This is a genomic window from Kluyvera sp. 142486, from assembly GCF_046569695.1.
Taxonomy (GTDB): domain Bacteria; phylum Pseudomonadota; class Gammaproteobacteria; order Enterobacterales; family Enterobacteriaceae; genus Kluyvera.
On the sequence record NZ_JBKHUI010000011.1, the window covers coordinates 113116 to 170786 of the forward strand.

Genomic DNA, 57671 nt, shown 5'->3' on the forward strand with positions numbered 1-57671 from the left:
GTGCGGCAGCGGTAAGAAATATAAGCAGTGCTGCGCAAAATAATGTTGTAGCCCGGATGAGGCGTTTACGCCGACTCCGGGAAATTCCCCGGCGTCGCGAAGCTCTGCCGGGCTACGCGGCGGTAGGCCGGATAAGGCAAAGCCGCCATCCGGCAACGTGCGCATATCTTGCCTGATGGCGCTGTGCTTATCAGGCCTACAAAATCCACATCGTAGCCCGGCGTTGGCATGCTTATCCGACCGACGGTAATAAACCCGTCGCAATCCCCGCCTGAATCAAAATCACCGCAATCCCGCAGGCAAAGACCAGCCACAGCACTGGTTTGCCGCCCGCGACGCGATAGCCGCCTTCCGGGTGGTGTTTACGGCTTTGCATCGTCAGCAGTGACGGAATAATCAATGCCAGTACCGCCAGCGCTACGCCAGCATAGCCGAGCGCCATCACGAACCCGCGCGGGTAAAACAGCGCGAAGGCCAGCGGCGGCAGGAAGGTGATGGCCCCGGTTTGCAGACGACCACGCACGCTGTTCTTACGCTGGAATAGATCGGCCAGGTAGTCAAACAGCCCTAACGCCACGCCGAGGAATGAGGTTGCCAGCGCCAGATCGGCAAACAGGTGTACCGCCAGTTCGACGTGCGGCGAGGCCACCACTTCACGGATCGCCAGCAGCAGGCCGTTCAGCCCGGAGTGCTGTTCCATCAGCGCGCTGAACACCGGAGAGTCGATGCTGCCGAGCGTGGCGAGCTGCCAGAACAGATACGCAACCAGCGGGATCGCACTACCGATAACAAACACGCCGCGCAGTTTACGAATATCGCCGTTCATATAGCTGACAATACTCGGCACGCTGCCGTGGAAGCCGAAGGAGGTAAAAATCACCGGGATTGCCGAGAGCGCCAGACCTTGCTCCAGCGGCAGCGTCAGCAGGTTTATCTTGTGGATATGCGGCAGCAGCAAGATCAACATGACGATCAGAAAGATGATTTTGGCGCTGAACAGGAAGCGGTTAAACAGATCGACCAGCGAAGTGCCAATGCAAATCACCAGCCCGCCGACGGCGGTAAACAGCAGCACGCCGAGTGACGGCGGCATCTCCATACTGAACCACTGGCTCAGGCTGGAGGCCAGCAGTTCGCCTGCGCCGCTGATGTAGGCCGCGGTCAGCGCATACATCAGGAACATCATGCTAAAGCCGGTTGCCCACTGGCCGTAGCGGCCGAGGTAGCGGAGTGCCAGCGTCCCCAGGCCGGTATCGGCAGGTACGTGCTGATAGACTTCAAGCAGCAGCAGGGCGGTATAGCACATCAGCGCCCATAGGCCCGCAAGCAGCAAGACGGTGACGCCAAAGCCCACGCCCGCCGATGCCAAAGGCATCGCCAACATTCCTGCGCCGATCGTGGTGCCGGCTACGATTAAAATACTCCCCAGGGTACGGTTCTTCACGCTTTCCTCTACTGCAGAACAGATTAACGACCAAAGATGTCGCGCAGAGTATGTGAAACCTGCAGGCTCGTCAAATCTGAATTACAGTGGCTGTACACTATTATTTACGATTTATAGCGAAGTAATAAAAGCTGCGCTAGCGCAAAACATGCAAAGTAAATGCAGTTTATGGTGGCGTTTTTTACAGGAGGAATAATGGAATCCATTCACGGTCATGAAGTTCTGAATATGATGATTGATTCAGGCGAGCAGTACAGTATTGAAAGTCTGGAAAAAGCTATTCATGCGCGCTTTGGCGAGCAGGCGCGTTTTCATACCTGTTCAGCGGAAAATATGAGTGCTGCCGAACTGGTCGCGTTTCTGCATAAGAAAGGGAAGTTTATTCCGCAGGAATCAGGCTTTACGACGACGGAAAGTAAAATCTGCCGCCATTAATCGGCAGCGGCGTGAAATACGCCGCTGCACGAACATTAATTTTGCGTATCGAGCGTGGCCAGCTCTTTATCAATAAAGTACAGGCCTTCACCGCTTTTACCCGCCAGCGTCAGCTTATCGATAACGGATTTAAACAGCTTCTCTTCTTCGTGCTGCTCAGCCACATACCACTGCAGGAAATTAAAGGTCGGATAGTCCTGATTGGTCATTGCTGAATGAGCCAGTTCATTGATTTTACTGGTAATAAGCTGTTCATGCTCGTAGGTCACGCGGAACAGTTCGTCCAGTGACGCATATTCGGCAAACGGTGTCTGAATGGTGGCAATACGCGGCAGGCTGCCGGTATCGGTCAGGTAATCAAAAAGGCGCTGCATATGGGTCATCTCTTCCTGTGCGTGGCGGCGTAAGAAGGCCGCAGCCCCTTCAAAACTATTGAAGCTACACCAGGCGCTCATCTGCTGATACAGCAGAGAAGAATAGAGTTCGAGATTCATCTGTTCATTTAATTTCTCGATCATTGCCGCTTTAAGCATGTTTTCGCTCCTGGAAAAATACGTTACGAGTTAATTACAGCGGCACTATAAATTGTTATTAATTTATTTGCAAAAGGTAAATATAAAAACATTTATTTAATAATGCGAATGGGAATAAAACGCATTGGCATAAATATAACGGTTTATTTTTATTGTTATATTAACGCCGGAATATACCGGCGCGCATTTAATAATAGGCGGCGGAGGTGGGCACGTTGGCAATACCGCGGCACTGATACTGCAAGGTGATGTGCTCGTTCAGACACAGCGAACCGCTGGTGGTCGTGCAGGTGGTGATGGGCTGGCCGTAGGAAAAGGCGGTGGCATACCCTATCTGCTGGCAGGCCTTATTGGCCTCGGACTGGGCGAGGTAGTTATCGGTTTTTGCATTCTGCAACATCGCCTGGCCGTAGGTCAGACGGATGATGCCGCTGTTAGCATCAACCTGGCTTACGCTCGCCGCACGGGGTACGGTACAGGCCGTCAGAGCCAGGAGGGCGGGAATAAGAATGAGGCTTTTCATCAATTCGCTCTGCGCAATAATCGTGATCTCATTGTAGCCGTCACCCCTGACCGCAATCCTTTGAATAGCCGCTATAACCTGGGGTTAATCCTTTTGTGACTCGTAAATCGCCTTAAACTGCAGGTGCAGCTCGCAGAACAGAGTCACCAGCGTCGGGTCAAAATGGCCGCCGGCGCTGCTGACGATAATTTCGTAGGCGCTTTCATGCGAAAAACTTGGCTTATAGACACGCTTTTGCCGCAGGGCATCGTAGACGTCGGCCAGGGCCAGAATACGAGCCTCCAGCGGGATCTCCTCTCCAGCTAAGCCTTCGGGATAGCCGGTACCGTCCCATTTTTCATGGTGATAGTGAATCAGGTTTTCCGCCACTGACCCCAGAACCAAACCCTGGACAATACGCCAGCCTTTAACCGCGTGCTGTTGGATCTGTTTAAACTCATCGTCGGTCAGCTTGCCTTTTTTTCGCAGAATATGTTCAGGCACGGCAATTTTGCCAATATCGTGCAGGGAAGCGAAGGTCTCCATATCGCGGATCTGCTTCGGCGGTAGCTTGAGCGCGCTCGCCAGCAGGCTGCAATAGGCTGCTACCCGGCGAATATGGCACCCGGTCTCATCATCATGGACGTGGTTAATTTTCTCCATCGCCTCCACAATGCTGCGGTTAATTGCCCGGTTCTTATTCATATGTCGCCACATCATCAGCATCAGGCTAAGAATAAAGAACAGCAGGGCCAGCAGCCCGGCGCTGATAATCTGCAATGCGTTTTTACTCAGCGAGGTGGATGCCGCGACGTTGGTCGGCGGCGTGAGTTGGTGGCGATAGCTGGAGATCAGGTGCACCTGAGTGAGCAGCGCGTACAGCGGGTGAGCAAGATTGACCCAGGTACCAATCTGGTAGCTGGAATGGGTCAGCCCGGCAACCTTCAGCGCGCCACGAAACAGATCGCTACCGCGCAGCGCCTGCTCCAGCGAACTGAGGTCGCCAAGGATATAGTCAATGTGGTTGCTATCAATGGCGTCCAGCAGTTCATCTATCGACGCTCGGGCAATCAGGGTGACATCGGTGCCGAACCGTTGACGCAGATAGTAGGCGGCAAATGAGCCGCGAATCACCCCCACGCGCTGATAGCGAACCTGCTCTTCATCGAGAATAAACGGGGCGCCAGCCTTGTTGTAATAGGCGTTGTACCAGTTCACCAGCGGGCCCACTAACCCCTCCATCTGCGCGCCGTCACGGACATCAATAATATCGGCAAGATGGATAGGCCAGTCTTCATTTTTCATTCTTATCATGTAGTTATCAACAAACTGTACGTCGACGTTGATATTCAGCAGGTCACGTAAATCGTTCACCATACTGATCGCGCTGCCGTGATAACCCTGGTTGTCTTTCCAGATAATGGGCGCGAAGTTTTCATTCTTTGGCAGCCACAGGGTGAGCCGGTTTTCCTGCAGCCAGGCGCGCTCTTCAGGCGTGATGGTGAGGAAATGACGGAAGTACTCAAGCTGGCTTTGTTCCTCCAGCGCCTGCAGTTTTCCGCTTTGCAGCCATTCGTTGATCAACTGATTGATGTTGTCGCGTAGCGAAATCAGCTCAGGGCTGATACCAAATGAGGCGGTAATGCGCAGCGAGTCAAACGGGCGGGAGAGGGTGTAGTAAAACTGCGGGCTACCGATTTCCCTGTCTTCATTAATATAGAAATCCGCACCGCCGCTGCGCAGGATCTGCAGCGCCTCTTTACTGCTGTCGACTTCAATAATCTGCTGGAACTGCAATGCAGGAAAGGTTTCTCTCACCAGCGCCTGCGTAGGGTCGCTACGGCGAAAAATGACCCGTGCATTATTGATGTCAGTGATGGATTTAGCCTGGCGAGTGATGCTGGCGGCGACGATGGAATTTTCAAGCAGTCGGGTCGATAGAATGGTGCTTTTCAGATGGTCTTTGGTTTGCAACACGCTGGCGTAGAGGCCATAGTCACGGTGGTTAAAGCGTTGCTCAAAAGTCGTACCATCGATTGGACGCAGCGTCAGGTTGTAGCCGTAGCGTGCATTAATGGCGTGCAGTAATTCCGGGTAGAAGCCCTGAAATTGCCCGCGCGCATCGCGCCAGAACTCGAAACTATCGGCATCGAGTATCCATACGGGGATAGGGGCCGCCGCCCGGATCTTTTGCGGCGGAGCCGCATGGGCGCGGGGTAGGCAAATTAGCAGCAGGGACAGTAGAACAAGGAGACCCAGCGCGCGTCGAAGTCCTCGGCAGTCTTGTGTCACAAATCAGTTCCTTTGTAGTGACTATTTCATCCGTTGAAACACTTACAAACAAAAGGGGCTCTTTGCCCTGCTATCCAGTCTAGTCGACCATTCACCCTGGTGATAGTAAAAAAATAATGGATTATGTAAGGTTTTATCAGCGGGCGCGGATAAAAATGTGACCTCATCGGTAAAAAACAAAACATCTTTTCATAAAATTTGAAAGTGTGTTTGTCTGGTAGTAAGGTGAACTGACTAATCGTACGACTGCGGGTAAGCCGCTTAGCTTTCAGGAGAGGAAAGAATGAAAATTGCACTGATGATGGAAAATAGCCAGGCCAGCAAAAACGCGACTATTCATCATGAGTTAAAAGCCGTTGCCGATGAAAAAGGCTTCCCGGTCTATAACGTGGGTATGAGCGATGAGAACGATCATCACCTGACCTATATCCACCTGGGTATTATGGCCAGCATCCTGCTGAACTCCAAAGCGGTTGATTTCGTGGTCACCGGCTGTGGTACCGGCCAGGGCGCGATGATGTCTCTGAACATTCACCCAGGCGTGGTCTGCGGCTACTGCCTGGATCCAGCAGATGCTTTCCTGTTTGCTCAGATCAACAACGGTAACGCGCTGTCTCTGGCTTTCGCTAAAGGCTACGGCTGGGGCGCAGAGCTGAACGTTCGCTACATGTTCGAAAAAGCGTTCACCGGCCGTAACGGCGAAGGCTACCCACCAGAGCGTAAAGAGCCTCAGGTGCGTAACGCCGGTATCCTGAACCAGGTTAAAGCTGCGGTAGTGAAAGAAAACTATCTGGACACCCTGCGCGCTATCGACCCAACGCTTGTGAAAACCGCCGTTTCCGGTCAGCGTTTCCAGGAATGCTTCTTTGAAAACTGCCAGAACAAAGAGATTGAAGCCTTTGTTCGCGAGATGCTGGCATAAGCCTCACGCTCGACGGTTAAATAAAAACCCACGCTATGGCGTGGGTTTTTTGTTTGCACAGCTTACTGTTCCACTTTCTTCGACACCGCGCTGCCCGCATCCCGCGTTAAGTGCAGCGTATCAATCATCCCCACCAGACAGATAAGCGCAATAAAGATGAACGCCAGCCGGAAGCTGATACCCGGCACGTCGCTAAGGCTGAGCAGGGCGCTAATCTTCTCTCCTAACCGTATGCCGATGGCCCCAAGCGTTATGCCAAGGCCGATAGCCAGTTGGCTAGCCGTACTGAACAGCGTATTGGCGTAGCTCATCTGGGCGGAGGGCACATCGGCAAAGGCCAGGGTGCTGACGCCGGTGAACTGAATCGAACGGAAGACGCCGCCGAGATACAGCACCAGCATAATGACCCACACCGGCGTTTGCGGGGTTAAAAAGGCGCAGGCGACCAGCGCAATCACGTTCAGCGCGCCGTTGAGCAGCAGCAGGCGACGGAAGCCCAGCTTACGGATAAGCGGCGTGGTGGCAGGCTTAATCGTCAGGTTACCGACGAACACCGCCAGCACCAGCAGGCCGGAATGGAATGGGTCCATACCGAAACCGACCTGGAACAGCAGCGGCAGCAGGAACGGCACGGCGCTGATGGAGGCGCGGAACAGCGAGCCGCCGTACATGGTCACCCGGAACGTGGGCACCTGCAGTGCATCCATGCGGATCATCGGTGACGGGCTGCGGCGGAAATGGCGCAGGGCGTAATAGAAGGTCGCGCCACCAATAACCAGCAGTGCGACGATTAATCCGCCCTGCATTTTTTCTGCTCCCAGCAGCTCCATGGCATACACCAGGCTCACCATCGAGACTGAGGTCGCCACAAAGCCCGGCAGGTCGAAAGGCCGACGCTCATCGTCGCGAATGTTCGGGATGATACGCAGCGCCAGCAGAATCGCGATGATGCCTAGCGGCACGTTAATAAAGAAGATCCAGCGCCAGTCGGCGACCTTGGTGATAAACCCGCCCAGCGGTGGCCCGATGATCGGTGCGATGAGCGCGGGCCAGGTCAGAGTGGCGATGGCGGTAATCAGCAGGTGCTTAGGCGTGGTGCGCAGGACGGCAAGTCGCCCGACCGGCACCATCAGCGCGCCGCCGACGCCTTGTAAAATTCGCATCGCCACGAAACTATGGGCGCTGGTCGCCAGACCGCAGAAGACGGAGGAGACGGTGAAGATCGCCAGCGCCAGACTGAAGATCGTTCTGGCTCCGAAGCGATCGGCAATCCAGCCGCTGGCAGGGATAAGCACGGCGAGGGTGATCAGGTAGGCGCTGATGCCGATGTTCAGGTCAACGGCTTCGACGCCAAAGGTTTTCGCCATATCAGGAAGGGCGGTGGCAATCACCGTGCCATCCAGGAACTCCATAAAGAATGCACCGGCCACAAGCAGCGCAGCAGGGGATACCCCGCGGCTCGCCTGGGCCTGGAGAGGCTCACTCATTGTTGTTTTACCCTATCAAAATAATTTATAAAATTTATAGCTTTTGTAGATTTGGTAAGTGGTAGATTTCTATAACAAATTTTTTATAAATTTAACGCAATCGATAAAAATAGCGTGATTCAACTCTCAAAACGGTTGATTTTTGTGATGGTGGTCATATTATGTGCGTAAAGACAATAACACCTGCATAACAAACCGGAGCATCAACATGAAACAGCGCATGCGTAAAATCCTCAAAAGCATGTTTGAGAACTACTGCAAAACTTTCAAAGACGTACCGCCAGGCGCTATGTTCTGATAAAAAAAACCTGCCACGGCAGGTTTTTTTATCTTCTGCGAAAGTAGGTTACTATTACGCTCCGCAAAATAGGAGCAAAAAATGTCTCAGAACCTGACCCCGAACGATGAACTGGTATCCGATGTCGTGGCCTGCCAGCTCGTTATCAAACAGATCCTCGACGTTATTGACGTTATCGCCCCGGTTGAAGTCCGTGAAAAAATGGCGAGCCAGCTGAAAACCATCGATTTTACCACCCATCCGGCAGGGGCCGACCCGGTGACGATGCGTGCGATTCAGAAAGCGATTGCGCTGATTGAGCTGAAGTTTACGCCACAGGACGCAACGCACTAATACGCGGTGAGGTATCAGGGCAGAGCGCCCTGAATAGGTCTGAAATAAGGGCGGCGACCCGCCCTTATGAATTCAATTAATGATGTTGTTGAGAAACGACATTCAGCAGATGCTGATCGGTTTGCTGAATGCACAGGCCGGCTTTACGCGCGCTGCGAACTTCATCCAGAATTGTCTTCAGCAAGATACCATCCTGTTCCTGTTCTTCTTCCAGTGCGTTCAGGAAACTCAGGGTGCTATCGTCATGAAGCACTTTCGCTTGTTCAGTTAATTCTGACAACGTAGACGCACGCTGGTGGTGGTCTTCGAGGGTTTTAAGGAAAAGATCTTCGAGGGTGGCACATTTATCGTCGCAAGTTTCAAAAGCCTTAACCACCGGATAAGCGCCAGATTTCTTCATATAATCGAACACCCGCATCATCTGCGTTACGCTGGATTGTGCCCGTGAACGTAGAAACGTCGCGGTTCCATTCAGCCGATGTTCTGAGCACCACTCGCTCAAACGCAAATAATGATTAGATGCAGAAAATTCAAGATTCATCTGTGCATTAAGCTTTTGAACCATTCCTGGAACTGCCATACAAATATCCTTATTACTGGTAGGAACGACACGCGTGACATCGCATAGTTGGTAATAGCCGCTAACCATGCGCTATTTCCGCGTTTGAGTGTGACTACATATTACCTGTAGTCCTTGCGTCCGACCGGGGGATATAATATCGCCTGGTCGAATAAAAGAATACTCTTAGTATGGATATAAGAAAAGTCTCACGAACTGCTTTTTACGTTTCGTTACAACCTATATAGTGAATAACTAATAAGGAAAGAAAGTATTCTTGTAACGCTATGATTAATAGCGAATATAACGAAGATGTATATTCTCTGTAAGGCTTTGTTAACATAAGAAATTGTTATTGCAGTGTGTGCACTTAAAAGTGTGATCGTGATCTTGTTTTTATTGCGGAGTCAGGTCGTAACGCATGATATACGTATTATTTACTATGAATGGCATTTTACGAATAATAAATGCTAACTAAATCGCGTATTTTCAGATGGCTGTATTAAATATCAGAATGATGTTCAATTTGTTTTAGATCATTTTTGGTATTAGCAGGCTAGAGGATTATGTTCTCGGTAATAAAAAGTAGGTAAAGTCCTTCCCCTTTCGTCGCTTCAGGGAAGACTCGTTGATTTGAAATGACAGGAGTTAAAATGAAACAGGTTGCTGTACTGCTGGCCCCGGGTTTTGAAGAAGGGGAAGCGATTGTCACTATCGATATTCTGCGCCGTCTGCACATCGGTGTTGAACTGGTGTCGTGCGCCGAATCTCGCGCGGTCGTGAGCTATCACGATATTCCAATGGTCGCCGACGCGACGCTGGCAGAACGCCTCGATACGCTGTATGACGCGGTGGTTCTGCCGGGCGGCCCACAGGGAAGCGTGAATCTGGCGGCGAATAAAGATGTCGTTAAATTTATCGCCGCTCATGATGCGGCTGGCAAACTGATCTGCCCAATCTGCTCTGCGGCAGCACGTGTATTAGCGGGTAACGATCTGCTGAAAGGGCGTCGTTACGTCTGCTCCGGTGATTTATGGCAGGACGTGAAAAACGGCGAATACGTTGATGCGCCGGTGGTGGAAGATGGCAACCTGATCAGCGGCAAAGGCTTCGGTCACGTCTTTGATTTCGCCTTTACCGTTTCTGCTCGCCTGCTGGGTGACGAAGCGCCGGTACGCGACCACGCCGATCATATCTATTACCGTTGGTAATACTGCGCGAATGCCTCCCAAAGGGATTTTCCCGCTGCTGATATAGAGATATCTGCTATTCCCCCGCGTGAATTGTCTGACAATTCACGCGTCTTATATGTACTTATTTGCTGAATATATGCATCACTTTACTGTAATTCTGCCGTGTGATGCCGCTCTCTTCTGCAAAGCCAATTCCTGGCTATTAATGTTTCAACAACGTTAACGCTGTTAATAGAACAGCTAATACATTGTTTTATGTCTAATTTAAATCACCTATTTGATTTTCCCTACATAAAAGAACATTAAGGCTGGAGTTAACCATGCACAAATTTACCAAAGCGCTGGCGGCCATTGGTCTGGCAGCGGTTATGTCACAATCGGCTATGGCCGAAAATCTCAAGCTCGGTTTTTTAGTGAAGCAACCGGAAGAACCCTGGTTCCAGACGGAATGGAAATTTGCTGATAAAGCCGGTAAAGACCTCGGCTTTGACGTGATTAAAATTGCCGTGCCGGACGGAGAGAAAACGCTGAATGCAATCGACAGCCTGGCGGCCAGCGGGGCGAAAGGTTTCGTTATCTGTACGCCGGACCCAAAACTGGGGCCAGCTATCGTGGCGAAGGCGCGCGGTTATGACATGAAGGTGATCACCGTCGATGACCAGTTCGTCAATGCCAAAGGCAAGCCGATGGAAGACGTACCGCTGGTGATGATGGCCGCCAGCGAAATTGGTGCTCGTCAGGGGCAGGAACTCTATAAAGAGATGCAAAAGCGCGGCTGGGATGTCAAAACTACCGGCGTGATGGCGATCACCGCCAACGAACTGGATACGGCGCGTCGTCGTACCACCGGCTCAATGGATGCCCTGAAAGCCGCGGGCTTCCCGGAAAAACAGATCTATCAGGTCCCCACCAAATCTAACGATATCCCTGGCGCTTTCGATGCCGGTAACTCCCTGCTGGTACAGCACCCAGAAGTGAAACAGTGGCTGATTATCGGCATGAACGACAACACCGTACTGGGCGGCGTCCGTGCGACGGAAGGCCAGGGCTTTAAAGCGGCGAACGTTATTGGTATCGGCATTAACGGCGTCGATGCGGTGAACGAACTGTCGAAAGCGCAGGCGACCGGCTTCTTTGGCTCACTGCTGCCAAGCCCGGATATCCACGGCTATAAGACCAGTGAACTGCTTTACAACTGGGTACAGAAAGGTGCGGAACCACCGAAATTTACTGCGGTGACCGACGTGGTGCTGATTACTCGCGACAACTTCAAAGAAGAGCTGGCGAAAAAAGGCCTCTGAGTCCTGATAGCGCTCCCTTCGTAACAGCGGAGGGAGACGAGTTGTGCCATTGTGGAGGTTGCGATGCAACAGTCGACCCCTTATCTCTCTTTCCGCGGTATCAGTAAAACCTTCCCCGGCGTTAAAGCGCTGTCCGATATTAGCTTTGATTGCTATAGCGGGCAGGTGCATGCGCTGATGGGGGAAAACGGTGCCGGAAAATCGACGCTGCTGAAAATTCTCAGCGGCAACTACGCGCCGACCTCAGGTTCTTTGCTGCTGCGTGGAGAAGAGATTTCTTTTGCTGATACCACCGCGGCGCTGAACGCGGGTATCGCCATTATTTACCAGGAACTGCATCTCGTCCCGGAAATGACCGTGGCGGAAAATATCTACCTTGGGCAATTGCCGAGCCGAGGCGGCTTCGTTAATCGCTCACTCTTGAACTATGAAGCGCGCCTGCAGCTGGAGCATCTGGGGCTGGATATCGACCCTGATACCCCGCTGAAATATCTCTCCATCGGCCAGTGGCAGATGGTGGAGATTGCCAAGGCGCTGGCGCGTAACGCCAAAGTTATCGCCTTTGATGAACCCACCAGTTCGCTCTCGGCGCGTGAGATCGACAACCTGTTTCGGGTGATCCGCGAGCTGCGTAAAGAGGGGCGGGTGATCGTCTATGTCTCCCACCGCATGGAGGAGATCTTTGCGCTAAGCGATGCGATAACCGTGTTTAAAGATGGCCGTTATGTCTGCACGTTTGATGATATGCAGACGGTAAGCCACGACCGGCTGGTGCAGGCGATGGTCGGGCGCGAAATCGGCGATATCTATGGCTGGCAGCCGCGTGAATACGGCGAAGAGCGCCTGCGTCTTGAGCAGGTGAAAGCGCCGGGCGTGCGTACGCCAATATCGCTGGCGGTCCGCAGCGGCGAAATCGTCGGTCTGTTCGGGCTGGTGGGGGCAGGGCGAAGTGAACTGATGAAAGGGATCTTCGGCGGCACCCGCTTGAGCAGCGGGCAGATTTACATCGATGGTCAACCGGTGACGATTGATAAGCCCGCGCAGGCGATTCGCGCCGGGATGATGCTGTGCCCGGAAGACCGCAAAGCCGAGGGGATCATTCCCGTTCATTCGGTGCGCGATAACATCAACATCAGCGCCCGGCGTAAACACATCCACGCCGGCTGCGTTATCAACAACGGCTGGGAAGCGACCAACGCCGATCACCATATTCAATCGCTCAATATCAAAACGCCAGGTGCTCAGCAGCTGATTATGAATCTCTCCGGAGGCAATCAGCAGAAGGCGATCCTGGGCCGTTGGTTATCCGAGGATATGAAGGTCATCCTGCTTGATGAGCCGACCCGCGGCATCGACGTAGGGGCTAAGCATGAAATTTATAACGTAATTTACGCGCTGGCAGCCTCCGGCGTGGCGGTGCTCTTTGCCTCCAGCGATCTGCCGGAAGTATTGGGCGTGGCCGACCGTATCCTGGTGATGCGGGAAGGGGAAATATCCGGGGAGCTGCTGCACGACAGCGCTAATGAACAACAGGCGTTAAGCCTGGCGATGCCTAAAGTCGGTCAGGCGGTTGCCTGAGGAAGGAGGTTACGATGTCATCTGTTACTACACCGGGCGCGCGCCGCACGTCGCTGAGCTTTGGCCGTATCTGGGATCAGTACGGCATGCTGGTGGTCTTTGCCGTGCTGTTTATCTGCTGCGCTATTTTTGTGCCTAACTTTGCCTCCTTCATCAATATGAAAGGGCTGGGGCTGGCGATTTCGATGTCGGGTATGGTGGCCTGCGGGATGCTGTTCTGCCTGGCCTCCGGCGACTTTGACCTGTCGGTTGCCTCGGTCATTGCCTGCGCGGGGGTCACTACGGCGGTGGTTATCAACGTCACCGAGAGCCTGTGGATTGGCGTCTTTGCCGGTCTGCTGCTGGGGGCGCTTAGCGGCCTGGTAAACGGTTTTGTAATTGCCAGGCTCAAAATCAACGCGCTGATTACCACCCTTGCCACCATGCAGATAGTGCGCGGCCTGGCCTACATTATCTCAGACGGTAAAGCGGTCGGGATTGAAGACGAGCGCTTCTTTGCTCTCGGTTATGCGAACTGGTTAGGTCTGCCGGCACCCATCTGGTTAACCGTCGGCTGCCTGATAATCTTTGGCCTGCTGCTCAATAAAACCACCTTTGGTCGCAACACGCTGGCGATTGGCGGCAACGAAGAGGCGGCGCGTCTGGCGGGGGTTCCGGTGGTGCGCACTAAGATTATTATCTTTGTGCTCTCCGGTCTGGTGTCTGCGGCGGCGGGAATTATTCTGGCGTCGCGTATGACCAGCGGCCAGCCGATGACCTCAATTGGCTATGAGCTGATCGTTATCTCGGCGTGCGTGCTGGGCGGCGTATCGCTGAAAGGGGGCATTGGTAAGATCTCGTACGTGGTCGCCGGGATCCTGATTCTGGGGACGGTAGAGAACGCCATGAACCTGTTGAACATTTCGCCGTTCTCACAGTATGTGGTGCGAGGGTTGATTCTGCTGGCAGCGGTGATTTTTGACCGCTACAAACAGAAGGCGAAGCGTACCGTTTGATAGTCTGGTGTTTGTCCCGGCGTCGCGTTGCTCGGCCGGACAACAGGTAGGTATTTTGGTAGCCCGGCCGAGCAACGCGACGCCGGGTTTCGCACAGGGTTACAGCGTCACTAACAGCACGTCCACGCCGCTATTTCCAGCAATGGCTTTCGCCGAGCATGTCGCACGTGAAAAGAAGCTTTGGTTATGGTTACCGCAGACAACCAGGTCAACCTGATGGTTCTTGCAGAACGCTTTGACATGGTCGCACAGCTCGCCGGAGGCGATATGCGTTTTCCAGATGGGGTAGTCTGCTGCATCAGTGAGGCTTTGCAGAAACGATCGCGTCTCCTCCTGCATTAGCTCGCGTAAATTCTCCATCATCGGCGCTGCCAGTTGGTTATACATTTCCGGGTCGGTAGACAGCGTCATCAGGCTAATCCGCGCGTTAGCGGGCCTGGCGATGGCTACGGCTTTCCTTAGCAGTTCATGACTCTCTGGGGTAGGCGCAACGGCCACCAAAAGATGTGAGTACGACATCAGACCTCCTTGCTCGAAGAATACGCACGCTTAACCTTCCATCTCTTACTCTTTTTACCGTACCGCTGCAAGAGGCGGACGGAATACCGCTGTCTATAACTTAACCTAATACATAAGCAAGTTTTATGCGAATTGTTGGTGGAATTATGCGCAGATTGCATAAGCCACGCTGGATTTATTATGTAACCGATAGCGATCTTAAATATTTAATTTTTGCTGAAATGATGTTAATGAGAAGTAAATAACAAGCAAATGAATTTGCTGTAAATGAATCACTGTTTCAATTTATTGAATTTAAAATGAATTTTATTTATTAAATGAAAGTATGATCTGTGATAATTTTTTCGCATTTGGCTCACGTAAAGTCCTTCCACCAGGCTGGATGTTAAATTGTTTTGGTGAATGAATATCCGTTAGGCTGGAATAAAATAGCGAATTTTTTGCTTAAATAATGCGCAAAGTACAATCGTGACTGATGGATTACTCCTAAAAATGGGGTTTGATTTTGTGAAGTGGATCACATAAATTTCAAATTAACAGTGAAGTAACATTGTATGTGTCACATCTGGCGAGTAAAGTTGCGTCGAATTAGGAAAAATCTTAGTAAATTGTAAGAAATGTTTAGATTTGTCGGGCCGAGGTTAACGCCCAGATCGACAATCCTGCAGAAAGATTTGCCTGATCGGCTATGCATTTCGACCGATTTATTTTTATCGGGCCTTGCCCGACGACATCACGGGGTATGCGGTTTGACCGCATAAAAGTACTAATTGGTTATTCGGGATGGGGAAAATGCATACATCCGAGTTGCTAAAGCACATCTATGACATCAATTTGTCTTACTTGCTTCTTGCACAGCGTTTGATTGGTCAGGATAAGGCTTCTGCTATGTTCCGTCTTGGTATCAACGAGGCCATGGCAAAAGTTCTGGGTGAACTGACTCTGCCGCAGATGGTGAAAATTGCGGAGACCAACCAGTTAGTTTGCCAGTTCCGTTTTGATGATGCTCAAACCATCACCCGCCTTACGCAAGAATCACGCGTTGACGACCTGCAGCAGATCCATACCGGCATTCTGCTTTCCACCAGACTGCTCAATGAGGCCAGTCAATCAGGCGAACCTGCACGTAAGAAAAGGGCCTGAAGATGAGCGAAAAAAGCATTGTTCAGGAAGCCCGCGATATCCAACTTGCTATGGAGTTGATAACGCTGGGCGCGCGTTTGCAGATGCTGGAAAGTGAAACCCAGCTCAGCCGTGGTCGTCTGATTAAACTGTACAAAGAACTGCGCGGCAGCCCGCCTCCAAAAGGAATGCTGCCGTTTTCCACGGACTGGTTTATGACATGGGAACAGAATATTCACTCTTCCATGTTCTGCAATGCCTGGCAGTTTTTACTCAAAAGCGGACAGTGCTCCGGCGTGGATGCCGTGATCAAAGCCTACCGTTTGTACCTCGAACAATGCCCACAGCAGGATAATGGCCCGCTTCTGGCGCTAACCCGCGCGTGGACGTTAGTCCGTTTTGTTGAAAGCGGAATGCTTGAACTCTCCAGCTGTCACTCCTGCGGCGGCAATTTTATTACCCATGCGCACCAGCCAGCGGGCAGCTTTGTTTGCAGCCTTTGCCAGCCACCATCTCGCGCAGTAAAAAGACGTAAACTTTCTGACAATCTTGCCGATAGTAATCCACAACTGCTGGATGAACAGATAGAGCAAGCTGTTTAACCTCACACGGTGTAGAAAACATACTCCAGCAGCGGTCCTAAGGGCCGCTGCTTTTTTTTACCCGTCGGTGAGTGAAATTGCTCGTCTGTCTCCACTCATGGTCAACAGTGGAAGGATGATAACGTGCTTATCTTAATAGGTTACCTGGTTGTTTTGGGGACAGTTTTCGGCGGCTATATGATGACCGGCGGACACCTTGGGGCACTGTATCAACCGGCTGAGCTGATAATTATCGGCGGGGCGGGGGTCGGCGCGTTTATTGTCGGCAACAACGGCAAGGCCATCAAAGGCACGCTTAAGGCGCTGCCGCTGCTGTTTCGTCGCTCGAAATACACCAAAACGATGTATATGGATCTTCTGGCGCTGCTTTACCGGCTGATGGCGAAGTCGCGTCAGCAGGGAATGTTTTCCCTTGAGCGCGATATTGAAAACCCAAATGAGAGCGAAATTTTTGCCAGCTACCCGCGCATTCTGGCCGATAAGGTGATGCTGGAATTTATCGTCGATTATCTGCGTCTGATCATCAGCGGCAATATGAACACCTTCGAAATTGAAGCGCTGATGGACGAAGAGATTGAAACCCATGAAAGCGAATGCGAAGTCCCGGCGAACAGCCTGGCGCTGGTTGGCGACTCGCTGCCAGCGTTCGGTATCGTCGCGGCGGTGATGGGGGTGGTTCACGCATTAGGCTCGGCGGACCGGCCGGCGGCGGAGTTGGGTGCGCTGATTGCCCACGCGATGGTGGGGACTTTCCTCGGTATTCTGCTGGCCTACGGCTTTGTTTCTCCGCTGGCCAGCGTGCTGCGCCAAAAGAGCGCGGAAACGACTAAAATGATGCAGTGCGTCAAAATCACGCTGCTGTCGAACCTCAACGGCTATGCGCCGCCGATTGCCGTCGAGTTTGGGCGCAAAACTCTCTACACCAGCGAACGTCCATCGTTCATCGAACTGGAAGAACACGTCCGTGCGGTGCGTAACCCGGCAGGCCAGCAGCAGACCACCACCGAGGACGCATGAAAAACCAATCGCATCCTATTGTCGTCGTAAAGCGGCGCAAGCATAAGTCGCATGGCAGCGCCCACGGTTCGTGGAAAATTGCCTATGCGGATTTTATGACCGCCATGATGGCCTTCTTTCTGGTGATGTGGCTTATCTCCATTTCCAGCCCGAAAGAGCTTATCCAGATTGCTGAATATTTCCGTACCCCGCTGGCGACGGCGATTACCGGCGGGCCGCGTATGGCGAACAGCGATAGCCCGATCCCCGGCGGCGGTGATGATGTCACCCAGCAGCAGGGCGAGGTGCAGAAACAGCCCAATATTGACGATCTGAAAAAACGGATGGAGACCAACCGTCTCAAGCGTATTCGCGGCGAACTGGATCAGTTGATTGAGGCCGATCCGAAACTGCGCGCGCTGCGCCCGCATCTGAAAATCGATCTGGTGCAGGAAGGGCTGCGTATTCAGATTATCGACAGCCAGAACCGCCCGATGTTTAAAACCGGCAGTGCCGAAGTGGAGCCTTACATGCGCGATATTCTGCGCGCTATCGCCCCGGTGCTGAATGAAATTCCTAACAAAGTCAGCCTCTCAGGACACACGGATGATTACCCGTATGCCTCCGGTGAACGGGGCTACAGCAACTGGGAGCTGTCGGCGGACCGCGCCAACGCCTCGCGTCGCGAGCTGGTCGCCGGCGGGCTGGACGACGGTAAAGTATTGCGCGTTATCGGGATGTCTAACTCGATGCGCTTGTCAGAGCACGGTGGCAACGATGCGATCAACCGTCGCATTAGCCTGCTGGTGCTGAATAACCAGGCTGAGCAGGCCATTCTCCATGAGAATGCCGAGAGCCAGAATGAACCTTTAAGCGTATTACAGTCGCCGAATACCGCTTCAGACGCGGCAGGTACTACGCCGCCCCAACCCGACTCGAGGTGATAGCGTGAGCATGGATATCAGCGATTTTTATCAGACATTTTTTGATGAGGCCGACGAACTACTGGCCGATATGGAACAGCATCTGCTGAACCTGGTGGTGGACGACCCTGATGCTGAACAGCTGAATGCTATTTTCCGCGCCGCGCACTCGATCAAGGGCGGGGCGGGAACCTTCGGCTTCACCGTGCTGCAGGAAACGACGCACCTGATGGAGAACCTGCTGGACGACGCTCGTCGCGGGGAAATGCAGCTCAGCACCGATATTATCAACCTGTTTTTGGAAACCAAAGATATTATGCAGGAACAGCTCGACGCCTATAAAAGCTCCACCGAACCGGACGCTGCCAGCTTCGAATATATCTGCAATGCGCTGCGTCAGCTGGCGCTGGAAGCGAAAGGTGAAAGCGTCCCTCCCGTGGCGGGTAGCGCACGCTTAAGCGTGGTGGACAACGCTGTGCAGCAGGCTGAATTAGCGACGCCGGCCGATGTCAGCGCAACGGCAGGTAAAAAGCAGATTACGCTCTCACGCTTGAAGGCGGGCGAGCCGGATATGCTGGAAGAGGAGCTGAGTAATCTGGCGACGTTAAGCCAGGTCAGCAAAACTGCCGACAGCCTGAGCGCAGTCATTGACGATAGCGTGGATGAGGACGATCTCGTCGCCGTGCTGTGCTTTGTCATTGAAGCCGATCAGATTGAATTCTCGGCTGTGCCAACTGCGGTGGAAGAGGTGGTTGAAGAACCGCAAGCCCCTGTTGAAGTTGCGGTTGCCGCACCCGTTGCCGTCGCAAGCCCTGCCGCCCCGCGCGCTGAGCGCGAAAAACCGGCGGCCCGCAGCAGCGAGTCCACCAGTATTCGCGTGGCGGTAGAGAAGGTCGATCAGTTGATTAACCTGGTGGGTGAATTGGTTATCACCCAGTCGATGCTGGCGCAGCGTTCAAATGCGCTCGACCCGGTATCGCACGGTGACTTGATTACCAGCATGGGCCAGCTGCAGCGCAACGCGCGTGACCTTCAGGAATCGGTGATGTCGATTCGTATGATGCCGATGGAATACGTTTTCAGCCGCTTCCCGCGTCTGGTTCGCGACCTCGCGGGCAAGCTTGGTAAGCAGGTCGAACTGACGCTGATGGGCAGCTCGACCGAACTGGATAAGAGCCTGATTGAACGTATTATCGACCCGTTAACGCACCTCGTGCGCAACAGCCTTGACCACGGTATCGAACTGCCGGAAACGCGTCTGGCGGCGGGTAAATCGGCAGTGGGTAACCTGATTTTGTCCGCTGAACATCAGGGCGGCAATATCTGTATCGAAGTGACCGACGACGGTGCGGGGCTGAACCGCGAGCGCATTCTGGCGAAGGCGATGTCGCAGGGAATGGCGGTTAATGAAAGCATGACCGACGAAGAGGTTGGCATGCTGATCTTTGCGCCGGGCTTCTCCACCGCCGAGCAGGTGACCGACGTCTCCGGGCGCGGCGTGGGCATGGACGTGGTGAAACGTAACATCCAGGAAATGGGAGGACACGTTGAGATCCAGTCGAAGCAGGGTACCGGCACGACTATCCGCATTCTGCTGCCGCTGACGCTGGCAATCCTTGACGGCATGTCGGTGAAGGTCAGCGAAGAGGTCTTTATTCTGCCGCTGAACGCGGTGATGGAGTCGCTGCAGCCGCGTGAAGAAGATCTGCATCCGCTGGCGGGCGGTGAACGCGTGCTGGAAGTGCGCGGCGAATATCTCCCGTTGGTTGAGCTGTGGAAAGCTTTCGATGTGCAGGGAGCCAAAACCGAAGCTACGCAGGGAATTGTCGTTATCCTGCAAAGCGCCGGGCGCCGCTACGCGCTGCTGGTGGATCAACTGATTGGTCAGCATCAGGTGGTGGTGAAAAACCTCGAAAGCAACTATCGCAAAGTGCCGGGGATCTCGGCGGCCACCATTCTTGGCGACGGCAGCGTCGCGCTGATTGTCGATGTCTCTGCACTGCAGGGGCTGAACCGTGAAAAACGTCTGGCGAGCACCGCCGCCTGATACGCAGAAAAAAGGGAACAACATGACCGGTATGACGAATGTAACAAAGCTGGCGGGTGAACCGACTGGGCAAGAATTCCTGGTATTTACGCTGGGCAATGAAGAGTACGGCATCGATATTCTGAAGGTGCAGGAGATCCGCGGCTACGATCAGGTGACGCGCATTGCCAACACCCCGGCCTTTATTAAAGGTGTGACCAACCTGCGCGGCGTGATTGTGCCGATTGTTGACCTGCGGGTGAAGTTCAGCCAGGAAGACGTTGAGTACAACGACAACACGGTGGTGATTGTCCTGAACCTCGGTCAGCGCGTGGTGGGGATTGTGGTTGACGGCGTTTCCGATGTGCTGTCGCTGGCGGCAGAACAGATTCGTCCGGCGCCGGAGTTTGCCGTTACCCTCTCAACGGAATATCTGACCGGGCTGGGCGCGCTGGGCGACCGGATGCTGATTCTGGTCAACATTGAGAAGCTGCTCAACAGCGAAGAGATGGCGCTGCTGGACAGCGCCGCAAGCCACGCTGCCTGATAATACCCGTACCGGGTTCATCGCAATTACACGATGAACCCGGTTTTAAATGTGAAGCACCGCACTATTTTTATCGAGCGCCACGAATATTTAAAAAGTGTGTGCTCGATACATTCCTGAGTCTCACTTCCCGATAATCCACTCTTTATTTTCTTTGCGTTTACCGAACGAGAAACTACACAATTATTCACATTGTGAATTATTTTATCGAAATGGTAATTTTTATATATGCATTCCTTATTCATTGGTCTGGCATATATATCTTAACTTTCCGAAGAAACGATCAGGAATAACCTGAATAGGCGATAAATTAGCCTGCTATGATATTTTTATGTTTAAATAATGGTTCTTTTTTGTTGAGGTTGTTATTTTTAAATGTTTTCAATATATAAATAAAAGGTTTATTATTTATATATTGAAATAAATGAATCAATGTTTGTAGTACATTCTTAATCAATTGAATTATAAAGACATGAAATTGTAAAAATAGAGACATAATGTGATGGGTCGAAAGTAAATAATTCTTAGTGATTGTCATCTTATTTTTTATTATTTCGCGTAGAAAATAGAATCTCTCTGCAATTAATATTCATCTCGTGGAGAGAATGTTTTCTTTCCCGTTTTTAAATCCGAAAGTGGCAAAAACATAATCTTAAATATTGATTAAGGGATTTCTATGCGCGTAAAAACTGTAATGATTAAACCCTCTATTATTGCTCTGGCGATTACTGCGGCGGTAGGTGCTCCAGCTTATGCGCTGGCTGCTAGCGGCGACTTCGCCTCGCCGGCCTATACGGCAACGCAGACCAAAGGTGAGATGGTTTATCAGGGCGATGACACGGCAATTTCTATTATGGGTTCCGTTCGTCTGTATGCCAAAGACGATTCCGCGCATAGCGTAGAACATAATATCCAGAATAACGACTCACGTCTTGGCGTGGCGCTGCGGCAGAAAATTAATGACAAGGGCTATTACGCCGTTGGGTATTACGAAACCGGGATGCACGGTCTGGATTCCGCCACTGACGATCAGGGCAACGATGTTTATACCCGTCAGGCCTATGCGGGCCTCGGTAATGAACAATACGGCGTGGTGACCTTTGGTAAACAATATGCGCCAACCGACTGGGGTCTGGGGATTGACACCACTTACGCCTACGGCGGTAAGGCAAAACACGACACTGCCGGGATGTCGACTGATATTATTAACTCGGCGGCGATTTACTATTACAACACCAAAGAATTTACCGTTGGCGTGATGGGTCAGGGTAATGATGACGTAGATAAAATTGGCTTCGGCAGCGGCTACGGCGACGGCCCGGATATGCATGATGCCTATCATGATGGTTCTGCTACCGTACACGGTGGTGCAGCGCTGGCTGCAGCATATCGATTCGACAATGGTTTCTCGGTTTCCGGCGCGGCGGCGTATAACAACTATACGGTGAACCAGGGTACTTCAACAGAATATATCCCTTATGATGATGGTACACATAGTGGAAGCATCCCACTTACCAACGTCACCGGCCCATCCTATGACGGTAATACTTACTCTATGGGGATGAACGCCAAATACACCGCCAACTTCGATGGCTTCACCTGGTATAACGCCGCCCAGGCGACCTACTACATCAACAAAGTGGATGACGTTAACGCAGCGACCAGCGGTACCAGCAACGCTACCAATGACCAGGAAACGATTCTCGGCCTGGAATACGCCTCTCAGTTCAAAATAACCCCTGAGTGGAGCGTGTACGCCAACTTTGACTGGACCGAAGGCGGCGACGCGATGGACGGCCAGCACTTCCAGTCCACCACGCTGGGTACCGATTACTGGTTAGGCAAAAATGCCGTGACTTATATCGAATACGGCTATGAGAAAGCCAGCGGCAATACCGACGAGTCGTATAACGTCTCCGATCACCTGGCCGCTGTGGGCCTGCGTATCTTTATCTAAACCGCGTTTTACCCCGTCTCTGGCCAGTGAGGCGGGCTGTTTTTTTCATTGCGCTTGAGTATTGCTTTTCGGTCGTCAGGGGAGGGGAGTTGACTTCGGGGCGACGTGAAAGGTTTTTTGATGGATTTAGCCAGACCCTGGGGTCTGGCTTTTGTTTGGGTGCGATTCCCGGCGGCGCTTCGCTTGGCCGGGCTACTCTCGTATGTAGCCCGGCCAAGCGAAGCGCCGCCGGGAAAGGCTCAACCCTCACATATTCTGCTGCACAACCTCGGCTTCAACTTCCTCGAGCTGACCTTCATTCTGCGACAGCATCGCCGTCGCCACGCCGTTACCTAGCACATTGATAGCGGAACGCCCCATATCGAGGAAGTGGTCAATCCCCATCAGCAGCAGGATGCCCGCCACCGGAATATTAAAGCTTGGGATCGTTGCCGCCAGCACCACCAGCGCAGAGCGCGGCACGCCGGCGATACCTTTAGAAGCCAGCATCAGCGTCAGCATCAGCACGGCAATCTCGGAGAAGCTCAGGTGGATGTTGTACGCCTGGGCGATAAACATGGAAGCGAATGAGCAGTACACCATCGAACCGACCAGGTTAAACGAATAACCAATCGGCAGAACGAACGACACGATGTTGCGGGAGCAACCGAATTTGGTCAGCTGTTCCAGGGTTTTCGGGTAGGCCGCTTCGGAGCTGCTGGTGGTGAATGCCACCAGAACAGGATCTTTCAGCATGCTCAGCAGACGGAAAACGTCTTTCTTCAGCACCATATAGCCGAGTGCTACCAGCACGCAGCAGGTCAGCAGAATCGCCACATAGTAGCCGCCGATGAACGATGCATAGTTAAGCAGAATGCCCAGACCTTCGGTGGCGATAACCGAAGAGATGGCGGCGAAGATGGCCAGCGGTGCAACGTACATCACGTAGCCGGTCACCTTCAGCATGATATGGGAAACCACGTCCAGCGCGGCAACCAGCGGGGCGTTGAACTTCTGACCCAGCGACGCGCCGCCGATGCCGAAGAACATCGAGAAGACCACAATCTGCAGAATTTCGTTATCCGCCATCGCGCCGACGATGCTGGTTGGAATGGTATGGGAGAGGAAGCCTTTCAGGCTCATACCGCCCACCGCCAGACCGGTTTCCACCGCGTCTTTTGGCACCGACAAATTCAGGCCGCTGCCCGGATGCTGCAGGGTAACGATAAACAGACCCACCAGAATAGACAGCACCGAAGAGCTGATAAACCAGACCATCGCTTTACCGCCCACGCGGCCGATAGTGGAGGTTTCGCCAAGCTTCATGATCCCGACCGTCAGGGTACTAAAGACCAGCGGTGCGATAACCATTTTGATTAGTCGCAGGAATATATCGGTAAGCAGAGTGATGTTGCTGGACCAGACTTGAATCGTTGTTGCGGATGCATAGGAATGGATCATTGCGCCGGTCAGAATGCCTGCCAGCATGAAAATCACGATAAAAACCGTGAGTTTATTTGCGTTTGCCACGAAAAATTACCCCGTCAGATTACAAAAATGTCGTGCGATGAAAAATGCTTTTTTAGTTATGTAATGTCATTAATCATTCACCACATAAATTGTATGAAAATGAGGGGATTTACAACTTTTTTTTATATCTTGTAAAAAGCGTTGTTATTCAGTGACTCGCGCCAGCCCCGTTTTGCCCCCGCGATTTTTACCCGCCCGCCGCATAAAGTTTCTTTTTGGGATGCCGATAACAGCCGTAACAAGTCATAGAGAAGGTGCTGTATGTTAAACCGTATCCGCGTTGTCACGCTGCTGATTTTGGTGCTGGTCGTCTTCGCACTTTTGCAGTTAGTCTCCGGGGGCTTTCTGTTCTCCTCGTTGCATCAAAACCAACAAAGCTTTGCGCTATCTAATACGCTTCGAACCCAACAAACCGAGCTCACGAAATCGTGGGATCTTTTACTGCAAACCCGTATCAACCTCAGCCGCTCCTCGGCGAGGATGATGATGGATGCGGCCAATCAGCAGAGCAGCGCCAAAACTGAACTGCTGAAAAATGCCCGCACCACGCTGGAACAAGCTGCCGGCCACTTCGCGCGGTTTAGCGAGACCCCTGCGCTGCCTGCAATGAGCGATGCCAGCCAACAGGTGGCGAAAACCTATCAGCATTATTATGCCGCGCTGCAGGAGCTGGTCGGCTTCCTTGAAGCGGGCAATATGGATGCCTATTTTGCGCAACCGACGCAGGGTATGCAGAACGCGCTCGGCGAGGCGATGACCCAATATGCCAGCCAAAGCGAAGCGCTCTATCAGAACGCCTTTACCACCAGTAGCAGCGACTATCAGATAGCCCGCTGGCAGCTGCTGGTGCTGGCGGTGGTGCTAGTCGTTGTGATGGTCGGCGCCTGGTTTGGCATTCGCGCTATTTTGCTGAAGCCGCTGGCATCGGTAATGGGCCATATCCGCCATATTGCGGCGGGCGACCTGACCCCAACGCTTTCGCTGCGTGGGCGTAACGAAATCACTGAACTGGCCGACACCGTGAATCATATGCAGGCCTCGCTGATTGATACCGTGACGCACGTTCGTTCGGGTGCTGAAGCGATTTACCATGGCACCAGCGAAATCGCGGCGGGCAATAACGACCTTTCGGCGCGCACCGAACAACAGTCGGCTTCGCTCGAAGAGACGGCGGCCAGCATGGAACAGCTGACGGCAACCGTGAAGCAGAATGCGGAAAACGCCCGTCAGGCATCGCATCTGGCGCAAAGCGCCTCTGAAACCGCCCAGCGCGGCGGCAACGTGGTGAACGGCGTGGTGAACACCATGCATGAAATCGCCGCCAGTTCGCAGAAAATCTCCGATATTACCGGCGTTATCGACGGTATTGCCTTCCAGACCAATATTCTGGCGCTGAACGCTGCCGTGGAAGCGGCGCGCGCCGGTGAGCAGGGGCGTGGCTTTGCGGTGGTGGCCGGCGAGGTGCGCAATCTGGCCAGCCGCAGCGCGCAGGCGGCAAAAGAGATCAAGGCATTAATTGAAGATTCCGTCTCACGGGTCGATACCGGTTCTGTGCTGGTAGAAAGCGCGGGTGAAACCATGACCGATATCGTCAATGCGGTTACCCGAGTAACCGACATTATGGGTGAAATTGCCTCGGCTTCCGATGAGCAGAGCCGTGGGATCGATCAGGTGGCGATTGCCGTCGCAGAAATGGACAGCGTCACCCAACAAAACGCCGCGCTGGTGGAAGAGTCGGCAACGGCCGCCGCCGCGCTGGAAGACCAGGCCGAACGTCTGAATCAAGCCGTTGCGGCTTTCCGCCTTAACGTCGCATCTGCACAGCATGTAACAAAAACTGCCCCGGCCCCGACAGTGGCGAAACGCCTCGCGTCGAGTGGCGACCGGGCTGCCGACAGCAACTGGGAAACTTTTTAATTTTATCCGCGGTCTTTGCCGCCTTTAGGAGTGTGGTGATGCTTTATCGTATTCGAATCTCTACCACGTTGTTTCTGATTTTGATTCTCTGCGGCATTTTGCAGATTGGCAGTAACGGACTCTCTTTTTGGGCTTTTCGCGATGGGCAAAGCAATATTAATCAGATAGACCAGAGCAGCCAGCAGTTGAACACCTTGACCGAGTCTCGCGCCGCGATGCTGCAGGCCAGCACCATGCTCAACAAGGCCGGGACGCTGACCGCGCTGAGCTATCCGCCGGATGAAGTGCGCAGCATTGTCGATGATGTGAAGCAGAATTTGTCGCAGGCCGACGCGCTGTTCCAGGGCTTTATGGCGCTGCCGTTGATGGGCGAACATGACAAAGAACTGCAGGCGCAGACGGCGAAAACCTTTACCGCCTGGCATGAAATGTTAGCCCATCAGACGGCCTGGCTTGAGAACAACCAGTTGGCGGAGTTTGTGGCGGCACCGGTACAAAAATCGCAGGACCAGTTTGATAACGACTACGAAAGCTGGCGCAAAAATATCGAGAACTACGTGTCTGCCGCCGAACGCGAAAGCCAGAGCGACTATCAACGTTCGTCGATTACTTTTATTGGCATGGTGATTATTTCGGTACTGATCACCGTCGGCGCCCTGTGGTGGGTGCGCCATATGGTGGTCAAGCCAATGGGCATCATCAGCAGCCATTTTGACAATATTGCTCACGGCAATCTGGCGCGTCCGATTGCTGTCTATGGCAAGAACGAAATCAGCGCCATCTTTGCCGGTCTGAAAACCATGCAGCAATCGCTGCGCGACACCGTCGGCCAGGTGCGCGAAGGCAGCTATGCGATGCATACCGGAATTTCGGAAATTGCTGCCGGCAACAACGATCTCTCTTCACGTACTGAACAGCAGGCCGCTTCGCTGGCGCAAACCGCCGCCAGCATGGAGCAATTGACCGCTACCGTGAGCCAGAACGCCGATAACGCCCGTCAGGCTTCTAACCTGGCACATGGCGCGGCGGATACGGCAAAACGCGGCGGCGAGCAGGCCTCACACGTGGCCCGCACTATGCACAACATCGCCACCAGTTCACGCAAAATCAGCGACATTATCAGCGTAATTGATGGCATTGCTTTCCAGACCAATATCCTGGCGCTGAACGCTGCGGTGGAAGCCGCGCGTGCGGGCGAGCAAGGGCGCGGGTTCGCGGTGGTGGCGGGAGAAGTCCGTAATCTGGCGAGCCGTAGCGCGCAGGCGGCGAAAGAGATCAAAGGGCTGATTGAAGAGTCGGTGGCCCGCGTGCAGGAAGGGTCGGCGCTGGTGGAAACCTCCGCCAATACCATGACCGAGATTGTGCAGTCGGTGACCCGCGTGAACGACATTATGGGTGAAATTGCCTCCGCCTCGGACGAGCAGCGTCGCGGCATTGAGCAGGTGGCGCAGGCGGTGACGCAGATGGACCAGGTTACCCAGCAGAACGCCTCGCTGGTCGAAGAGGGCGCGGCGGCAACGCAGCAGCTTGCCGACCAGGCCGACCGCTTAACCAACGTGGTATCGGTATTTGCCCTGGAAGAAGTGAAAGCGGCGGCCCCGGGCGAAAGCGTAGAGTTGGCCGCAGTACCTGCAGTTTCCTGAATGATGTGATGTAAGAAGGCGCTATGACTGTATCTCTGCCAAATGGGCAATCGCAATTATTGAGTCAACTGACACAGCGCCTGACGCTTACCGACGGTCAATTCCGTCGGATCTGTCAACTGATCTACCAGCGCGCCGGTATCGTGCTGGCCGATCATAAGCGTGACATGGTTTACAACCGCCTGGTGCGGCGTTTGCGTACGCTGAACCTTGACGACTTTGGTCATTACCTCAGCTTGCTGGAGGCCAACGGCGACAGTCCCGAGTGGCAGGCGTTTATTAACTCGTTGACCACTAACCTGACGGCGTTTTTCCGTGAGGCGCACCACTTTCCGACGCTGGCGGAGCACGCCGCGCGTCGCCAGGGCGAATACCGAGTGTGGAGCGCGGCGGCTTCAACCGGGGAAGAACCTTACTCCATCGCGATTACCCTCGCCGACACGCTGGGTACCGCGCCGGGGCGCTGGAAGGTCTATGCCAGCGACATCGATACCGAAGTGCTGGAAAAGGCGCAGAGCGGCATTTACCGCATGGATGAGCTGAAAACGCTCTCCCAGCAACAGCTTCAGCGCTATTTCATGCGCGGAACCGGGCCGCATTCTGGCCTGGTGCGTGTGCGTGCCGAACTGGCGAACTACGTGGATTTCTCCACGCTGAATTTGCTGAATGCCCACTACCAGGTGCCGGGGCCGTTTGATGCGATCTTCTGCCGCAACGTGATGATCTATTTCGATAAGACCACGCAGCAGGAGATCCTCAAACGCTTTGTGCCGCTGCTGAAGCCGGACGGCCTGCTGTTTGCCGGGCATTCGGAAAACTTCAGCCACCTGGCCCGTGAGTTCAGCCTGCGCGGACAAACGGTCTATGCGTTAAGTAAGGGAAGAACATGAAAAAAATAAGGGTCCTCTCCGTGGATGATTCGGCGCTGATGCGGCAGATCATGACGGAAATCATCAACGAGCATGACGACATGGAGATGGTCGCTACCGCGCCGGACCCACTGGTCGCTCGCGACCTGATAAAAAAATTTAATCCTGACGTACTGACGCTGGACGTCGAAATGCCGCGTATGGACGGCCTCGACTTTCTCGAGAAGCTGATGCGCCTGCGCCCAATGCCGGTGGTGATGGTCTCATCGCTGACCGGAAAAGGCTCAGAAGTGACGCTGCGAGCGCTGGAGCTGGGGGCGGTGGACTTTGTCACCAAACCGCAGCTTGGCATTCGCGAAGGGATGCTGGCCTACAGCGAAACCATCGCTGAGAAGGTGCGTGCCGCATCGCGCGCGCGCATCAGCGCTCACAAGCCGCTGCCCGCACCGGTAACGCTAAAAGCAGGCCCGCTGCTCAGCTCCGAGAAACTGATTGCCATTGGCGCCTCGACCGGCGGTACCGAGGCGATTCGCCACGTGCTCCAGCCGCTGCCGCTCTCCAGCCCCGCGCTGCTGATAACCCAGCATATGCCACCGGGCTTTACCCGCTCGTTCGCTGAGCGGCTCAACAAGCTCTGCCAGATAACGGTGAAAGAGGCGGAAGACGGCGAACGCGTGCTGCCGGGCCACGCCTATATTGCGCCGGGTGACAAACATATGGAGCTCGCGCGCAGCGGGGCCAACTATCAAATCAAAATTCACGACGGGCCGCCGGTTAATCGCCATCGCCCGTCGGTTGATGTGCTGTTTCATTCGGTTGCGAAGCACGCGGGGCGCAATGCCGTGGGGGTGATCCTCACCGGCATGGGCAACGACGGTGCGGCCGGGATGCACGCGATGTATCAGGCGGGTGCCTGGACCATCGCGCAGAATGAAGCCAGTTGTGTGGTGTTCGGCATGCCGCGTGAGGCCATCAATACCGGTGGCGTCAGCGAAGTGGTCGATCTTAGCCAGGTAAGCCAGCAGATGCTGGCAAAAATCAGTGCCGGACAGGCAATACGTATTTGATCAGGAGAATTATTTTATGGCGGATAAAGAGCTTAAGTTTTTGGTTGTGGATGACTTTTCCACCATGCGTCGCATCGTGCGCAACCTGTTAAAAGAGCTGGGATTTAACAACGTTGAAGAAGCAGAAGACGGCGTAGATGCGATGAACAAACTGCAGGCCGGTGGTTTTGGCTTTGTGATCTCCGACTGGAACATGCCAAACATGGACGGCCTCGAGCTGCTGAAAACCATTCGCGCTAATGGTGCCATGGCGGCGATGCCGGTGCTGATGGTGACGGCGGAAGCGAAGAAAGAGAACATTATTGCTGCCGCACAGGCTGGGGCCAGCGGATACGTGGTGAAGCCGTTTACCGCCGCGACCCTGGAAGAGAAGCTGAACAAAATCTTTGAGAAACTGGGCATGTGAGGTGACGAACATGATGCAATCTTCCATCAAGCCCGGCGATGAACACTCCGCCGCGGATATTATTAGCCGCATTGGCAATCTGACCCGTATGCTGCGCGACAGTCTGCGCGAGCTGGGTCTGGACCAGGCCATTGCGGAAGCGGCAGAGGCGATACCCGATGCCCGCGATCGCCTCGACTACGTGGTGCAGATGACCGCGCAGGCAGCCGAACGCGCGCTCAACAGCGTGGAGGCTTCGCAGCCGCATCAGGATGAAATGGAGAAGGGTGCAAAAGCGCTGACCCAGCGCTGGGACGCCTGGTTTGAGAACCCGATTGAGCTTGCCGACGCCCGCGAACTGGTGACCGATACCCGTAAGTACCTTGGCGACGTGCCGGGGCACACCAGCTTTACCAACGCCCAGCTGCTGGAAATCATGATGGCGCAGGATTTCCAGGACCTGACCGGTCAGGTTATCAAGCGTATGATGGACGTCATTCAGGAAATTGAACGTCAGCTGCTGATGGTGCTGCTGGAGAACATCCCCGAGCAGGGCGCTCGCCAGAAACGCGAAAACGATAGTCTGCTCAACGGCCCGCAGGTTGATACCTCCAAAGCGGGCGTGGTGGCCAGCCAGGATCAGGTTGACGATCTGCTGGACAGCCTCGGTTTCTAACGTAACGCTACCCCGGAGTCGGTGCTGCGCACCTCGTCCGGGCTACGCCATACCCTTTGTCGCCCGGCCGAGCAACGCGACGCCGGGATATTCCCGCATTAAACTCACCCGTATTTCCTAAAATGAAGCCAACATCACGTTGGCTTACGCCTGAGTGCCATTCCGTTATATAGACTTGTCATAATTATTACGCTTAAATAGTTATCAACGAGACCTGAAACAATATTTATTTTTCAATCCTTGCTATTAATTAAGGTCGGTAGGCTATTGCCCAAATAAATTCTGGAGTGCGCATGCGAATATTACGCGACAGTGATTTCTTTCACTCTGAACAACATGCATTTTGCCTCTTCACCATGAATAACCAGTTAATGGAAGGCGTACATGGGCATGAGTTTGATGAGCTGGTTATTGTCCGGGATGGCAGCGGGTTTCATATTGTTAATGATATTGTCCATTTTATTTGTAAGGGTGATTTCTTTCTCGTTACAAAGAATGACACCCACAGCTACGTTTCCACTAATCATCTTTCGGTGATTAATATATTAATTCGCAGAAATCACAATTTTCATTTTTTACAGCATATCGACGCTTTGCTGCAGTGTGTGAAAACACAATTGCAGTCGCGCAAGGACTGCACGCTAACGTCGAGTGAACTGGCAAATATCGAAGGCTGGAGCGAACAGATCATTGCGCGCAACGAGAACGACTACGACACGCTCTATTTTTCGCAGTGTGAAGCGGCATTTCTCAACGTGATCAACACGCTGTGCCAGTGCGGTTACCAGACGCAAGCGCTTAGCGTCGAGGAGAAAGGGCGCGCAAGCCTCATCCGCACGCTGAAATCCAACAGCCTGCGGCAGCTAGACTGGAGCGCACTTAGCGATGATAACGGCGTCGCGCGGCGTACGATGTTTCGCTTTATCAAACGTATTACCGGCTACACCCCGGTGAAATTTCAGATGCTGTTTCGGGTTCTCAAAGCCCAGGAACTGCTACGCACCACCGACAAAACGATCGGCGAAATAGCCGCGCGCTGCGGCTTTATGAATGCGATTAGATTAAGCGAATCGTACAAACGTTATTTTAATTATTCACCCACCCATGAACGGGAGCTGCATTCACGGGTGTTAACGCAGATCTGATTTTCGGCTAATAACAATAAAACGACAGCAATTTTATCTCAACAATCGCCGTGGGAGGGGAGCCAGCACGCTTCTCCTTTCACCTCTCAGCATTAAGGGATAGGTTATGGAAAAAAATAGAACACCCGGCCCCTGGTATATTGGGGTGGTGTCAGGAATGGCATCGTATATTGATTCTGCCGCCATTGTCTCAAATGGTACCGCGCTGGTTATTTATCAAAAAACCATCGGCATTACTGCGCTGGAAATTGGTATTTTATCCGGCCTGTTAACCCTTTGTATCGCCGCCGGTGCATTCTGCGGTGGCCGCCTTGGCGACCGCATTGGGCGACGCAACGTCTTTATTATCACCATGGCGATGATCGTTATCGGCACGCTGGCGTTAGCCTTTGGCCTGAGCTTCCATTTCCTGCTGCTTGGCACGCTGCTGGTGGGGCTGGCGACGGGAGCGGATTTACCGGTGTCGCTGGCCACCATCTCAGAAGCGGCGTCCGACGAGAACCGCGGCAAAATTATCGGCCTGTCGAACCTGCTGTGGCTGGTGGGGATCGGCGCGACGATGGGCATCTCGGCGGTGGTCGGCGACTGGGGAAAGATTGGCGCGCAAATTATGTATCTGCACGTTGGCCTGGTGGCGGCGGTGCTGCTCATCCTGCGCTGGTCGATTCCTGAATCGCCCCTGTGGCTCGCCGCGCGCGATGAACTGCGCCGGGGCGTGGCGACCGTCCGCGCACAGAAAAACGGCTGGCGCGACCTGCTGGACAGTAAATACCTGTGGCCGTTTCTCTCGCTGTGCGCCTTTTACACCTTCACCAATCTGGCAGCCAATACCGGCGGGCAGTTTGGTACCTATGTCGCCGTTAACGTGGTGGGCATTTCGGTTAGCACCAACTCGCTCTGGGGATTATTGATCCTGCCGGTGAGCGTCGCTTCGGGGCTGCTGTTTATGCGCATTGTCGATACCTCAAAGCGCATTCCCTTTTTCATCTTTGGCGCGGTGATGATGTCCGGTGGTTACTTTGTGCCGGTGCTGCTGAATTTCTCGCCGCTATCCTGGTTCTGCTGCCTGCTGTTTACCAACATCGGTACCGGCTTTGCCTTTGAAGGGATCATGAAAGTGTGGGCCCAGGAGTCGTTCCCGACCATGCTTCGCGCCACCGCCCAGGGCGTTATCGTCGGTGTGGCCCGCTTGACCTGCGGCCTGCTGGCCTTCGTCACGCCAGTGCTGCTGAGCGCCGGGCCGATGGTGCTCTACTGCTTGCTGACGGCGATTGTGGTGATCGGGATGGTCATCGGCTGGCTGTGCTTCCACGGCAAACAGCGCAATGAATTTAATGCAGAAACGGAAATGGTCGCAACGGTGGACGAGCGCTCTGCTTCCCACGACACGCTGCGGGTAAAAGCCTGAACACGACGTTATTAAGGAAATCACTATGTTGGCAGTAGAGAAAGTCACGCTTAACTATGAACGTTCGCTGGCGGGCTGTGAAATGCTCCCGCTATTTGGCTGGACCATCAACAGTAGCTTACGCAATGTCGTGCAGCGGAGCTGGCGGCTGCAGTTAGCAACGTCGGCCAGTTTTGATGACCCGTGCTATGACAGCGGCGACATCCACGATGACCGCTCGAATAATGTTGCGCTGCCTGCGTTTACCTGCGCGCACTCCACGCGCTACTACGCACGGGTTCGGATCACCGACAATCACGGCCAGAGCAGCGACTGGAGCCCGGAAGCCTCGTTTATCACCGGCCTGCCTGCCGAAGAGTGGCAGGGCGAATTTATCTCAGCGGAAACGCCGCAGGATAAAGCCGAATCGAAAGGTACGTTGCTGCGCCAGGAATTCACCCTGCCGCAGGGGGCCGATATCGTTTCGGCGGTGGTCCATGCCAGCGCGCTGGGGCTTTATCAGCTGTGGCTTAACGGCGATAAAGTGGGCTGCGATGAGCTGGCACCGGGATGGACCAGCTACCACCACCACCTGCTGTACCAAACCTGGGACGTGACCGAACGGCTACGCGAAGGAACGAACGCTATCGGCGCGATGGTGGGTGCGGGCTGGTACAAAGGGGATATGAGCTTTAACCGCCATCGCAACTACTACGGCGAGCAGACTGGGTTTATTTGCCATCTGGTAGTGATGCTGCGCGATGGCAGCCAGCAGATTATCGCCAGCGACGGGCGCTGGCAGGCGAGCGATTCGGCGATTCTGTTCTCGGAAATCTATGATGGTGAAATCTACGATGCTCGCCTTGAACAGCGCGGTTGGAGCGAGCCCGGCTTTGCGGCGCAGGGGTGGCGAGCGGCGAACGTGCTGGCGGCCGACCGTGCGGTGCTGCAGCCGCAAATCGCCTGCCCGGTGCGGGAGATTGAACGCTTAGCGCCGTGGTCGCTGTTCACCACCCCGAAAGGGGAGACGGTGCTCGACTTTGGGCAAAACCTCAGCGGCTGGGTCGAGTTTTGCGTGCGCGGCGCGGCGGGTGATAACGTCTCGCTGCGCCATTTTGAAGTGCTGGACGCAGAGGGGAACGTCTATCTGGACAACCTGCGCACCGCCAAACAGCGCATCGACTACACGCTGCGCGGCGGCGACGAAGAGCGCTATCACCCGCACTTTACCTTCCAGGGTTTCCGCTACGTGATGATTGAACGCTGGCCGGGAACGCCGAAGCTGAGCGATTTTGAAGCCGTGGTGCTGCATTCGGCGATGGAGCCCACCGGCCATATTGAAACCTCAAACGCCGACCTGAACCAGCTTCATCACAATATTCTCTGGGGCCTTAAGGGCAACTTTGTCGATATTCCCACCGACTGCCCGCAGCGCGATGAACGTCTTGGCTGGACCGGCGACGCGCAGATTTTCTGCCGCACCGCCAGCTATCTGATGCAGACCGACACCTTCTTTGCCAAGTGGCTGGTGGATCTGGCGCACGACCAGACGCCGGAGGGCGGCGTGCCGCACGTGATCCCCGACATTCTCACCGGTAAATGCGATAACGACCGTTTCCTGTCGCACGGACGCACCCACTCGTCCGCCGCGTGGGCCGATGCCGCGGTGATCAACCCGTGGACGCTGTATCTGATGTATGGCGATACCCAGACGCTGGCACGACAGTACCAGAGCATGAAGGCCTGGGTGGAGTTTATGCGGGCTAACGCGGTCGACAATATGTGGTCGTGGAAGCTGCAGTTTGGTGACTGGGTGGCGCTGGATGCCCGCGAGGGGAGCTATTTTGGCGCGACGCCGAACGAACTGACCTGCATGGCCTACTATGCGTTGTCGACGCAGCTGCTGGCGAAGTCAGCGAAGGTGCTCGGTCATGAGGAGGACTATGAACGCTACACGGCGCTGCACGCGTCGATCGTTGACAGCTTCCACCGTGAGTTCTTTACCCCGAACGGCAGGCTGGCGGCGAGAACGCAAACCGCGCATATTCTGGCGCTCTACTTCCAGCTGCTGCCGGAGGCCTATCGCGAACGTACGGTACAAACCCTGCTGACGCTGCTGGAGGAGCAGGACGGGCATCTGGTGACCGGCTTTGTCGGTACGCCATACTTCTGCCATGCGCTCAGCGAGAACGGGCAGGCCGAGGCGGCGTGGCAACTGCTGTTGAAGGACGATTTCCCTTCCTGGCTGTATCAGGTGAAGGCCGGGGCGACGACCATCTGGGAGCACTGGGACGGCGTGAAGCCGGACGGCACCATGTGGAGCCCGGACATGAACTCGTTTAACCACTATGCCTACGGTGCCATCGGCGAATGGCTGTACCGGGCGGCGGCGGGGATCAACACCGAAGAAGACGCGCCGGGCTTTAAGCGCTCGGTGCTGCATCCGATTCCTGGCGGTAATCTGGCCTGGCTGAACGCGCGCTACGCCTCGGTATATGGCGATATTAGCGTGCACTGGACGCAGGAGGCGGCGCAGGGAAGCCAGACGATAACCCTTGAGGTTGAGATCCCGGCGAATACGCGTTCGACGCTGGTGCTGGACCGAGCGCATACGCTGCTGGAGACGGACGGCCTCGACTTTACGCCATCTCCGGCGGGCTATTGCGCCGAAGTCGGCTCAGGGCGATACCGGGTTATCTTCCTGCGCTAATCATGTAGGCCGGATAAGGCGTTTACGCCGCCATCCGGCACTCTGCACGGGTTCTGCCGGATGGCGCTGCGCTTATCCGGCCTATAAAACCCATAAACGCTCGAATTCCTTCACTTTCGTTCCGTTATTCGCCCTATTGGCAACGCGCGGCATCGAGATAATACTCGCGACCGTAATTGCGAGAGTGCAGCCGTGGCAGAAGAAAGCGACGACGACGACAAAACAGAAGACCCCACACCCCAACGACTTGAAAAAGCCCGTGAAGAGGGGCAAATCCCGCGTTCCCGCGAGCTGACATCCGTGCTGATGCTGCTGGTGGGCGTTTGTGTGCTCTGGCTGGGCGGGGAGTCCCTTGCGCGGCGACTGGCAAACCTGCTCTCCGGCGGCCTGCGTTTTGACCACAGCATCGTTAACGATCCCAATTTGATTCTCGGGCAGATAATCATGCTGCTCAAAGAGGCCATGTTGGCGCTGCTGCCGCTGATTGTTGGCGTGGTGACGGTGGCGCTAGTGGCTCCAATGATGCTCGGCGGCCTGGTATTCAGCACCAAATCCCTCGCCCTCAAGCTCGACAAACTCAACCCGCTGCCGGGGATTAAGCGCATGTTCTCCGCCCAGACGGCGGCGGAACTGGCGAAAGCCATTATGAAAGCGGTGCTGATGGGCACCGTTGCAGGCTTCTTTATGTGGATGCACTGGCCGCAGATGATGCGACTGGTGAGCGAATCGCCGCTGTCGGCGATGGGCAACGCGCTGAATATGGTCGGGCTCTGCGCGCTGCTGGTGGCGCTGGGGATTATCCCGATGGTGGGGTTTGATGTCTTCTGGCAGATCCACAGCCATCTGAAAAAGCTGCGTATGTCGCGTCAGGATATCCGTGACGAATTTAAACAAAGCGAAGGCGACCCGCACGTGAAAGGGCGTATTCGCCAGATGCAGCGCGCGGCGGCGAGACGACGCATGATGGCGGACGTGCCAAAAGCGGACGTTATCGTCAACAACCCGACCCACTACTCGGTGGCGCTACAGTACGACGAAAACAAAATGAGTGCGCCGAAAGTGGTGGCGAAAGGCGCGGGGCTGGTGGCGCTGCGTATTCGCGAAATCGGCGAAGAGAATCGTATCCCGATGCTGGAAGCCCCGCCGCTGGCGCGTGCGCTCTACCGCCATGCGGATATTGGCCAGCAGATCCCCGGCCAGCTTTACGCGGCGGTGGCGGAAGTACTGGCCTGGGTCTGGCAGCTTAAACGCTGGCGGCTCGCGGGCGGCCAACCGCCGAAAAAACCGGATAACTTACCGGTGCCAGAGGCACTGGATTTTTTGAACGAGAAGGACTCTGATGGCTAATCTTGTCGCAATGCTGCGCCTCCCCAGCAACCTGAAATCCACCCAGTGGCAGGTGCTTGCCGGGCCGGTGCTGATCCTGCTGATCCTGTCGATGATGGTGCTGCCGCTGCCGGCCTTCGTCCTCGATCTGCTTTTTACCTTTAACATTGCGCTGTCGATTATGGTGCTGCTGGTGGCGATGTTCACCCAGCGTACCCTGGAGTTTGCCGCGTTCCCGACCATTCTGCTGTTTACCACCTTGCTGCGCCTGGCGCTGAACGTCGCCTCCACCCGTATTATTCTGATGGACGGACATACCGGTGCGGCGGCAGCGGGGAAGGTGGTCGAAGCCTTCGGCCACTTCCTGGTGGGCGGTAACTTCGCCATCGGTATCGTGGTGTTTATCATCCTCGTTATCATCAACTTTATGGTTATCACCAAAGGTGCCGGGCGTATCGCGGAAGTGGGCGCGCGCTTCGTACTGGACGGGATGCCGGGCAAACAGATGGCGATTGATGCCGACCTCAACGCCGGGATCATCGGTGAAGAAGAAGCGAAAAAACGCCGCTCGGAAGTGACTCAGGAAGCAGACTTCTACGGTTCGATGGACGGTGCGAGTAAGTTCGTTCGCGGTGACGCCATCGCCGGTATCCTGATCATGGTCATCAACGTCATCGGCGGCCTGTTGGTCGGCGTATTGCAGCACGGTCTGGATCTCGGCAAAGCGGCGGAGTCTTATACCCTGCTGACCATCGGTGACGGCCTGGTGGCCCAGATCCCGGCGCTGGTTATCTCGACGGCGGCGGGCGTTATCGTCACGCGCGTCAGTACCGAACAGGACGTAGGCGAGCAGATGGTCGGCCAGCTGTTCAGTAACCCACGCGTGATGCTGTTGAGCGCCGGGGTGCTGGGTCTGTTGGGCCTGGTGCCGGGCATGCCGAACCTGGTGTTCTTACTGTTCACCGCTGCGCTGTTAGGGCTGGCCTGGTGGATCCGCGGTCGCGAAATGAAAGCGCCGGAACAGCCTCAGGCGGCGAAACCTCAGGAAGCCAGCACGCAGGCCGTTGAGGCCACCTGGAGCGACGTACAGCTTGAAGATACCCTCGGCATGGAAGTGGGCTACCGGCTGATTCCGATGGTGGATTTCCAGCAGGACGGCGAACTGCTGGGGCGCATCCGCAGTATTCGTAAGAAATTCGCGCAGGAGATGGGCTTTTTGCCGCCGGTGGTGCATATCCGCGACAATATGGATCTGCCGCCTGCGCGCTACCGTATTCTGCTTAAAGGCGTTGAGATTGGCAGCGGCGAAGCCTATCCGGGGCGCTGGCTGGCGATTAACCCTGGAACCGCCGCCGGTACGCTGCCGGGCGAAGTCACCACCGACCCGGCCTTTGGTCTGGCGGCTATCTGGATTGAAAGCGCGCTGAAAGAGCAGGCGCAAATTCAGGGCTTCACGGTAGTGGAAGCCAGTACCGTGGTAGCGACCCATCTTAACCATCTGATTAGTCTCCATTCGTCCGAGCTGTTTGGCCGTCAGGAAGCGCAGCAGTTGCTGGATCGCGTCTCGCAGGAGATGCCGAAACTGACCGAAGATCTGGTGCCGGGCGTGGTGACGCTCACCACACTGCATAAGGTGCTGCAAAATCTGCTCGATGAGAAAGTGCCGATTCGCGATATGCGCACCATTCTGGAAACGCTGGCGGAGCACGCGCCGATTCAGACCGATCCGGGCGAGTTAACGTCCGTGGTGCGCGTGGCGCTGGGCCGGGCGATTACCCAACGCTGGTTCCCGGGTAACGACGAAGTACAGGTGATAGGTCTGGATACGCCACTCGAGCGTCTGTTGCTGCAGGCGCTGCAGGGCGGCGGCGGGCTGGAGCCGGGGTTAGCGGACCGTCTGCTGGCGCAAACTCAGGAGGCGCTGGCGCGTCAGGAGATGCTCGGCGCGCCGCCGGTGCTGCTGGTGAACCATGCGCTGCGTCCGCTGCTGTCGCGCTTCCTGCGCCGCAGCCTGCCACAGCTGGTGGTGCTGTCGAATATGGAGCTGTCGGATAACCGTAATATCCGCATGACGGCAACCATTGGAGGTAAGTAATGCGCAGATTACTGCTGTTACTTTGTCTGCCGCTGATGGCGCAGGCGGCGGGCGAGGGGGCCTGGCAGGCGAGCCGCATGGGCATTACGCTTAATCATCGCGGCGTGGCCGCCTCGTCGGCACCGCTGACCGCGTCACAGCCCGTTCAGGGGGCAACAACGCTGGTGGCCTGGCGCTATGAGCTAAATGGCCCAACGCCTGCAGGATTGCGCACTCGCTTGTGTTCGCTGACCCGCTGTACCGAACTGGATGCCCAGAGTGGTACCACCATGGCGTTTAGCCAGGTGTCGGCATCAGAACCTTTTCGTTTTATCTGGGAAGTTCCCGGCGGTGGGCGATTAATTCCAGCATTGAAGATACAAAGCGTACAAATTATCGTTAACTACCGCTAACCGCCGCACAATTCACCAATCGCCACCTTAATCTGGTGGCGATGTCGCATTTCTGGTCCTTCCTTTTGATCGTAAAGAAACGTTGTTTTATAAATCAGTGACACATATGCCACGACTCTTTGCATTTTTGCCAATCCAGCCGTCGTGCTGGCAGAAATAGGAAGGTATCCCTCTACGCATACTTTTACTGTAGCCGTGTCAGTACTCCTTTTGGTGAAGCGCTAGCGCGCCGAAGGAGTTCCAATAATAAAAGGCACAGGATTGACGGCAATGAATAGAACGCGAAAAATAGGATTGGTGAATTACTTCGCCTACGGTTCGGGCGATTTTCTCGGCGCAGGTACCACCGCGCTGACCGCCGCATGGCTCCTCTACTTCTACACCACCTTCTGTGGGCTATCTCCCATCGAAGCGACCTTTATTTTTGCAACCGCCAGGGTTCTGGACGCGGTTGTCAGCCCGCTGATGGGCTTCTTAACCGATAACTTCGGCTCGACCTGGTTCGGCAAACGCTTCGGTCGTCGTAAGTTCTTTATTCTGCTCGGTATTCCCTGCGTGTTCAGCTACTCCTTTATGTGGATAGGGGACATGGGTTTCTGGTACTACCTGGTGACCTACCTGATCTTTGACGTGGTTTACACCATGATTCTGGTGCCGTACGAAACGCTGGTGCCGGAAATGACCGACGATTTCAAACAGAAGACCAAATTCTCCGGTGCGCGTATCGGTATGGCGCAGATGTCGGCGATTCTGGCCTCCTTCCTGCCGGGCATCCTGCTGACCCACTTTGGCAAAGACAACGCGGTCTCCTTCTTCTACGCCAGCCTGGTGTTCTCGGTGCTGTGCGCGCTGATGCTGACCTTTGTCTGGTTCTTCACCTGGGAACGTCCGCGTGAAGAGTGGACCGAGGCGGCGTTGAAAGCGGAAGCGGAGAAGAAACACCTGACCTTCGGCCAGAGCATGAGCCGTCTGTTCATCGAACTCTCCTCAACGCTGCGCATTAAGATTTTCCGTCAGCATCTGGGAATGTACCTCGGCGGCTATATCGCTCAGGACGTGTTTAACGCCGTCTTCACCTACTATGTGGTGTTTGTGCTGATGCAGGAAGCCTCGGTGGCCTCTAACCTGCTGGGCACCATGGCTATCTTCCAGTTCATCGCCGTTATTGCCATGATCCCGCTGTGCATTCGCTTTGGACCTGCGCCGTCTTACCGCATGGTGGTGGTCCTGTTTGGTATCGGCTCGTTCTCCTACGCGGCGCTGTACTACGCAGGCCTGAGCGATATCTACTCGCTGCTGCTGCTGATTTCTGCGGTGGCCGGTCTGGGCCGTGGCGGTATCAACTACGTACCGTGGAACACCTACACCTATATTGCTGACGTGGATGAAGTGATTACCGGCCAGCGCCGTGAGGGCATCTTCGCGGGCATCATGACCCTGACCCGTAAAGCCTCTCAGGCAGGTGCCGTGATGCTGGTGGGGATCATCATGCAGCTCTCCGGCTTTGTTTCCGGGCAGAAAACGCAGCCGCCTGAAGTCAGCCACACCATTCTGCTGATCCTCAGCATGGGGACCATCATCGTGCTGGCGCTGGGCTTCCTGGTCTCACTACGCTTTAAGCTGAACCTGAACACCCACGGCGTACTGCGCGAAGAAACCGCGAAAATGCGCGATTCCGGCCACGTGGTACCCGAAACCGTCACTGCCGAGGCGCGTGAAACCGTCGAAATGCTGGCAGGTATGCCGTACGAATCCCTGTGGGGCAATAACAATATTGGTTATCTGAATCGTAATAAACCTGCCGCACCTTCGCTGAAGCAGGCTGCAACATTGAATTCGACTTACAACAGAGGTTAGAGATATGAAAGTTTGGCCCGTCAAACATAGCCCATTATTACGTCAACCGGAGCGCTTTATCTCCCGGGAAGAGCTGAAAGCCTTGATTCAGACGGTGACGAACAATCTGGTGAACATCAAGGATGAGACTGGTCAATTTCTGCTGCGCCTGGACGATGGTCGCGTGATTGATACCAAAGGCTGGGCAGGTTGGGAGTGGACGCACGGAGTGGGGCTGTACGGTATCTATCAGTACTACCAGCAGACCGGCGACGTGGCGATGCGCGACATTATTGATAGCTGGTTCGCCGACCGCTTTGCCGAAGGCGCGACCACCAAAAACGTCAACACCATGGCGCCGTTCCTGACGCTGGCCTATCGCTATGAAGAGACGCGCAACCCAGCGTATCTGCCGTGGCTGGAAACCTGGGCCGAGTGGGCGATGAACGAGATGCCGCGCACCGATCACGGCGGTATGCAGCACATTACGCTCGCGGAAGAGAACCATCAGCAGATGTGGGACGACACCCTGATGATGACCGTGCTGCCGCTGGCGAAAATCGGCAAGCTGCTGAATCGCCCGGACTACGTGGAAGAGGCGGTGTATCAGTTCCTGCTGCACGTGCAGAACCTGATGGACCGGGAGACCGGTCTGTGGTTCCACGGCTGGAACTACGAAGGCAACCACAACTTTGCCCATGCGCGCTGGGCGCGTGGCAACAGCTGGCTAACTATCGTGATCCCTGACTTCCTTGAGCTGGTGGATCTGCCGGAGAACAATGCGGTGCGTCGTTATTTGGTGCAGGTGCTGAACGCGCAGATTGCGGCGCTGGCGAAATGCCAGGACGACAGCGGCCTGTGGCATACGCTGCTGGACGACCCGGACTCTTATCTGGAAGCCTCAGCGACCGCCGGTTTTGCCTACGGTATTCTGAAAGCGGTGCGTAAACGCTATGTCGGTCAGGAGTATGCCGTGGTTGCGGAGAAAGCGATTAAAGGCATCGTGAAGCACGTTTCGCCGGAAGGGGAGTTGCTGCAAACCTCCTTCGGTACCGGGATGGGTTCCAACCTCGATTTCTATCGTGAAATCCCGCTGACCTCCATGCCTTACGGGCAGGCGATGGCGATTCTGTGCCTGACGGAATATCTGCGTAAGTTCTTCTAAGTCTTAGCGCTTTAAAAACCCGGCTATGCAGATGGCTGGGTTTTTTATTGCCCTTTTCATCAAAAATAGTTGTTATTTTTACTTTTGGTTATAAAAAAATTTTAACCAGATCGCATTCCTGGCGTATGGCTAATAGCCGCAATGACAATGGTGATTTAGCTCACGTTTCATCATTCATCATAAGAATATAAAAACAGTGTTTCAAAATAATAAAACACGAGGTTTATATTTTATGGCAAGAAATGCGGCTTCAGCCCCCCACGGGCTGCAGGGAAGACCTGTCAATCTGCGCCATCAACTGGCATACGGAGGCGGAAACCTCTTGGGGAGCGGCGCGCTGGCGATCAGCGGCGCGTGGCTTCTGTACTTCTATACCACATTCTGTGGTCTGACGCTGATTGAGGCGGCGTTCATTTTCTCCGTTGCGAGCGTCATTGACGCAATCAGTAACCCGCTGATGGGTTATCTCACCGATAATTTTGGTAAAACTGCGCTGGGTAAACGCTTTGGCCGCCGCCGTTTCTTCCTGCTTATCGGCATTCCATTAATGATGTTCTACCCGTTGCTGTGGGTGGAAGGGCTGAGCTTCTGGTACTACCTCGCCACCTACGTGATGTTCGAGATTATCTACACCTCGGTGATGGTGCCATACGAAACGCTGGCTACCGAGATGACCGACGATTTCGCGCTGCGCTCGAAGCTGACCGGCTATAAGGCCATTTTCGGCAAGCTGGCCAACTTCCTGGCGGCGTTTATTCCAGGGCAGTTTATCCTGATCTACGGTAAAGACTCCGCCACGCCGTTCTTCCTGACCGGCCTGACCTACGGCGCGATCCTCATCGCGGCGGTAGCCTGCCTGTGGTACAACAGCTGGGAGCGCCCGCGCGAAGAGGAGCCGGAAGCTCAGGTCAAATCGACCCTGCTGCAAACGCTGCTGTCGCTGGCGAAAGATATGCGCTCCACCTTCTACCTGCGGGTATTCCGTAAGCACCTCGGTATGTACCTGTGCGGCTTTGGTGCCGAGTGGCTGTTTGCGTCTATCTTTACCTACTTCGTTATCTTTGTGCTGCAGCATGACCCGGCGATGGTGGCGGGGCTGAACAGCCTGAACTCCATCCTGCAGCTGATCTCCACCGCACTGTTTATCGGCCTGTGCGTGAAAAAAGGCTTCAGCAAGCCGTACATTATTGCGCTTTGCATTGTGATTTTCGCCGTATTCCTCTACACCTCACTGTGGTTCTTCCATCTGCCAGTACATCTGGCGACCATTCTGATGTTCGGGATCACGATTATTTTCGGCCTGGGGACCGGTGGCGTGTACTACATTCCGTGGACGGTCTATACCTTCCTGGCCGACGTAGATGAAATCTATACCGGCCGTCGTCGCGAGGGGATTTACGCCGGGGCGATGACCTTCTCGGGTAAAATTCTGCGCTCGATTATCGTCTTCGTGATGGGGGCTATTCTGAGCTACTACGGCTTCCAGTCAAAAGCACACGTGCAGCCGGAAAGCGCGGTGAACGCGATTGCGGTGGTCTTCTGCGGCGGCGTGGCGCTGCTGGCGCTGATGGCTATCGTCTTCAGTAAGCAGATGAAGCTGGACCGCGAAACTCACAAAGTGGTGCTGCAGGAAGTGGCGCGTATTAAAGCGGGCGGCAAGCTGGAAGATATCACGCCGGAAGTGCGCGCAGTGGTGGAAGACCTGGTTGGCCATCGCTACGAAGAGTGCTGGGGCAATAGCCCGCTATTCAAAAAAGACGAATCTCCGGTTGTTATCGAGGCAGTATCCGCCGGGCGCTAATGCACCCGACGTTCACGTCAACTTACCCCTGGGGCGACGGTAGCTGCGCGTCGTCCTGGGGGACAAACAGATGGTCGAGGATCTGGCGCATCACCGGGGCCGCGACCACGCCATCACTCCCGCCATTTTCCAGCACCAGCGCAACGGCAACCTTCGGATTTTTATACGGCGCAAAGGCGGTATAGAAGATATGGTCGCGCAGGCGCGTTGGGATCATTTTCGCGTTATAGGTTTGGTTCTCTTTCAGGCTGAACACCTGCGAGGTGCCGCTTTTAGCCGCGATACCGTAAGGCGCAGTATGGAAAAATTTATAGCCGGTGCCGTTAGACGCGTTGGCCATGCCGAACATCGCCTGGCGCACCAGGTTCCAGTACGGTGAAGCGGCGCTGGCAATCTGCGGTTCATTAGCTGGCTGCTGATACGGGATAACCGTCTTGCCGGACTCTTCATCCTTTAGCAGGTGCGGCGGGATCACGCGGCCGTTGTTGAGCAGGGCCACCATCGCTTTCACCATCTGAATCGGGGTGGCAATCCAGTAGCCCTGACCGATGCCGACGGAAATCGTATCACCCTGATACCAGGCTTTTTTGTGCACCTTCTCTTTCCAGCTACGGCTCGGCAGCAGCCCGGTGTACTCTTCGTCCAGATCGATCCCGGTTGGTTTGCCGTAGCCAAACTGGCTGAGCATATTATTGATGCGGTCGATGCCCATCATATAGGCCACCTGATAGAAGAAGGTGTCAGCGGACTCTTCAATTGCTTTGGTGACGTCCAGCATGCCGTGGCCGGATTTTTTCCAGTCGCGGTAGTGGCGCTGGGTGCCGGGCAGCGTCCAGGTTGGTGCGCCAAAGAAGCTGGTTTGCGGGGTGATCACGCCGTCGAGCAGCGCCGACATCGCCATATAGGGTTTCACCGTGGAAGCGGGAGGGTAGAGCCCTTGGGTGACGCGGTTAATCAGCGGCAGGTTCTTATCCTGCAGCAGTGAGTTGTAATCTTTGTAGCTTATCCCTTTCACAAACGGGTTCGGGTCATAGCTGGGGTTCGAGACCATCGCCAGTACCGATCCATCGTGCGGGTCTTCTACCAGCACCGCTGCGCGCTGACCAACCAACAGACTTTCAATGTACTCCTGCAGATGCAGATCCAGCGTCAGGTGAATATCTTTGCCCGCCACCGGCGGCACGTCTTTTAGCAGTCGAACGATACGCCCGTGGTTATCGACTTCCACTTCCTGGTAGCCGGTTTTGCCGTGCAGTTCGTCTTCGTAGTAGCGCTCAATACCCTGTTTGCCAATGTTATGGTCGGCGGCGTAGTTCTCGGCAATTCCTTCTTTATCCAGCGTTTTGAGATCGGTGTCGTTGATTTTCGATACGTAGCCCAGCACGTGCGCCAGCTCGGCACCGTACGGGTATTGGCGGTCTTCATAGCTGTCTATCGTCACGCCGCTAAAGCGGAACTGATTAACGGAGAAGCGGGCAATTTCGACGTCGGAGAGGGCGTTCTTTAACACCACCGGGCGGTAGCGGCTGCTGGACTTGAGCGCTTTATGGAACTGGTCAATGTCGTCGGGGGTCAGGTCAACAATTGGCGTCAGTTCGCGCAGCAGCGCGTTCATGTCGTCGATTTTGTAAGGAGTAACGGAAATATCGTACCAGGTGACGTTCTTCACCAGCGGAATGCCATTGCGGTCATAGATAATGCCGCGGGTCGGCGCGACTGGCAGCATCTTGATGTCGTTGGCATCAGAACGCGTGGTGTAGTAGCTATGTTCCTCAACCTGCAGATGGTAGAGATTGAAAATCAGTATGCCAAAGCAGACGACCACCAGGCCAAAGGCCACGAGCGCGCGGCGCAGGAAGAGCTTTCGCTCCGCTTCATAGTCTCTAAAAGTCATTACGGTACCCAGTGTTTAAGCCGCCTAATGATACGGAGCGGTCACCGGCATGACAGACAAAAAATGTACCATCCCTATAGGGAAATGTGTCATTCCTTGTGATTTGTAACAAATTGCGGCGAACGTAGGCTGGATAAGGCGCTTGCGCCGCCATCCGGCAAGGTGCGCGGGGTCGCCTGATGGCGCTTCGCTTATCAGGCCTACAAGGGGGAATCGGGAAAATAAAAAAGCCCGCGACATGCGCGGGCTTTCACATCACTTGAAGTGATTACATACGTTCTACGGTTTCGATACCCAGTGTATCCAGACCCAGCTTCAGGGTTTTCGCCGTCAACAGCGCCAGCTTCAGGCGGCTGTTACGCACGCTTTCGTTCTCGGCGGAGAGGATTGGGCAGTGCTCGTAGAAGCCGGAGAACAGACCCGCCAGATCGTACAGGTAAGCACACATCACGTGCGGCGTACCGTCGCGAGCGACGACGTTCAGCGTCTCTTCAAACTGCAGCAGACGCGCCGCCAACTGTGCTTCACGGTCTTCAGTGATGGTCACTGCGGCGTTGATGATAGCGCTCTCTTCCAGCTCCGCTTTACGGAACACGGACAGTACGCGGGTATAAGCGTATTGCATATACGGCGCGGTGTTGCCTTCGAAGGCCAGCATATTGTCCCAGTCGAACACGTAGTCGGTGGTGCGGTTTTTGGAGAGATCCGCATATTTCACCGCGCCGATACCGACGACGTTGGCCAGTTTTTCCAGCTCATCTGCTGGCATATCCGGGTTCTTCTCTGCCACCAGACGGCGTGCGCGTTCCAGCGCTTCGTCCAGCAGATCCGCCAGCTTCACGGTACCACCGGCGCGGGTTTTGAACGGCTTGCCGTCTTTACCCAGCATCATGCCGAACATGTGGTGCTCCAGCGGAACGGAATCCGGCACGTAACCGGCTTTACGTACGATGGTCCACGCCTGCATCAGGTGCTGGTGCTGACGGGAGTCGATGTAATACAGCACGCGGTCGGCATGCAGGGTTTCGTAACGATATTTCGCACAGGCGATATCGGTGGTGGTGTACAGGTAGCCGCCATCCTTTTTCTGGATGATGACGCCCATAGGCTCACCTTCTTTGTTCTTGAACTCGTCCAGGAACACCACGGTTGCGCCTTCGCTCTCAACCGCCAGACCTTTGGCTTTCAGGTCCGCGACGATACCCGGCAGCATTGGGTTGTACAGGCTTTCACCCATCACGTCATCGCGGGTCAGGGTGACGTTCAGGCGATCGTAGGTCAGTTGGTTCTGGGTCATGGTAATATCGACCAACTGGCGCCACATTTTACGGAAGTATTCGTCGCCGCCCTGCAGCTTCACGACGTAGCTACGCGCGCGCTCGGCGAAGGCTTCGTCTTCGTCGTAGTGTTTTTTCGCTTCGCGGTAGAAACCTTCGAGGTCGGCCAGCGCCATCTCACCAGCGTTTTCCTGCTGCTGCTTTTCCAGGTACGCAATCAGCATACCGAACTGGGTACCCCAGTCGCCGACGTGGTTCGCGCGGATCACTTTATGACCCATCAGCTCCAGCGTACGAACGGCAGCATCACCGATGATGGTGGAACGCAGGTGGCCGACGTGCATCTCTTTTGCTACGTTCGGTGCGGAGTAGTCCACCACGATAGTCTGCTTTTCCGGCTGAGCGATGCCCAGACGGTCGCTTTTCAGCGCCTGGCTAACGTGCTCGGCCAGGAATGCTGGGTCGAGGAAGATGTTGATAAAGCCCGGCCCGGCGATCTCGACTTTATTGGCAATGCCGTTCAGATCGAGATGAGACAGTACCTGCTCTGCCAGTTGTCGCGGTGCCATGCCCAGTTTTTTGGCCACTGCCATCATGCCGTTAGCCTGATAGTCGCCGAACTGTACTTTTGCTGACTGACGAACCTGCGGTTCGCAATCGGCAGGTGCGCCTGCCGCAATCATGGCCTGACTGACTTTTTCTGAGAGAAGAGCCTGAATATTCACCGGAATACCTTACGTTTTAGACGCTGCAACCTGCACGGCCCAGCGCCGGGTGTGGATAAATTAAGGCGGGAGTATACTGCATTTGCCTGATGCCGTCAGCATCGGGCCGCCCTCTGCCATAGTGAAAAAACGCTGGCTGAGCAGGGATTAATCGCTCATCTCGCCGAACGGTTGGTTCGGGGCCCACAACAGGGTAGATTAGCCTTTTCATGGAATAAGAGTAGGGCTGAAATGGCAAACTGGCAGACTATCGCGGAACTGCAGGATATCGCTGCGGATCTTCCGCGCTTCACCGACGCACTGGCGGCGCTTTCCCAACGGCTGGGGCTCGATATCGCGCCGCTCAACGCCGACCATATCTCGCTGCGCTGCCATCAGAACGCCACCGCCGAACGCTGGCGTCGCGGCTTCGAACAGTGCGGCACGCTGCTATCGGAAAATATGATTAACGGCCGCCCGATTTGTCTGTTTAAGCTTGAGGAACCGGTGTGCGTGGCCCACTGGCAATTTACGGTAATTGAGCTGCCATGGCCGGGTGAGAAACGCTACCCGCATGAAGGCTGGGAACATATTGAAATCGTGCTGCCGGGCGAGCCGGAAGGGCTGAACGCTCGCGCGCTGGCGCTGCTCTCGGATCACGGGCTGAGCCAGCCGGGTATTTCGGTCAAAACCAGTTCACCAAAAGGTGAACGCGAGCGTCTACCGAACCCGACGATGGCGGTCACCGACGGTAAGGTGACGGTGAAGTTTCACCCATGGACGATTGAGGAAATTGTTGCCAGTGAGCAGGCAATGTAACCAGCCAGTGTAACAATGTGAACTAACGCCGGGTCTGCAGGCGGGAACGGTGGCATGATCTTTCGCTGAATCAAACGGAGAGAAATATGGCATTGCTGGAAATCTGCTGTTACAGCACGGAATGCGCGGTTATCGCGCAGCAGAATGGGGCGGATCGTATTGAACTGTGTGCGGCACCGCTCGAGGGCGGTCTGACACCGTCATACGGTGTGCTGAAAGCCACGCGTCATCGGGTGACAATTCCCGTTCACCCGATTATCCGGCCTCGCGGCGGTGATTTTTGTTATACCGACGGCGAGTTCGCCACCATGCTGGAGGATGTGCGTCAGATCCGCTCGCTGGGCTATCCCGGTTTTGTGATTGGCGTGCTGAATCCCGAAGGGCAGGTGGATATTCCCCGCATGCGTCAGATTATGGTGGCGGCAGGCCCGCTGGCGGTGACCTTCCATCGTGCCTTTGATATGTGCGCCAATCCGCAGCAGGCTATTGAACAGCTTGCGGAATTGGGCGTTGCCAGGGTACTCACCTCCGGCCAGCAGTCATCGGCGGAAAAAGGTATTTTATTAATTCGGGAACTTATTGGTAGGGGCGATACTCCAACCATTATGGCAGGTGCAGGTGTAAGAGCGAGCAACCTTCCTCTTTTCCTCGAAGCCGGTGTCAAAGAAGTGCACAGTTCAGCCGGGCAATGGGTGCCCTCCGAAATGCGTTATCGCAACTCCGGACTTTCAATGTCAACGGATCCTGAAGCTGATGAGTATTCTCGCTATACCGTCGATGGCGCGGCGGTAGCGGCAATGAGGGAAATCATTGAGCGCCACGTGTAGCTAAAAGTTTTTTACCGCGTGTCATATTCGCCCAATATGATGCTTGCTTGTACCAGGCCCCTGCCCATTAAACAGGGGCCTTTTTTTCGCCGTCATATTTCACTCTGCCACTGCGTTGGCTTTCCTCGCTCGCCGCCGGGAAGGGCACAACCGTTAAGGCTTACGCGCAATCAACACCGCGCGCAGCGGTGCCGGATAACCTTCAACCGTTTTGGTCGGGTCGTTTGGATCGAGGAAATCGGCCAGCGACTCGGTGATCATCCACTCGGTGCGACGCTGTTCCTCGGTGGAGGTCACGCTCATATCGGCAATGCGCACGTCAACGAAGCCACACTTCTCCATCCAGTTTTTCAACGCCAGCGCCGACGGAATAAAGTAGACGTTACGCATCTGCGCGTAGCGGTCGCCCGGTACCAGCACCGTGTTCTCATCGCCTTCAACGACCAGCGTTTCCAGCACCAGTTCACCGTCACTGACCAGTTGATCTTTCAGCTGCCAGATATGCTCAAGCGGTGAACGGCGGTGGTACAGCACGCCCATAGAGAAAACGGTATCAAATGCCTTCAGCGCCGGAAGCTGCTCAATGCCCAGCGGCAACAGGTGCGCGCGCTGATCGTTACCCAGCAACTTACGCACCGCTTCAAACTGGCACAGGAACAGATGGGTAGGGTCGATACCAACCGCCATGTGTGCGCCTGCACCAATCATGCGCCACAGGTGATAACCGCTACCGCAGCCTACGTCGAGAATGGTACGCCCGCTCAGGTCCGACAGGTGCGGCAACACGCGCTCCCATTTCCAGTCGGAGCGCCATTCGGTATCGATGTTTACGCCATAGAGCGAAAATGGCCCTTTACGCCACGGCATCAGGTTACGCAACAGCGTATCGATGCGTTTGACCTGACCTTCGCTTAGCGGCGTTTCGCTTTCAGCGGTAACGCTGTGCAGCAGGTCGAGCTTCCACGGCTGAATTTCCGGCAGAAATTCAACGGCGTTGGACCACTGCTTAAACAGACCATGCTGATCGCGCTGCCAGGCGCCAATCTGCGCGGGCAGCGTTTCCAGCCAATGGGACAGCGGGCTTTTTGCGATTTGCTGATAAAAATTGCCAAACTCGATCATGCCGGGGTTCCCGCTTTCAGTGCCACCAGAGAGCCAAAGTTAAAGCACTGGAACCACAGCTCGCTATGCTCAAAACCAGCCTGACTCAGGCGAGCTTTGTGGACTTCAACCGAGTCGGTCAGCATCACGTTTTCCAGCATGCTGCGCTTCTGGCTGATTTCCAGTTCGCTGTAGCCGTTGGCACGCTTAAAGTCGTGGTGCATGTTGAACAGCAGCTCACCGACGGTCGCGTCTTCGAAGCTGAACTTCTCTGACAGCACCAGCGCGCCGCCGGGATTCAGCCCCTGGTAAATTTTGTTGAGTAATGCCTGACGCTCAGCGGGTTCAAGGAACTGGACCGTAAAGTTCAGCACCACCATCGAGGCGTTATGAATCTCGATATCGCGAATATCGCCCTCAATGACATCCACCGGGGTCGGCGCTTTGTAAGCGTCGATATGGCGACGGCAGCGTTCAATCATCGCCGGAGAATTATCAACGGCGATAATACGGCAGTCGTTGTGGGCAATGTTACGGCGAATGGAAAGGGTGGCGGCACCCAGTGAACAGCCAAGGTCGTAAACCTGGGTACCCGGCTGCACAAAGCGCTCGGCCAGCATGCCGATCATAGAGATGATATTCGAGTAGCCAGGCACGGAGCGCTGGATCATATCCGGGAAAACTTCGGCTACCCGTTCATCGAAGGTCCAGTCGCCGAGGCGGGCAATCGGTGCAGAAAAAAGCGTATCGCGGTCAGACATAAGGTTAAATCCGGAAAAATAAAAACGGCGTATTGTGCGCTAACGCAGCGAGAAAACCAACTCCCACGGCATATACCACAGGTTCACCAGCACCATTAGCAACAGCGAAAGATAGGTGGCTGCCATGCCTGAACGTCGCCAGCGGAACAGCCGATGGTGAAAACCGTAGTAGTGCATCAACCGCCCAGCAAGCAGCATCAGGCCGCAAAGGTGCACCATCCAGATCTCTGCGCCGTTCATTTCCATAAACAGCAGCATGGCAACGCCAATCGGAATGTATTCCACCGCATTGCCATGAATGCGAATGGCGCTTTGCAGCTCGCTAAAGCCGCCGTCACCGTAGGCAACGCGATAAAGCCGGCGCAGGCGCACGACGTCGAAGGAAAATTTTATCAGCAACAACGCCGCGAGTACGGCGTACAGCGCGCTAACCATACAAACTCCCTTTATGTTGGCAGAGGCTACTCATTATCATAGGTATGAATGTCAAAAAAGAGAAGATTGTTGTGGAATCGACGGTGCGGAACCCAGGTCGGGAAGGGCGGAATGCAGCACATCCCACAGAGAATGCACTAGTTCAGGCGCCTGGGCGATATCCGGGGTATGCAGAAACAGATAGGGCGTGGAAGACTTATTCCATTCTGCCAGCTTATCTAACCAAGGGGTAAACATGGCATGATTCTGCGCCATGTCATCGCTGCCGATAAATCTCACCATTGGCTGAGCCGCGGTGACGACCGCATGCACCGGCACTTTCGGCTTTTTGCGCTGGGCTTCCCGTACCGCTTCATTGCGCGGTATAGCCGCATGTACCGGTCGGCTATCGAGGATCACGCGATTCACGCCCCGCTCGTGCAGGCCGCGGTTAAGTAATCGTTCGCTGTCGCTCTTATCGAAAAACTGCGGGTGGCGAACTTCAACACCGTAGTGAAAAACGTTCGGTAATCCGTCGAGGAAAGCCCACAGCGCGGGAAGATCGCGAGGGCCAAAGGTGGCCGGAAGCTGAAGCCAGTATTGCCCAATTCGCCCATCAAGCGGCGACATCCGCTGGAAAAACTCAAGGGTCAGAGCGTCGCAATGACGCAGGGCGGCCTGGTGAGAAATGGTGGCCGGAAATTTAAAACAGAATCGAAAATTATCATCGGTCTGCGCCAGCCAGCGGTCGACAATGTCGGCCTTTGGCAGGGCGTACAGCGTAGTGTTGCCCTCCACGCAGTTAAAGTGGCGGGCATACTCTTCAAGGCTGGTAATACCCAGGCGCACCCATTTCGGGTGCGACCATTGGGGAAGCCCAAGATAAATCATAGCGCCGCGAGGATCTCATCGGTGCTGCGCACGCGAGCAATGCGCGGGAAGATATAAGAAAGGCTGCTCTGGTGCTGATCGTTATTGAACGCGCTGCAGGCGTCTTCGGCAATAATCAGGTTAAAGCCCAGTTCCCAGGCGTTACGGGCGGTAGATTCCACGCCGATGTTGGTGGAAATACCGCACAGAATAATGGTGTCGATACCGCGACGACGCAGATGCACTTCAAGGTCGGTACCGTAAAACGCGCCCCACTGACGTTTGGTCACTTCAATATCGCTGTCCTGTTTGCCCAGTTCAGCCGGGTAGGTCCACCAGTTTTCCGGCAGCGCTTTGGCCGGTGCGGGCGCATCAACCGGCTGCTTGAGCGCTTCGGCAAAGTCTGCTGACCAGCCCACGCGCACCAGTACCACAGGTGCGGACGCGGCACGGCACTTGTCGGCGAGACGAGCGGCGCGGGCGACAACGTCGGTGGCGGTATGCGGGCCGCCAGCAAACGGCAGAATGCCTTCTTGCAGGTCAATCACCACAAGGGCGGTTTTTTTTGCGTCTAAATTCAGCATGGTGGTTCCTCTGTAAACAAGCTGTCGGGGGCATACCTTACATTCGACGTCTGGTGAATGAACGGATAATTATTGTTAATTTTTGTGAGCGTAGGCAATAAGCGTTCAGCAAACAGTCGTATAAGCTGCTCCGGGCTTATCGCGAGCGAGAATTTCCAGTATAATAGCCCCCTTTTTTTCATCCAGTAGTGACATTCAGCTAAAGCTGCGACAGTAACGCCTGCATGGCAGGCGACAATCCGCCGACGGCTAAGTTAAGGGATATCTCATGCGTACAGAATATTGCGGACAGCTTCGACAGTCCCACGTTGGGCAGCAGGTGACTCTGTGTGGTTGGGTCAACCGCCGTCGTGATCTCGGTAGCCTCATTTTTATCGACATGCGCGACCGTGAAGGCATCGTACAGGTGTTCTTCGATCCGGACCGTGCGGATGCCTTGAAGTTAGCCTCTGAACTGCGTAATGAGTTCTGCATTCAGGTAACCGGTACCGTTCGTGCGCGTGACGAAAAGAACATCAACGCGGATATGGCAACCGGTGCTATCGAAGTTCTGGCCTCCGATCTGACCATCATCAACCGTTCAGAATCACTGCCGCTGGACTCCAACCACGTCAACACCGAAGAAGCGCGTCTGAAGTATCGCTACCTCGACCTGCGTCGTCCGGAAATGGCTCAACGCCTGAAAACCCGCGCAAAAATCACCAGCTTCGTACGTCGCTTTATGGACGATCACGGTTTCCTCGATATCGAAACCCCGATGCTGACCAAAGCGACCCCGGAAGGCGCGCGCGACTACCTGGTACCGTCTCGCGTACATAAAGGTAAGTTTTACGCGCTGCCGCAGTCTCCTCAGCTGTTCAAACAGCTGCTGATGATGTCCGGCTTCGACCGCTACTATCAGATTGTTAAATGCTTCCGTGACGAAGACCTGCGCGCTGACCGTCAGCCAGAATTCACTCAGATCGACGTCGAAACCTCCTTCATGACCGCACCACAGGTGCGTGAAGTGATGGAAGCGCTGGTGCGCCAGCTGTGGCTGGAAGTGAAAGGTGTGGATCTGGGTGATTTCCCGATCATGACCTTCGCCGAAGCAGAACGCCGTTACGGCTCCGACAAGCCGGACCTGCGTAACCCAATGGAGCTGGTCGATGTTGCTGACCTGCTGAAGTCCGTTGAGTTCGCAGTATTCTCCGGCCCGGCCAACGATCCGAAAGGCCGCGTGGCTGCGCTGCGCGTACCGGGCGGTGCTGCACTGACTCGTAAGCTGATTGACGAATACGGCAACTTTGTGAAGATCTATGGCGCGAAAGGCCTGGCTTACATCAAAGTCACCGAACGTGCGAAGGGCGTGGAAGGTATCACCAGCCCGGTGGCCAAGTTCCTGACCCCAGAAATCATTGAAGCGATCCTCGAGCGTACTGGTGCGCAGGACGGCGACATGATCTTCTTCGGCGCAGACAACAAGAAAGTGGTTGCTGACGCGATGGGCGCACTGCGTCTGAAGCTGGGTAAAGACCTGAACCTGACCGACGAAAACATGTGGGCGCCGCTGTGGGTTATCGACTTCCCAATGTTTGAAGAAGATGGCGAAGGTGGCCTGACCGCAATGCACCACCCGTTCACCTCACCGAAAGACATGACTGCTGAAGAGCTGAAAGCGGCTCCGGAAGATGCAGTGGCTAACGCCTACGACATGGTTATCAACGGCTACGAAGTGGGCGGCGGTTCCGTGCGTATTCACCGTGGCGACATGCAGCAGACCGTGTTTGGCATCCTCGGCATCAACGAACAAGAGCAGCGCGAGAAGTTTGGCTTCCTGCTTGACGCGCTGAAATACGGTACGCCGCCACACGCGGGCCTGGCCTTCGGTCTTGACCGTCTGACCATGCTGTTGACCGGCACCGATAACATCCGTGACGTTATTGCTTTCCCGAAAACCACCGCAGCAGCGTGTCTGATGACCGAAGCACCAAGCTTCGCAAATCCGGCTTCTCTGGGCGAACTGGGTATTCAGGTTGTGGCGAAAGAGCCAAAAGAGTCTGCGGAGAACAAGTAACATGCCATTCAAGCGACCCGTCTCTATTCTGGTGGTGATTTATGCCCAGGACAGCAAACGGGTGCTGATGCTGCAGCGACGCGATGACCCTGATTTCTGGCAGTCGGTAACCGGCAGCGTGGAAGAGGGGGAAACCGCGTCGCAGGCCGCCATGCGTGAAGTAAAGGAAGAGGTCACTATTGACGTTGTTTCTGAGCAACTGACCTTGAAAGACTGTCAACGCACGGTGGAGTTTGAAATTTTTCAACATTTACGCCATCGCTATGCGCCGGGCGTTGTGCGCAATACAGAATCCTGGTTCTGTCTTGCGCTGCCCCACGAACGGGACGTTGTGTTCACCGAGCACCTGACCTACCAGTGGCTCGATGCGTCCGCCGCGGCGGCGCTCACCAAGTCGTGGAGTAACCGGCAGGCGATTGAAGAATTTGTCATTAACGCTGCCTGAAAGGGCATAGTTTTTTGGAGATATTTTTATGGCAGGTCATAGTAAATGGGCCAACACCAGACATCGTAAAGCGGCGCAGGATGCTAAGCGCGGCAAAATCTTCACCAAGATCATTCGTGAGCTGGTGACGGCGGCCAAACTGGGCGGCGGCGATCCGGATGCGAACCCACGTCTGCGTGCCGCGGTAGATAAAGCCCTGGCCAACAACATGACGCGTGACACCCTGAACCGCGCTATCGCGCGCGGCGTGGGCGGTGATGAAGATTCCAACATGGAAACTATCATCTATGAAGGTTACGGTCCTGGCGGCACCGCGGTGATGATCGAATGTCTGTCCGACAACCGTAACCGTACCGTGGCTGAAGTGCGTCATGCGTTCAGCAAAACCGGTGGTAACCTCGGTACCGACGGTTCCGTTTCTTATCTGTTCAGCAAAAAAGGGATCATTTCCTTTGAGCAGGGCGATGAAGACACCATTATGGAAGCCGCGCTGGAAGCCGGTGCGGAAGACGTTGTGACCTTCGATGACGGCGCGATTGACGTCTACACCGCGTGGGAAGAGATGGGTAAAGTGCGTGACGCGCTGGAAGCGGCTGGCCTGAAGGCTGACGCGGCAGAAGTGTCGATGATCCCGTCCACCAAAGCGGACATGGATGCAGAAACCGCACCGAAACTGATGCGTCTCATCGACATGCTGGAAGACTGTGACGATGTTCAGGAAGTCTACCACAACGGCGAAATCTCTGACGAGGTGGCAGCGACCTTAGAATGAGGTGGCTGTGCCGTAACCTAACAGGAGGTGCGTGATGTCTATTATTCTCGGCATTGACCCGGGGTCGCGCATCACCGGTTATGGTGTCATTCGCCAGGTTGGCCGACAGCTGACCTACCTTGGCAGCGGATGCATCCGCACTAAGGTTGACGATCTTCCGTCGCGCCTGAAGCTGATTTATGCCGGTGTGACGGAAATCATCACCCAGTTCCAGCCGGATTATTTCGCCATCGAGCAGGTCTTTATGGCGAAAAACGCTGACTCGGCGCTCAAACTGGGACAGGCGCGCGGAGTAGCCATCGTTGCTGCCACCAATCAGGAACTCCCGGTTTTTGAGTACGCGGCCCGCCAGGTGAAGCAGACCGTCGTAGGTATAGGCAGCGCGGAAAAAAGCCAGGTTCAGCATATGGTGCGCACGCTGTTAAAGCTTCCCGCCAACCCTCAGGCCGATGCCGCCGATGCGTTGGCCATCGCCATTACCCACTGCCACGTCAGCCAGAACGCCATGCAAATGAGCGACTCGCGGCTGAATTTAGCGCGTGGGCGATTACGATAATCACAAATCAGGCTGGATAAATATCCAGCCTTTTTTTATGATAGTACATTACTCTTTTAGCCCTTAACGCAGGAGCGTCACGTGATAGGCAGACTCAGAGGCAT

53 protein-coding genes and 1 pseudogene (2 of these 54 only partly in view) are annotated in these 57671 nt (G+C 54.9%); 38 read left to right on the top strand and 16 right to left on the bottom strand.

Annotated elements, in window-relative coordinates; translation table 11 throughout:
• Positions 1 to 43 carry the final stretch of a YecA family protein gene (locus ACLGE8_RS13770; protein WP_410999236.1) on the top strand. It extends 623 nt beyond the left edge of the window, so 43 of the gene's 666 nt are visible here — the last part of the coding sequence; its start codon lies beyond the left edge, outside the window; its stop codon occupies positions 41 to 43.
• A 189-nt stretch (positions 44 to 232) separates the two neighbouring features.
• Here the strand turns inward: ACLGE8_RS13770 and tyrP are convergent, their stop codons facing one another.
• Positions 233 to 1444: a tyrosine transporter TyrP gene (gene tyrP, locus ACLGE8_RS13775; RefSeq protein WP_410999238.1), complete on the bottom strand. Its 1212-nt coding sequence runs from the start codon at positions 1442 to 1444 to the stop codon at positions 233 to 235.
• A 195-nt stretch (positions 1445 to 1639) separates the two neighbouring features.
• Between tyrP and ACLGE8_RS13780 the strand changes: the two genes are divergently transcribed.
• Positions 1640 to 1879: a YecH family metal-binding protein gene (locus tag ACLGE8_RS13780; RefSeq protein WP_410999240.1), complete on the top strand. Its 240-nt coding sequence runs from the start codon at positions 1640 to 1642 to the stop codon at positions 1877 to 1879.
• A gap of 35 nt (positions 1880 to 1914) precedes the next feature.
• Here the strand turns inward: ACLGE8_RS13780 and ftnA are convergent, their stop codons facing one another.
• The 4 genes and pseudogenes from ftnA to ACLGE8_RS13800 all read right to left on the bottom strand — a co-directional run.
• Positions 1915 to 2412, bottom strand: coding sequence for a non-heme ferritin (ftnA, locus tag ACLGE8_RS13785; protein ID WP_410999242.1), 498 nt, complete (start codon positions 2410 to 2412; stop codon positions 1915 to 1917).
• A 187-nt stretch (positions 2413 to 2599) separates the two neighbouring features.
• Positions 2600 to 2935, bottom strand: coding sequence for a YecR family lipoprotein (gene yecR / locus ACLGE8_RS13790; protein WP_410999244.1), 336 nt, complete (start codon positions 2933 to 2935; stop codon positions 2600 to 2602).
• An 84-nt stretch (positions 2936 to 3019) separates the two neighbouring features.
• Positions 3020 to 4291: an HD domain-containing phosphohydrolase gene (locus ACLGE8_RS13795; RefSeq protein ID WP_410999335.1), complete on the bottom strand. Its 1272-nt coding sequence runs from the start codon at positions 4289 to 4291 to the stop codon at positions 3020 to 3022.
• A gap of 168 nt (positions 4292 to 4459) precedes the next feature.
• Positions 4460 to 5206, bottom strand: a pseudogene (locus tag ACLGE8_RS13800) (transporter substrate-binding domain-containing protein); the annotation flags it as partial.
• Between the two features lie 283 nt (positions 5207 to 5489).
• Here ACLGE8_RS13800 and ACLGE8_RS13805 point away from each other — a divergent pair.
• Entirely contained in the window at positions 5490 to 6128 is a 639-nt protein-coding gene (locus ACLGE8_RS13805) for an RpiB/LacA/LacB family sugar-phosphate isomerase (protein ID WP_410999246.1), read from the top strand.
• 62 nt (positions 6129 to 6190) lie between these two features.
• Here ACLGE8_RS13805 and ACLGE8_RS13810 read toward each other — a convergent pair whose 3' ends face one another.
• On the bottom strand, positions 6191 to 7615 hold the full coding sequence (locus ACLGE8_RS13810) for an MFS transporter (RefSeq protein ID WP_410999248.1): 1425 nt from the start codon (positions 7613 to 7615) through the stop codon (positions 6191 to 6193).
• A gap of 208 nt (positions 7616 to 7823) precedes the next feature.
• Between ACLGE8_RS13810 and azuC the strand changes: the two genes are divergently transcribed.
• The gene (gene azuC, locus ACLGE8_RS13815) at positions 7824 to 7913 is read left to right on the top strand and encodes a stress response protein AzuC (RefSeq protein ID WP_015963980.1); all 90 of its coding nucleotides are present in this window, start codon (positions 7824 to 7826) and stop codon (positions 7911 to 7913) included.
• Between the two features lie 81 nt (positions 7914 to 7994).
• Positions 7995 to 8246: a DUF2766 family protein gene (locus ACLGE8_RS13820; protein ID WP_185669423.1), complete on the top strand. Its 252-nt coding sequence runs from the start codon at positions 7995 to 7997 to the stop codon at positions 8244 to 8246.
• A 76-nt stretch (positions 8247 to 8322) separates the two neighbouring features.
• Here ACLGE8_RS13820 and ACLGE8_RS13825 read toward each other — a convergent pair whose 3' ends face one another.
• Complete coding sequence (locus ACLGE8_RS13825; protein WP_410999250.1) at positions 8323 to 8826, bottom strand: non-heme ferritin-like protein; 504 nt, start codon at positions 8824 to 8826, stop codon at positions 8323 to 8325.
• 632 nt (positions 8827 to 9458) lie between these two features.
• On the opposite strand from ACLGE8_RS13825, the gene ACLGE8_RS13830 reads away from it, so the two are divergent.
• The 4 genes from ACLGE8_RS13830 to araH all read left to right on the top strand — a co-directional run bounded on the left by ACLGE8_RS13830 (position 9459) and on the right by araH (position 13872).
• Positions 9459 to 10016, top strand: a complete 558-nt coding sequence (locus ACLGE8_RS13830; RefSeq protein WP_410999252.1) for a DJ-1/PfpI family protein — start codon at positions 9459 to 9461, stop codon at positions 10014 to 10016.
• A 302-nt stretch (positions 10017 to 10318) separates the two neighbouring features.
• Positions 10319 to 11299, top strand: a complete 981-nt coding sequence (locus tag ACLGE8_RS13835) for an arabinose ABC transporter substrate-binding protein (protein ID WP_185669426.1) — start codon at positions 10319 to 10321, stop codon at positions 11297 to 11299.
• Positions 11300 to 11362: 63 nt separating this feature from the next.
• Positions 11363 to 12877 (top strand): L-arabinose ABC transporter ATP-binding protein AraG, encoded by a 1515-nt coding sequence (gene araG, locus ACLGE8_RS13840; protein ID WP_410999254.1) that lies wholly within the window; start codon positions 11363 to 11365, stop codon positions 12875 to 12877.
• A gap of 14 nt (positions 12878 to 12891) precedes the next feature.
• Positions 12892 to 13872 carry an L-arabinose ABC transporter permease AraH gene (gene araH / locus ACLGE8_RS13845; RefSeq protein WP_410999256.1) on the top strand — a complete coding sequence of 327 codons (981 nt, stop codon included), beginning with the start codon at positions 12892 to 12894 and terminating at the stop codon, positions 13870 to 13872.
• A 99-nt stretch (positions 13873 to 13971) separates the two neighbouring features.
• Here araH and uspC read toward each other — a convergent pair whose 3' ends face one another.
• Complete coding sequence (uspC, locus tag ACLGE8_RS13850; protein ID WP_410999258.1) at positions 13972 to 14391, bottom strand: universal stress protein UspC; 420 nt, start codon at positions 14389 to 14391, stop codon at positions 13972 to 13974.
• A gap of 792 nt (positions 14392 to 15183) precedes the next feature.
• Between uspC and flhD the strand changes: the two genes are divergently transcribed.
• The 7 genes from flhD to ACLGE8_RS13885 all read left to right on the top strand — a co-directional run bounded on the left by flhD (position 15184) and on the right by ACLGE8_RS13885 (position 22564).
• Entirely contained in the window at positions 15184 to 15534 is a 351-nt protein-coding gene (flhD, locus tag ACLGE8_RS13855) for a flagellar transcriptional regulator FlhD (protein ID WP_220439276.1), read from the top strand.
• Entirely contained in the window at positions 15531 to 16115 is a 585-nt protein-coding gene (gene flhC / locus ACLGE8_RS13860; RefSeq protein WP_181814576.1) for a flagellar transcriptional regulator FlhC, read from the top strand. Before flhD ends, flhC begins: the two co-directional genes overlap by 4 nt.
• Before the next feature lie 123 nt (positions 16116 to 16238).
• Complete coding sequence (gene motA / locus ACLGE8_RS13865; protein WP_410999260.1) at positions 16239 to 17132, top strand: flagellar motor stator protein MotA; 894 nt, start codon at positions 16239 to 16241, stop codon at positions 17130 to 17132.
• Positions 17129 to 18055: a flagellar motor protein MotB gene (gene motB / locus ACLGE8_RS13870; protein WP_185667545.1), complete on the top strand. Its 927-nt coding sequence runs from the start codon at positions 17129 to 17131 to the stop codon at positions 18053 to 18055. The genes motA and motB overlap by 4 nt, the downstream gene beginning before the upstream one ends.
• A 4-nt stretch (positions 18056 to 18059) precedes the next feature.
• Positions 18060 to 20081 carry a chemotaxis protein CheA gene (gene cheA, locus ACLGE8_RS13875; protein ID WP_410999263.1) on the top strand — a complete coding sequence of 674 codons (2022 nt, stop codon included), beginning with the start codon at positions 18060 to 18062 and terminating at the stop codon, positions 20079 to 20081.
• A gap of 22 nt (positions 20082 to 20103) precedes the next feature.
• On the top strand, positions 20104 to 20607 hold the full coding sequence (cheW, locus tag ACLGE8_RS13880) for a chemotaxis protein CheW (RefSeq protein WP_035895231.1): 504 nt from the start codon (positions 20104 to 20106) through the stop codon (positions 20605 to 20607).
• Between the two features lie 817 nt (positions 20608 to 21424).
• Positions 21425 to 22564, top strand: a complete 1140-nt coding sequence (locus tag ACLGE8_RS13885) for a porin (protein ID WP_410999337.1) — start codon at positions 21425 to 21427, stop codon at positions 22562 to 22564.
• 246 nt (positions 22565 to 22810) lie between these two features.
• On the opposite strand, the gene ACLGE8_RS13890 is transcribed toward ACLGE8_RS13885, so the two are convergent.
• Positions 22811 to 24073 (bottom strand): dicarboxylate/amino acid:cation symporter, encoded by a 1263-nt coding sequence (locus ACLGE8_RS13890; RefSeq protein ID WP_410999265.1) that lies wholly within the window; start codon positions 24071 to 24073, stop codon positions 22811 to 22813.
• 261 nt (positions 24074 to 24334) lie between these two features.
• Between ACLGE8_RS13890 and tar the strand changes: the two genes are divergently transcribed.
• The 15 genes from tar (at position 24335) to ACLGE8_RS13965 (ending at position 44487) form a co-directional block, all read left to right on the top strand.
• The gene (gene tar / locus ACLGE8_RS13895; RefSeq protein ID WP_410999267.1) at positions 24335 to 25990 is read left to right on the top strand and encodes a methyl-accepting chemotaxis protein II; all 1656 of its coding nucleotides are present in this window, start codon (positions 24335 to 24337) and stop codon (positions 25988 to 25990) included.
• A 38-nt stretch (positions 25991 to 26028) separates the two neighbouring features.
• Entirely contained in the window at positions 26029 to 27633 is a 1605-nt protein-coding gene (locus tag ACLGE8_RS13900) for a methyl-accepting chemotaxis protein (RefSeq protein ID WP_410999269.1), read from the top strand.
• A gap of 23 nt (positions 27634 to 27656) precedes the next feature.
• Entirely contained in the window at positions 27657 to 28523 is an 867-nt protein-coding gene (gene cheR, locus ACLGE8_RS13905; protein WP_185667550.1) for a protein-glutamate O-methyltransferase CheR, read from the top strand.
• Positions 28520 to 29569, top strand: coding sequence for a chemotaxis response regulator protein-glutamate methylesterase (locus ACLGE8_RS13910; RefSeq protein WP_333497575.1), 1050 nt, complete (start codon positions 28520 to 28522; stop codon positions 29567 to 29569). The genes cheR and ACLGE8_RS13910 overlap by 4 nt, the downstream gene beginning before the upstream one ends.
• Before the next feature lie 16 nt (positions 29570 to 29585).
• Positions 29586 to 29975 carry a chemotaxis response regulator CheY gene (gene cheY / locus ACLGE8_RS13915; protein ID WP_410999271.1) on the top strand — a complete coding sequence of 130 codons (390 nt, stop codon included), beginning with the start codon at positions 29586 to 29588 and terminating at the stop codon, positions 29973 to 29975.
• A 10-nt stretch (positions 29976 to 29985) separates the two neighbouring features.
• Positions 29986 to 30630: a protein phosphatase CheZ gene (gene cheZ / locus ACLGE8_RS13920; RefSeq protein WP_220439271.1), complete on the top strand. Its 645-nt coding sequence runs from the start codon at positions 29986 to 29988 to the stop codon at positions 30628 to 30630.
• A 293-nt stretch (positions 30631 to 30923) separates the two neighbouring features.
• On the top strand, positions 30924 to 31775 hold the full coding sequence (locus ACLGE8_RS13925) for a helix-turn-helix domain-containing protein (RefSeq protein WP_410999273.1): 852 nt from the start codon (positions 30924 to 30926) through the stop codon (positions 31773 to 31775).
• A 157-nt stretch (positions 31776 to 31932) separates the two neighbouring features.
• A complete protein-coding gene (locus tag ACLGE8_RS13930) occupies positions 31933 to 33183 on the top strand; it encodes an MFS transporter (RefSeq protein WP_410999275.1) in 1251 nt (416 codons plus the stop codon).
• 25 nt (positions 33184 to 33208) lie between these two features.
• On the top strand, positions 33209 to 35872 hold the full coding sequence (locus ACLGE8_RS13935) for a family 78 glycoside hydrolase catalytic domain (RefSeq protein ID WP_410999277.1): 2664 nt from the start codon (positions 33209 to 33211) through the stop codon (positions 35870 to 35872).
• 192 nt (positions 35873 to 36064) lie between these two features.
• The gene (flhB, locus tag ACLGE8_RS13940; protein ID WP_410999279.1) at positions 36065 to 37219 is read left to right on the top strand and encodes a flagellar biosynthesis protein FlhB; all 1155 of its coding nucleotides are present in this window, start codon (positions 36065 to 36067) and stop codon (positions 37217 to 37219) included.
• Positions 37212 to 39293, top strand: a complete 2082-nt coding sequence (flhA, locus tag ACLGE8_RS13945; protein WP_410999281.1) for a flagellar biosynthesis protein FlhA — start codon at positions 37212 to 37214, stop codon at positions 39291 to 39293. Before flhB ends, flhA begins: the two co-directional genes overlap by 8 nt.
• Positions 39293 to 39685 (top strand): flagellar protein FlhE, encoded by a 393-nt coding sequence (locus ACLGE8_RS13950; protein WP_410999283.1) that lies wholly within the window; start codon positions 39293 to 39295, stop codon positions 39683 to 39685. Before flhA ends, ACLGE8_RS13950 begins: the two co-directional genes overlap by 1 nt.
• 270 nt (positions 39686 to 39955) lie before the next feature.
• Positions 39956 to 41542, top strand: a complete 1587-nt coding sequence (locus tag ACLGE8_RS13955) for an MFS transporter (protein ID WP_410999285.1) — start codon at positions 39956 to 39958, stop codon at positions 41540 to 41542.
• Positions 41543 to 41546: 4 nt separating this feature from the next.
• On the top strand, positions 41547 to 42686 hold the full coding sequence (locus ACLGE8_RS13960; protein WP_410999287.1) for a glycoside hydrolase family 105 protein: 1140 nt from the start codon (positions 41547 to 41549) through the stop codon (positions 42684 to 42686).
• Between the two features lie 232 nt (positions 42687 to 42918).
• Positions 42919 to 44487 (top strand): MFS transporter, encoded by a 1569-nt coding sequence (locus ACLGE8_RS13965; protein WP_410999289.1) that lies wholly within the window; start codon positions 42919 to 42921, stop codon positions 44485 to 44487.
• 22 nt (positions 44488 to 44509) lie between these two features.
• Here the strand turns inward: ACLGE8_RS13965 and mrdA are convergent, their stop codons facing one another.
• Positions 44510 to 46381, bottom strand: coding sequence for a penicillin-binding protein 2 (mrdA, locus tag ACLGE8_RS13970; protein ID WP_410999291.1), 1872 nt, complete (start codon positions 46379 to 46381; stop codon positions 44510 to 44512).
• A gap of 268 nt (positions 46382 to 46649) precedes the next feature.
• A complete protein-coding gene (gene argS / locus ACLGE8_RS13975; RefSeq protein WP_333494701.1) occupies positions 46650 to 48383 on the bottom strand; it encodes an arginine--tRNA ligase in 1734 nt (577 codons plus the stop codon).
• A 231-nt stretch (positions 48384 to 48614) separates the two neighbouring features.
• Between argS and ACLGE8_RS13980 the strand changes: the two genes are divergently transcribed.
• A complete protein-coding gene (locus ACLGE8_RS13980; RefSeq protein ID WP_410999293.1) occupies positions 48615 to 49181 on the top strand; it encodes a VOC family protein in 567 nt (188 codons plus the stop codon).
• Between the two features lie 86 nt (positions 49182 to 49267).
• Positions 49268 to 50008, top strand: a complete 741-nt coding sequence (gene cutC / locus ACLGE8_RS13985; RefSeq protein WP_410999295.1) for a copper homeostasis protein CutC — start codon at positions 49268 to 49270, stop codon at positions 50006 to 50008.
• A gap of 153 nt (positions 50009 to 50161) precedes the next feature.
• Here cutC and cmoB read toward each other — a convergent pair whose 3' ends face one another.
• Genes cmoB through ACLGE8_RS14010 form a run of 5 tightly spaced genes read right to left on the bottom strand, consistent with a single transcriptional unit; the run spans position 50162 to position 53738 of the window.
• Entirely contained in the window at positions 50162 to 51130 is a 969-nt protein-coding gene (cmoB, locus tag ACLGE8_RS13990; RefSeq protein ID WP_410999297.1) for a tRNA 5-methoxyuridine(34)/uridine 5-oxyacetic acid(34) synthase CmoB, read from the bottom strand.
• Positions 51127 to 51870, bottom strand: a complete 744-nt coding sequence (cmoA, locus tag ACLGE8_RS13995) for a carboxy-S-adenosyl-L-methionine synthase CmoA (RefSeq protein ID WP_410999299.1) — start codon at positions 51868 to 51870, stop codon at positions 51127 to 51129. The genes cmoB and cmoA overlap by 4 nt, the downstream gene beginning before the upstream one ends.
• 39 nt (positions 51871 to 51909) lie before the next feature.
• On the bottom strand, positions 51910 to 52305 hold the full coding sequence (locus ACLGE8_RS14000) for an MAPEG family protein (RefSeq protein WP_410999301.1): 396 nt from the start codon (positions 52303 to 52305) through the stop codon (positions 51910 to 51912).
• Positions 52306 to 52356: 51 nt separating this feature from the next.
• Positions 52357 to 53175, bottom strand: a complete 819-nt coding sequence (locus ACLGE8_RS14005) for a DUF72 domain-containing protein (RefSeq protein WP_410999303.1) — start codon at positions 53173 to 53175, stop codon at positions 52357 to 52359.
• Positions 53172 to 53738, bottom strand: coding sequence for a hydrolase (locus tag ACLGE8_RS14010; RefSeq protein ID WP_410999305.1), 567 nt, complete (start codon positions 53736 to 53738; stop codon positions 53172 to 53174). The genes ACLGE8_RS14005 and ACLGE8_RS14010 overlap by 4 nt, the downstream gene beginning before the upstream one ends.
• Positions 53739 to 54006: 268 nt before the next feature.
• Here ACLGE8_RS14010 and aspS point away from each other — a divergent pair, with 268 nt between their 5' ends.
• The 5 genes from aspS to ruvA all read left to right on the top strand — a co-directional run.
• Positions 54007 to 55794 (top strand): aspartate--tRNA ligase, encoded by a 1788-nt coding sequence (aspS, locus tag ACLGE8_RS14015; protein WP_410999306.1) that lies wholly within the window; start codon positions 54007 to 54009, stop codon positions 55792 to 55794.
• A 1-nt stretch (position 55795) separates the two neighbouring features.
• Entirely contained in the window at positions 55796 to 56239 is a 444-nt protein-coding gene (nudB, locus tag ACLGE8_RS14020; protein ID WP_410999308.1) for a dihydroneopterin triphosphate diphosphatase, read from the top strand.
• Between the two features lie 28 nt (positions 56240 to 56267).
• Complete coding sequence (locus ACLGE8_RS14025; RefSeq protein ID WP_185667574.1) at positions 56268 to 57011, top strand: YebC/PmpR family DNA-binding transcriptional regulator; 744 nt, start codon at positions 56268 to 56270, stop codon at positions 57009 to 57011.
• Between the two features lie 34 nt (positions 57012 to 57045).
• Positions 57046 to 57567, top strand: a complete 522-nt coding sequence (gene ruvC, locus ACLGE8_RS14030; RefSeq protein WP_185667575.1) for a crossover junction endodeoxyribonuclease RuvC — start codon at positions 57046 to 57048, stop codon at positions 57565 to 57567.
• Between the two features lie 81 nt (positions 57568 to 57648).
• Positions 57649 to 57671, top strand: the 5' end (the start) of a protein-coding gene (gene ruvA, locus ACLGE8_RS14035) for a Holliday junction branch migration protein RuvA (protein ID WP_410999311.1). It continues 589 nt past the right edge of the window; 23 of the gene's 612 nt are visible here — the first part of the coding sequence; it begins with the start codon at positions 57649 to 57651; its stop codon lies off the right edge, out of view.

Bases quoted from the DNA above. Each gene is read 5' to 3' on its own strand.
- ACLGE8_RS13960 (WP_410999287.1), top strand. From the start codon at position 41,547: ATGAAAGTTTGGCCCGTCAAACATAGCCCATTATTACGTCAACCGGAG.
- ACLGE8_RS13935 (WP_410999277.1), top strand. From the start codon at position 33,209: ATGTTGGCAGTAGAGAAAGTCACGCTTAACTATGAACGTTCGCTGGCG.
- ftnA (WP_410999242.1), bottom strand. From the start codon at position 2,412: ATGCTTAAAGCGGCAATGATCGAGAAATTAAATGAACAGATGAATCTC.
- azuC (WP_015963980.1), top strand. From the start codon at position 7,824: ATGAAACAGCGCATGCGTAAAATCCTCAAAAGCATGTTTGAGAACTAC.
- ACLGE8_RS13965 (WP_410999289.1), top strand. From the start codon at position 42,919: ATGGCAAGAAATGCGGCTTCAGCCCCCCACGGGCTGCAGGGAAGACCT.
- cheY (WP_410999271.1), top strand. From the start codon at position 29,586: ATGGCGGATAAAGAGCTTAAGTTTTTGGTTGTGGATGACTTTTCCACC.
- cutC (WP_410999295.1), top strand. From the start codon at position 49,268: ATGGCATTGCTGGAAATCTGCTGTTACAGCACGGAATGCGCGGTTATC.
- cheZ (WP_220439271.1), top strand. From the start codon at position 29,986: ATGATGCAATCTTCCATCAAGCCCGGCGATGAACACTCCGCCGCGGAT.
- ACLGE8_RS14010 (WP_410999305.1), bottom strand. From the start codon at position 53,738: ATGCTGAATTTAGACGCAAAAAAAACCGCCCTTGTGGTGATTGACCTG.
- nudB (WP_410999308.1), top strand. From the start codon at position 55,796: ATGCCATTCAAGCGACCCGTCTCTATTCTGGTGGTGATTTATGCCCAG.
- mrdA (WP_410999291.1), bottom strand. From the start codon at position 46,381: ATGACTTTTAGAGACTATGAAGCGGAGCGAAAGCTCTTCCTGCGCCGC.
- aspS (WP_410999306.1), top strand. From the start codon at position 54,007: ATGCGTACAGAATATTGCGGACAGCTTCGACAGTCCCACGTTGGGCAG.
- ACLGE8_RS14000 (WP_410999301.1), bottom strand. From the start codon at position 52,305: ATGGTTAGCGCGCTGTACGCCGTACTCGCGGCGTTGTTGCTGATAAAA.
- ACLGE8_RS13910 (WP_333497575.1), top strand. From the start codon at position 28,520: ATGAAAAAAATAAGGGTCCTCTCCGTGGATGATTCGGCGCTGATGCGG.
- ACLGE8_RS13835 (WP_185669426.1), top strand. From the start codon at position 10,319: ATGCACAAATTTACCAAAGCGCTGGCGGCCATTGGTCTGGCAGCGGTT.
- ACLGE8_RS13950 (WP_410999283.1), top strand. From the start codon at position 39,293: ATGCGCAGATTACTGCTGTTACTTTGTCTGCCGCTGATGGCGCAGGCG.
- ACLGE8_RS13925 (WP_410999273.1), top strand. From the start codon at position 30,924: ATGCGAATATTACGCGACAGTGATTTCTTTCACTCTGAACAACATGCA.
- motB (WP_185667545.1), top strand. From the start codon at position 17,129: ATGAAAAACCAATCGCATCCTATTGTCGTCGTAAAGCGGCGCAAGCAT.
- ACLGE8_RS13900 (WP_410999269.1), top strand. From the start codon at position 26,029: ATGCTTTATCGTATTCGAATCTCTACCACGTTGTTTCTGATTTTGATT.
- ACLGE8_RS13805 (WP_410999246.1), top strand. From the start codon at position 5,490: ATGAAAATTGCACTGATGATGGAAAATAGCCAGGCCAGCAAAAACGCG.
- ACLGE8_RS13980 (WP_410999293.1), top strand. From the start codon at position 48,615: ATGGCAAACTGGCAGACTATCGCGGAACTGCAGGATATCGCTGCGGAT.
- cheR (WP_185667550.1), top strand. From the start codon at position 27,657: ATGACTGTATCTCTGCCAAATGGGCAATCGCAATTATTGAGTCAACTG.
- tar (WP_410999267.1), top strand. From the start codon at position 24,335: ATGTTAAACCGTATCCGCGTTGTCACGCTGCTGATTTTGGTGCTGGTC.
- ACLGE8_RS13955 (WP_410999285.1), top strand. From the start codon at position 39,956: ATGAATAGAACGCGAAAAATAGGATTGGTGAATTACTTCGCCTACGGT.
- araH (WP_410999256.1), top strand. From the start codon at position 12,892: ATGTCATCTGTTACTACACCGGGCGCGCGCCGCACGTCGCTGAGCTTT.
- ACLGE8_RS13930 (WP_410999275.1), top strand. From the start codon at position 31,933: ATGGCATCGTATATTGATTCTGCCGCCATTGTCTCAAATGGTACCGCG.
- flhA (WP_410999281.1), top strand. From the start codon at position 37,212: ATGGCTAATCTTGTCGCAATGCTGCGCCTCCCCAGCAACCTGAAATCC.
- ACLGE8_RS13885 (WP_410999337.1), top strand. From the start codon at position 21,425: ATGGTTTATCAGGGCGATGACACGGCAATTTCTATTATGGGTTCCGTT.
- ACLGE8_RS14005 (WP_410999303.1), bottom strand. From the start codon at position 53,175: ATGATTTATCTTGGGCTTCCCCAATGGTCGCACCCGAAATGGGTGCGC.
- flhD (WP_220439276.1), top strand. From the start codon at position 15,184: ATGCATACATCCGAGTTGCTAAAGCACATCTATGACATCAATTTGTCT.
- araG (WP_410999254.1), top strand. From the start codon at position 11,363: ATGCAACAGTCGACCCCTTATCTCTCTTTCCGCGGTATCAGTAAAACC.
- cheW (WP_035895231.1), top strand. From the start codon at position 20,104: ATGACCGGTATGACGAATGTAACAAAGCTGGCGGGTGAACCGACTGGG.
- ACLGE8_RS13825 (WP_410999250.1), bottom strand. From the start codon at position 8,826: ATGGCAGTTCCAGGAATGGTTCAAAAGCTTAATGCACAGATGAATCTT.
- ACLGE8_RS13810 (WP_410999248.1), bottom strand. From the start codon at position 7,615: ATGAGTGAGCCTCTCCAGGCCCAGGCGAGCCGCGGGGTATCCCCTGCT.
- cmoA (WP_410999299.1), bottom strand. From the start codon at position 51,870: ATGTCTGACCGCGATACGCTTTTTTCTGCACCGATTGCCCGCCTCGGC.
- ruvC (WP_185667575.1), top strand. From the start codon at position 57,046: ATGTCTATTATTCTCGGCATTGACCCGGGGTCGCGCATCACCGGTTAT.
- yecR (WP_410999244.1), bottom strand. From the start codon at position 2,935: ATGAAAAGCCTCATTCTTATTCCCGCCCTCCTGGCTCTGACGGCCTGT.
- uspC (WP_410999258.1), bottom strand. From the start codon at position 14,391: ATGTCGTACTCACATCTTTTGGTGGCCGTTGCGCCTACCCCAGAGAGT.
- ACLGE8_RS13820 (WP_185669423.1), top strand. From the start codon at position 7,995: ATGTCTCAGAACCTGACCCCGAACGATGAACTGGTATCCGATGTCGTG.
- ACLGE8_RS13795 (WP_410999335.1), bottom strand. From the start codon at position 4,291: ATGGTGAACGATTTACGTGACCTGCTGAATATCAACGTCGACGTACAG.
- ACLGE8_RS13830 (WP_410999252.1), top strand. From the start codon at position 9,459: ATGAAACAGGTTGCTGTACTGCTGGCCCCGGGTTTTGAAGAAGGGGAA.
- ACLGE8_RS14025 (WP_185667574.1), top strand. From the start codon at position 56,268: ATGGCAGGTCATAGTAAATGGGCCAACACCAGACATCGTAAAGCGGCG.
- cmoB (WP_410999297.1), bottom strand. From the start codon at position 51,130: ATGATCGAGTTTGGCAATTTTTATCAGCAAATCGCAAAAAGCCCGCTG.
- ACLGE8_RS13780 (WP_410999240.1), top strand. From the start codon at position 1,640: ATGGAATCCATTCACGGTCATGAAGTTCTGAATATGATGATTGATTCA.